Here is a 57,671-nt window from a genome sequence, read left to right on the forward strand (position 1 = left end):
GGCAGCAGTTATTCTGACACCGATCACTCTTCATTTTTGGCTGTCCACCCTCTTTTCCCGGAAAAAGTGAGCCCGTTGGCATCGAGCCCTACCATACAGAATATTAGCTCCCGTTGAGAAATATACAGAATTTGCGCGGTAGTTGGCCTTTTTCTCTTAATATCAGACCTGACGTACACCGGGAACAAATCAAAAAGACAATTCCCCTGAACCTGCTTATCTATTAAAAAGAAAAAAACCGCTCAACAGAGCGGTTCCTTGGCTTCACTTATTTATATATTATTGCTGGCTGGCTGTAATTGCCTGCTCCAGATCATACAAAATATCATCGATGGCTTCCGTACCGATGGACAAACGCAGCATTTCCGGATTGACTCCGGCTGCAATTTGCTCTTCCTCGGACAGCTGTTGATGCGTTGTGCTCGCCGGGTGAATGATGAGAGACTTGGAATCACCTACGTTGGCGAGGTGGGAGAACAGCTTAACGTTCTCAATGACTTTGCGTCCCGCTTCTTTTCCGCCCTTGATGCCAAACGTCAGGATCGCACCCTGTCCCTTAGGCAGATACTTCTGTGCCAGCTCATAAGATGGATGACTTGGAAGCCCTGCATAGCTTACCCACTCCACCGCATCATGGCTTTCCAGATACTGCGCAACCTGAAGGGCGTTTGAGCTGTGACGATCCATGCGAAGATGCAATGTTTCAAGTCCCTGCAGCAGCATCCATGAGTTGAATGGCGAAATCGTGGCACCCATGTCACGAAGCAGCTGTACGCGTGCTTTGATAATATAAGCCATTGGTCCAACAGCTTCCGTATATACGACGCCATGGTAGCTTGGATCCGGTTCAGTCAGTCCCGGAAATTTACCGCTCTTTGCCCAGTCGAATTTACCGCCGTCCACAATCACGCCGCCAATGGATGTACCATGGCCGCCGATGAATTTGGTAGCCGAATGCACGACAACATCCGCACCATGCTCAATCGGACGCAGCAGATACGGGCTTGGGAAGGTATTATCCAGGATCAGCGGAACACCATGCTCATGAGCGATATTGGCAACAGCCTCAATATCCAGCACATCCCCTTTAGGGTTACCAATCGTTTCGGCATATAATGCTTTGGTATTCTCGTTGATTGCTGCGCGGAAGTTCTCCGGATCGCTTGCATCGACGAAATGCACCTTAATACCGAGCTTTGCCAGTGTAGTAGAGAACAGGTTATACGTGCCGCCATACAGCGTGGAGGATGATACGATCTCATCACCTGCGCCAGCGATATTCAGTACGGAGAAGGTGATTGCCGCCTGTCCGGATGAAGTCGCCAATGCGCCAACCCCGCCTTCCAGTGCAGCCACGCGCTGCTCAAACACATCGGTTGTCGGATTCATCAAGCGTGTATAAATATTGCCGAATTCCTTCAGCGCAAACAAATTGGCTGCATGATCAGTATCTTTGAAGCCATATGAAGTTGTTTGATACAGCGGCACTGCGCGGGAAAGCGTCGTTGGGTCAATTTCCTGGCCCGCATGCACGGCTAAGGTTTCAAATGATAATGGGCGTTCGTTGGACATGGGTAAATCCTCCCTTTTCTCGCATGTAAAAATAGTCGCTAGCGCGCGATTTTTTTCATATTTTCTCATACTTCCCAACGTTTGAAAAGGTAAAAAATGATAATTCCTATTAAATTAATATGATTTACGCAGTCAGCCCATTCCCAGCAGGTCGGATACCAGTGATAATACCAGCAGTCCAGCCATAATTATACTCGTCCAAAGGGCTCGGCCTGATCGTGAATTTCCCGCTACGCTGCCCGTGTCAGCTTTAGCCCGTGTCTGTAAAGAGCGGTAGTACATCACAGAGCCCGCGGCAATGAGAAGAATCTCTAATAATATACTAATATAAGGCCATTTCCATAGTCCGAGACCCAGGAACGGCAATTGCCCCAGGTTCCCCGGAAATATGGGCAGATCACTGCGGTGTACCAAGAAATCAAGCAGCCAATGGCTAAATACCAGAGTGCCCATCACAACCCCACTCCGTTTACCCCAGATCTTCCAGGCGAATACACTGGCAAGAAGGGCGATAAGCAATGCTCCGACCAAGGAATGTGTATAATCCGCGTGAATAACCGATGCGCCGTATCCTCCTTCCCCGACGGGAACGATGGTCTCAACTCCAGTCAGAAGCAGAGGCACAAAAATGACATCCAGCAGCTGCGTACCAAGCATTAAAGCCCATAGCGGCGTCTCAGGCTGTCTGGATTTCACGGCTGCGGCGAGACCAAAATGTCCTGCAAACATCGTTATTCCCCCTCTTTCCGGATTGCCTGTGGAATTCGCGAATCAAGCCAACCACAGACTCCCGAGAATAAAATCACCAGTACGATAAAGCTCATATGGAGCAACTCCTTTACGGATCCGCTATCCGATTGATTTTTTCTCCCGAAAACCAAGCAGTAGAACCTCAAATGCCTCATCAAAGGTATCTGCCAGACGCTGTATTAGCTCCTCTGCCGTCTCCTCGGAATATTGATAGGTTCCCACAATACCGTGAAGCATGTAAAAATAAATACGGGTGCTGGCAAGCAGGCGCTCACTTCCATCCTTTAAGCCTGTGCAATTCCTTACTGCCTGCATCAACTGAGCGAACAGCAAATTCCTGATCTGGTTAATCTCCATTTCCGGAGAGACTTCATCCACACGAACGGATTTAATCTCAAAAAATATTCTGTACATATTTCGGTTCAACAGACAAAACCGGATAAAGAGCTGACTGATGCGTTTTAAAATCGATTCCGGTTCCCCTTCTTCCAGCAGTAAATCCCTGATCGTCTGTTGTAGTCCCAGTAATGAAGGCATGGAAAGCTGGTTCAGCAATGCCTCCTTATCCTCAAAATAAATGTAAATCGTCGTGTGTGAACAATTCGCCTCCTTCGCAATTTCGCGCATGGTTACTGCATCATATCCCCTGGCTGCAAACAGCTGGCCGGCAGCGTTCAATATATCCCGCTTGGTGTCCTCCGATCGAACATGCTTTTTTCTAGGCATTTGGGTCAGAATTTCCTTTCTTGTTCGTGAGTTAATTTAAATAACCGATGGTTATTATTGATTGTGGATATAATATAACCAATGGTTATTTATCAGTCAATGCCTTTTCACCCTAAAAATGTAAATTATTTTCACGCAAAAAAAACAGCCGCATAACGACTGCCCTAAAAAAGAATCCTGAGAGTATTGAGAGAGTTGCTGATGCCGAATTACGCAAAAATTTGCATAATTCTATCAATTGATAAGTAATCGCTTAATTTATATAAGCTTACCTTTCAAAAGTGCAGAGAAAAGCATAGCTCTTTCTTCCTAGCATTGTCAAGCGCTCGCTCTTACAAATGAAGGAAAAAACTTATTTTACCGCTTCTCGCAACGAATAGCAGCGTTTATCGTATACTATTATTGACGATCGATTGTTTACCAACTACCATGTCACTATACGAAGCTTATTTGAATTAATGGGTTACTTTATGTTAACAATCATTCCGTTATATGCAGGAGGGTGATTTAGCTTGCATTCTTCATCCAAAGAACTAGCTAACCGATATTGTGAACTTATGGATAGGCTGCCGCGTCTTATTGACTATACGGGTATTGTCCGGCAGATGAAGCTAAGCACTACTGAAGCGTTCATTCTGCAATATCTGCAAAATAACGGCAGTCAGCGCGGCACAGACATTGTGAAAGTGACAGGTCTAACGACAAGCGCTATAACGCAAATTTGCGACAAGCTGGTACAAGAAGAGCTGATTGAACGCAACCGCTCTGAAACAGACCGGCGCTACGTGAACATTACGATTACGGGCAAAGGCTCGCATGTTCTTAAACAATTGTCCGATATGAGCTCGGAACGAATTGTTGAAACGGTGGATCAATTTACAAATGAAGAGACGGACGAGCTGCTTGAGACCATTCGCCAGCTGGGCGAGTTGATCAAGTACCAGCGGAACCACCGCGAATAAATCCCGTATCGCCCTCTCATCCGCTCAGCGGACATTGTTCTCGGATTTTTCGAATATACGGCTACCCGGCAGCGGGAGCGCTAAATCATGAAAAAGAACAACATTGAAGCCAGCCTTTAAGGCTGCAGCAATGTTGTTCTTTTTGTCATATATCAGAGGATTCGGCTGCCGAATAGGGAGCCGATCAGCTCCACAGCCAGCTTCGACGTCTGATTATTCCGGTCCAGGAGCGGATTCACCTCAACAAACTCGGCAGAAGTAATCCGTCCGGATTCACTCAGGAGCTCGAGTGAAAGATGCGCCTCACGGTAGCTGAGTCCGCCTCTGACAGGTGTCCCCGTACCTGGTGCCTCAATCGGATCAACGCTGTCGATGTCAAAGCTGAGATGCACCCCATCGGTGCCGTTACCAGCGATTCGAAGTGCTTCAAGCACCACCTTCTCAATACCGAGACGGTCAATTTCATGCATCGTAAAACAGGTCAGCCCGGTGGAACGGATCAGTGCTTTCTCATCCCGATCCAAATCTCTGGCTCCAATAATCACACAGTTTTCGGGTTTTAAGGGTACTGCGCCTTCCACGATCTGCCTCAGCTTGATATGAGAAAGTCCCAGACCGACCGCAAGGGAAATGCCATGCATGTTCCCTGATGGACTTGTCAATTCCGTATTCAAATCCGAGTGCGCATCGACCCAGATCACGCCCATATTGCTGTAATGCCGCGTTAATCCGGCCAAAGACCCCATCGCAATACTGTGATCGCCACCCAGAACCAGCGGAATATGTCCGGCAGCCACAGTCTCGTAGGCAGCCTCTCCAAGCTGGCCGGACACGGCCAATACTTCCTCGAAATGCTTCATTTTGGTTCCCGCCTGGGAATGGACACCATCTGGAAGGCGGATGCATTGATCCGCCTCAACTTCATATCCAAGACCCTGCAGCTTTTTCACCAGGCCGAATTTTAATATGCTATCCGGACCGTTCTCGCTTCCGGGCCGCCCTGCGCCTAACCCAAACGGTACCCGGATGATTGAAATGGATTGCTGAACCATTCTTCTTCAAGCCTCCCCTTGACTGGCAAACACCTCTTCAATCCGGCTCAGAGCAAAGTTCAGCTCCTCTTCCGTGATGACCAGAGGCGGCGCCAGCCGAATGGTCGTCTCATGCGTTTCCTTACACAGAAGTCCAATCCTTGCCAGTGCTTCGCAGTATGGCCTTGCAGGCACTGAGAGCCGGATCCCGATCAATAGGCCGCGTCCGCGGACCGAAACAATATCGGGATGTCTGATGGATGTAAGCTTTTTCATAAAATAACGCCCAAGCTCCTCAGACCGCTCCACCAGTCTTTCCTCCTCCATGACATCCAGTGCCGCCAGCGCCACTGCACAGGCCAACGGATTCCCCCCGAAGGTGGAGCCATGCGAGCCTGGTTCAAATACATTCATGATTGCATCATCCGCGGCAACCGCCGAAATTGGAATCACACCGCCTCCAAGCGCCTTGCCCAGGATGTACACATCCGGCACTACAGCCTCCCAATCACAGGCGAATTTTTTGCCCGTACGTCCAAAGCCCGTCTGGATCTCATCTGCAATAAACAGCACGCGCTGCTGGCGGCAAAGCTCATAAGCCTCGGATAAAAACCGCTCCGGAGGTATGATAATCCCCGCCTCTCCCTGCACCGGCTCCACCAGAAAAGCAGCCGTATCCGGCGTAATCGCAGCCCGGAGCGCTTCAAGATCACCATATGGAACACTTTTGAACCCCGGCGTAAACGGACCGAAATCCTGTTTGTATGCCCCTTCCGTTGAGAAAGACGTAATGGTTAATGTCCGTCCATGAAAATTGCCATCGCAGACAATGATCTCCGCACGGTTCTCCTCCACTCCTTTGACCCGGTAAGCCCAGCGCCTCGCCATTTTCAGTGCAGTTTCCACCGCTTCCGCCCCGGAGTTCATCGCAAGAATTTTGTCTTTTCCGGCAAATTCCGCAAGCCTTCGCACAAACTGTGCAAGCACCTCACTATGAAACGCTCTTGAGGTCAGCGTCACTTTTTCCGCCTGCTCTTTCAGCGCCTGTATGATCTTGGGGTGCCGGTGACCGTGATTCAACGCGGAATATGCGCTCAGCATATCAAGATAACGACGGCCTCCCGCATCCTCGACCCATACCCCTTCAGCCCTCTCGATGACAATCGGGAGCGGAAGGTAATTACTCGCGCTGTATCTCTCCATCATTTGCAGAACTTGTTCCGTTGTGGCCATAGCTGCACATCCCATCATGTTAACTTTTCACCTTGCTACGTTCCTATCTTATTGGCGAAAACCCCATTTCATGATTTGTGAATTTTTGTACATAAAAAACCAGCAAAAAGCACCGTCTTCCTCCGCTTGCCGCATGAAGAAGACCGGTGCTCTTTGATTCAAACACTATAAACGGGAATTCACCCCGCCAAAAAATTATTTTTTGGACTCCAGCGTTTCCAGGTACTCGGATATCTCGGCCGGTGTCTTCGCGAATTTGCTGTGCAAATGGGCTAGCTTCTCACCGTTCTTGTATACCAGAAGACTCGGAATTCCGCGCACATCGTTTTTGCTGGTGATATCCTCGAACTGCTCCACATCCATGGCATAGAATTCTTTATCCGAATGCTTCGTCATGATGTCCGGCAGAAATTTGTCCAGCGTCTTGCAGTCCGGACACCAGGTTGCGTCATATTTAATGACGGTTAGTCCGTCTCGGTTGATCAAATCCTCGTATTGCTTTTCCGTTTGAATACGTTCCATCTCTGTTATCCCCTTTACCCGTCATCTTTGGCGGCTTCCTAGAGAAGCTTGGGTTTCGGAATGCAATGACTTGCATCACACCCGAACCGTTATCTTATTTTAGCCGTTTATGACATGGTTTGCAAAAGGATTACATGGAATGCATTTCATGACCGGAAGATGACGGCTCGCCTGCGGAAGGACTGTGGCCCAACCAGGCGGCAACGCACAAGATGACTACCGGAAGCACTATATAAATCATCCAGAAGGAAGTACGGACAGGTGCTGCCGGCAAAGCGCTCCTGATTTCTCTGACAGAGCTCACAGCCGCCACCGGCTCCCCTTCTCGATGCTTGCGGTCAAGTATCAGGTAAATGACCAGCGCAGTGACCGCAATAAACATGGCATCCATGATGAACAGCATGACATCCCACTGCCGCTTCGGGATCATATCTCCCAGCATCGCACCATGCACGCCACCCATGATACCTCCTCCAATCCCTTCTATAACGGCCAGCAGACTTAGGGGTCTACCGATCAGATAGCCGATCAGGAAGCAAAAGAGGATCGATATCCCGGTGGACACCACCAGGTTCTGTGCAAACAGCATGCCGAGAATGACGCCAATCGTCAAATTCGACATGAGCCCTGTCGTCATCGCCACTACCATACCAGTCATGTTCGTCAAAATATGACGGTTGAGTTGAACGAACATAATGCATAGCACCGTATAAATGAAGACAATCAATATACTTATGTTCAACAGCATTCTCATGGCCCCTTTCGCCCGGGTGCTGCAGTTAAACCGCCAAGATCGCTTTCCATAACTGTCCGCTGCAGCTGCGGCGCCTTCCCTTCCGCTCTCTGAAGCTTATTCAGCAGATCTTATCTTTATGCTGATAACTCGTAAAAGCATAAAAGGAAAGCCCCGCTTTTTAAGCGGCCGCTCTCCTCGTTTCATACGTTACGGATATATTTTCTCCCCGTTTTCGAGCATGCGGACGAACTCATCCACTTTTCTTTTGCGGGTTTCAGGCTTCTTCGCATTTTTGATCCGGAACGTGATCGCAAATTTATTTTGGCTGTTCAAGGTCTCATAAAATGCCTTCGCGTCCGGATGCTCGACAAAAGCGGCCTCCAATTCCTCCGGCAGTGTGCTACGGCTTTGAGATTCATACGCCGCTTCCCAGCGACCGTTGCTTCTTGCCGTCTCGACCGCCTGAAGTCCCGCGGGCTTCATCCGCCCTTCCTCCGTCAAACGCTGGACCTTTCCCCGGTTCACCTGTGACCAGATACTGTCTTTCCCCCGGGGTCCAAAGCGCTGAATCCAGCTCTTTTCATCCAGCTTTTCCTTGCGGCTGTCAATCCAGCCGTAGCAAATCGCGCTGTCCAGCGCTTCGTCATAGCTCACGGAATCAAATCCCGAATTCTTCTTGGCAATCTGCAGCCTGACACCCTTTGAAAGATGATGATTCTGCTCCAGCCAAGCCTCCCAGTCAGACTGACTCTCACATAACAACAGCGGCCATTCCGCTTGTCCTTCCGCTTTCTTCATCCTCACACGACTCCCTTCCTTAGGTACAGTTCTACCTTTTTCCGCTCCCTTTCATACTAATTACCAGTTTAATCCTTATATATTATCGCCTTCAAGACTTATAAGGTTAAAAAGCAAAAAAAGAGCCTCCGCCATTCGATCCGAATTGCGGGACTCTCTTTGAATGTTCGCCAGTTGCCAGCGAAAAATCTATTTTTCAAAAACGATGCTGTAGAACGCTTCTGTCCACGGCTGCCGATTTAGCACCTTAAAACCCATTCCCTCCAAAACACGCGTCATTTCGCTGGAGGAAATACGATGGTTCTGTGGCGGCCCACTTTCTGTTTCGACATGCTCCCATTCAATGCACAGCGCACGACCACCCTTTTTCAAGACACGCTGGATTTCCCGGAGTCCCTGCTCCGGCGGATCCACCTCATGAAGCACCATGGAACAGATGACGGCATCCACCTTCTCATCCTCCATCGGGATATGCTCCGCTTCGCCCTGGATGATCTCAATACGGCCGGTCTTCTGCTCCTCCATGCGGCTTTTCAAATATTCCAGCATTGCGGACTGGGCATCTAGCGCGTACACGATGCCGCTGGTTCTCTCCACAGCCGGAAAGGTAAAGTATCCACCGCCTGCTCCCACATCCAGAATATCCTCACTACCTGTTAAACCGAGCAGATCCAGAAGCTGCTCCGGCGGAAGATTCTTTCTTCGCTCGGGGTTGTCCAGCTTGGCAATCCGTGCCGGGTCAAAACGTTTATCGTTCATCGATTCTTCCTCCTCATCGGTACATGCTGTGCAGACCATTTCATTCTAGCATTCCTGATAAAAGAGGAGCAAACCAGCGAGCAATTAACCAATAGTCATCAGCTCGTTGTAAAGCCTTATGGTCTCCGCTTCCGGTTTTGTTTCCAGCTCAGCCCCGATGAGAGAAACAAAGCTCAGGTACTCGCTGGCGACCGCCGCTTGATTCCCCTGCGCATGATAAACCCTCATAATGCTCTGGCATATCTCATCTGAGTAAGGCTCTTTCATCTTTAATGAAAGCAGCCGCTGCAGTGCCTGGCGTTCTCTTCCTATCTGCGTCTCATATGCCGCCGCTGCGATTGAACAGTGAATATATCTGCGCAGCAGTTCTTCCCGCACGGGCTTGGCCCAAAAATAATCATGCTCTTCCAGGTAATCCCCTTGATATAGGTTCAACGTCTGTTCGAGCTGCTGCCATTCCTGCTCCGAGGTTACCGGTCCGATTTGGCTGCTGTGCATGAACAGGTCCACGTCTGTTGTAAATCCAGTCCGCAGCAAGCGGTAGCTGTCATGTGCGAATTCAATCAGAGCCCTAACGCCCCACTGTTTCAGTATCTTCCGTACCTGATAAACAGAGGTGTGCAGCTGTGTCGTTGCCTTATCCAGTTTAAGCTGGGGCCACAGCGTCTCCAGAATAGTATCCTTCGTTACCCACCGACCCTGCTGATGAAGTAAAAAAGCGAACAATTCCTGCGCTTTTTGCGTTCTCCATTTCAGCAAGCTGCCTGCCGCAACGTTATCGCCAAGCAATAAACGCTTGAAACATATGACCATGGATTCTGCAGGGACCTGTACACCCGTCTGCTCCTGTGTTATTTTCAGCTGTGATTCGATACGGCTTACCGTCTTGGCGAACCTCACCGGATCGACAGGTTTTAACAAATAATCCAGGGCATTAAGCTCAAAAGCCTCAATCGCATAATGGTTGTATGCCGTCACGAACACAATCTGAAGATCCGGAATCATCGCCATCAGCTTTTCCCCTGCCTCCAAACCGTTCATGCCCGGCATTTCAATATCCAAAAAGACGACATCCGCCTGGTTCTCCGCCACATGCTCCAGGCCCGATCCAATACGAGTAAATTTACCGCATATCTCCAGCCGGCCATCCGCATGAATCAACCTTTCCAGCTGAAGCAGTGCCGGGTTCTCATCGTCAATCAGAACAGCCTTCAATACGTTTTGCACCCCTTCATAATGATTTGCCTCCAAGCTTCCCTTTTGGTACGTCAAAGCGAACTGTTGTCCCTCTGCCAGGGCTGCTCTCAACGATCAAACCTTTTCCGTACAACGTCAGCATCCGGGTGTGTATATTACGGAGTCCGACACCGCTTTCCGGTGAATCTGCTGCAAGCAGCTTCCATGCCAGCTCCTGATCCATGCCCACACCATTATCCGACACGGAAATACATATCCTGCTATCGTCCTCCTGTATGGAAATCCGTACCGTTCCTCCCGCTTCCCGCTGCATGATACCATGTCGTACCGCATTCTCGACGATCGGTTGTATGCTTAGCTGAGGAATGAATCCGCTCAGCTCCGCCTCAATCTCATAAACAATCTCCAGTCTTTCTTCAAAGCGCGCCTTTTCGAGGGTCAGATAGGAATGAACCAATGCAAGCTCCTTATATATGGTCGTCAGCTGCTCCCGATTCTGAAAGTCAAAGCTGCTCCGCAAATAATGACTGAGCTCAAGGAGCAGGCTGGTCGTTTTTTCCGGATCAACGGGAAGCAGAGAAATAATCGTATTCAATGCATTAAACAGAAAATGCGGCTTGATTTGCGCCTGCAAAAACGCCATTTCAGCCGAAATGGTCCTGCGTACCGATTTGCGAAGCTCAATCAAATTCCGAACCCGGGCCCGCAGCTCGTCTGCGTCCACCGGCTTGCGCAGAAAATCATTGGCTCCTGCCTGAAGGCCAATCCGTACATCCTCCGGCAATCCGCGTGCCGTCAGAATCAGAACGGGCATTTCAAACGGCGAAAATTGCTGCCTCACGGCTCTGCACAGCTCGATTCCGGACATTCCCGGCATCATCCAGTCCGTAATCACCAGATCTATGGACTGGCCGGAACGAATCTGTTCCAGGGCATCAGCGCCATTATCTGCAGAGATCAGCCTGCAGTTCTCCACGGACAGAAGCCCCCGCAGCGCCTGTAAATTGACCGGATCGTCATCCACCAGCAGCACGGTTGTGCTGGTTTCTTGCACCAGATCATCCGCATTCACGAATTCTTCATCTATTCCATTATCGGATAATTCCTTCCGAATACTTACACCCGGCATTCCCTCTCCGCTACTAACAGTATCCGAAACAGGAAGCGTAAAGTGGAACGCCGAGCCGCTTCCCGGCTCAGATTCCACCCAAATCGACCCACCGCCAAGCTCCACCAGCTTCTTGGATATGCTGAGGCCAAGTCCCGTGCCGCTGTACTCTCTCTCAGAAGTTGCACCGACTTGTTCATAGGATTTGAATATATCCTGCAGTCGCTCAGGTGCAATCCCAATGCCCGTGTCAGTCACTGTCACCTGAACGATGTTTCCACTGCCAAGCGTCTTGGCATCAATTCGGATGACACCCGCAGACGTGAACTTCACGGCATTTCCAAGCAAATTATATAGAATTTGCCGAAGACGTTCTTCATCCATATCCAGCAAAGGAAGATTCTCCGGCCAATGCTCCTCGAACCGGATAGGCTTGTTCCCCGCTATATACAGCGTAATTTCCATCACCGACCGGGTTACTGCCTTCAAATCGACCGGCTGGCGGTTCAGCACGATCTCGCCGTTCTTCAGCTTGCTGAAATCCAAAATATCATTAATGAGTACAGACAGGCGCCTTCCGGTCGATACGATCATGGACAGGTCTCTGGCCTGCTTCATATTAAGCTGCCCGGAAGCTCCCTCTACGAGCGACTGGGCGATATTCACGATGCCATGGAGCGGGGTACGCAGCTCATGCGATGTATTAGCCATGAACTCATCCTTTAAACCATCCAGCGTCAGCAGCTTCAGTGACAGCTGCTCCACCTCCGCGAACGCCCTGGAGAAACGCCGTGATAACAGCATTGCTTGAGTGAGGACGAACAGAATCAATTCGTACGGCACAAGATTGAGACTGGTATACAAGCCCATCAGGGAAAGCACGTTGACCACGATGACGAGGATGATACTCAGCATTCCGATCAGCATCAGTCCCGCATCCTTGGACCGCCTCTTCATCCCCCGGATCATGGCAAATGCGATATAGCCGACTGCCGTCAGCGAGTATACAATTAAAAGCGGGCTTATCTTTGAAAAAATAAGCGGCGGAAGGAAAATCGCCATAAGGACGGCGACGAGTGTAGCGGCGTCGCAGATGCGCAGAACCAGCCGCGGGATGCTTCTTGGCACCGCCAAGGCGACATATCGGAGCAAAAAGAAATAAATGAGCGCCGAAGAAAACAGCTGCGTTTTCAAAAACCATTCATAGTCCAGCGAAGGCCATAAGTTGCCTAGCAGCTTCTCCCCGTGCATCAACACGTATATCAGGGCAGACAGGCAAAAAAGTCCGAGATACAGCATGGAAGGTTCTTTTTTGTGAAGCCTGTTTAATACCAGCAGATACAGCGCCGGAATCAAAAAGCCTGCGCCAGACATCAAATCGATGAATATATCCAGCTCCCGGCTCCTCATGATCGATGCCTTGTCACCGAACACGATCGGGGTGAAGATCCCCCCGGAAGCGTATGAATGATTTGATACCTGGACGATGATTTCCGCTTCATTTCCGGACACGCTCGCAAATCCGGCATAGGGGATGTTGTCGGGCTCTTCTTGGCCGGCGCTTACGCCCGGCTTTCCGCTTGCCCCAGCCTCCTGTCCGTTCAAAAATATCCGGTTGGCCGTCCGGATATTGCCGGAGCGGATTCCATAGATGGCATTTTCCCCATCCTTTAAACGAATCCGCAGACGGAACGTGGCATACCCTTCAGCGTTATCCCGCCGGTCTTCACCAATATAGTCATTCCAGCTTCCCGGCAAAGTCACCATTTCTGTCATTTGAGGAAGAGACCACGCTGCGGATGTGCCAGACGGATGAAAGTCCTGGGGAGTCAGCAGCTGGCTGCGGTAAAACTCCCATTCACCGGTCAGTTGAACGGTTCCATTCTGGGCAAAGTCCCAGGCACTCAGGTCTATTTGGCCTTGGATCGCATCCGGTTCCTCACCAAAGTTAAGGAACCATCGAGTTATCACATAGATCGGCACAATGATCACGAGGAAAATTCCCGTCAGGATGATCAAGCCTTGTTTTTTCATATATAACCCCTTTAATTAAGCCATTTATGACATAAATGGTTAGTAGCATAAAATGGTAAGCACTAGCTGTTATATAATGGAACCATGCGCATGTCAATACAGTAATAAAAAAAGACCCTCAGAGGGTCCCTTTCATTCGAGTATTGAAGGCTGATGATGACGTTATGGCTGCGGGCCGGCGCACTTACGATTACATTTCGGAATCCTGATTTCCCTGCTGCTCCTGGCATTCAAAGCATTCAAGCGTCTGATCCTCCTGCACAGTCCCGTTCAGAAACCCGTTCTCGCAATAAATCGCTTTGCCGCAGCTGCGGCAGCTGCCAATATACTCCTGCATGACACGCCTCCAGTTCATTTTCGAGGTAAGTACATATTTATGAGTCAACTCTATGGTATCAGGATCATATGGAAGCACAAGTAAAAAGCGGGTGGTCTCCCAAATTGGAAAACCACCCGCTTTTCTGCCTGTTCTTTTAGTCAGTATGCCTGCAAACTATCGTCTTCTGACTCGTCCGAAAATAAGCGATACGATGAACAGAATGAGGAAAATAAAGAACAGTACCTTGGCAATTCCGACTGCAGCGGACACGATTCCAAAGAACCCGAAAATCCCCGCCACGACAGCGATAATCAAAAATAGTATAGCCCAACCTAACATATTAATCACCCTTTTCTTAACGTCGTATTGTTTGATACTTACTTGTAACCGATCTGCTGCCGCTTGAACCTCGAATGAAAAAATTGTAAAAAGGTCTCCATGACGGGCTTCAAAATACTTACGGCATTTTATTTAAATATATCCATACCTCAGATCCTTATTCTTGTAAATACTTCCATTTCATACTATTGTAAATATATGGAGGGATGATGCATGGATGTAAATACCGGGCCCGCGATCCAGAATGATGACAGTCCTTATACTGCCGCCGAAATGGAACATACAGAACTGAAGCCGAATTACCGTGTTGATCTTCGTTCGCACACTTCTCTGGAATACCAGAAGTTTATTTCCTTGAATCCGGTGAATGACTGGTCTCTTCTAACCTGGAAAGATGTCGGCAAGCCTTATGAAGTCAAAAGCGTAGCTCATGACCGTAAAGTATGGGAGCAGGAGCATGGTACCACCATGGATACCCATACGGCTTGGACACACTTCAATCAGTCCTTTCACCAGTGGTTTATCAAAGACGTACCCGCCGAGATGGATAAAGAAAAGGATGAATTTTTCAATGCATTGAAAGCGTTTAACTTACGTCAAATTCGTGAGGGACTGGGTGATATTGTCCGCATTCATCTATGGAACTATGTGCACCGCATTCAAGATGGTGTATGGGATCCACGGGGCAAACGGGCTTTATTCGAGGGGCTGGATGTACAAAAGCCGCGGATTTTATTCCTTGGCGCAGCAGAGGGCTATGAAGCGATGCAGCTTGCAGCCATGTATCCGGGAGCAGAAGTGGTTATGGCGGACTATGATGAATACTGCCGTACCACACGCTTCGCAGAATTCCCGGAAGCTTATCCCTTTCTCGGGGATAATCCTCGAACCAACAGCCCGCAAGTATACTACAAACAAGATTTCAACATTGAGTATGTGGTCAGTGATATTCGCAAGCTCCCCTATGGCCGGGAATTCGATATTGTTCTGTCCGTCGGGCTGCTGGAGCATTTTCCTGATGAAATCAAACCCGAGGTTGTCGATTGGCACCGGCGTTTTTTGAAGCCCGGAGGTTATGCCATCATGACGACTCCAAGAAACCAGCTGAGATCCCGGCTTTTCTACCAAATCATGGCCAATGTAATGAACCATACGTACCGCGAATTGATGACGGTTCAGCAGATGGGGCTATACATTTACGAGAATGGTTTTGATATCCACAGGCATGGATACATCAAGGTTCATAACGGTGTCGTGGCAAAGATGCGGTAAGTTTTGGCGTATTGCAGCTGCGGCCCTTACATCGACTGTCCGGCATCCACCGTGATGATCTGCCCGGTTAGGGCCTCCTGCTCCAATACGCCACAAATCATATGGGCAATATCCTCAGGTAATGCAGTCTTTCCCAGCAAAAGGCTGCCCGCCAACTGCTCCATCTGCTGCTCCCGTCCCTCCCACCACCGGGTTAACACTGCTCCGGGAGCAACGCAGTTGACACGAATATGCGGCGAGAGAGATTTCGCCAGGGAACGGGTCAGCCCGTGGACGGCCGCTTTGGAAACTGCGTAAGGCAGCGATGAACCGGAGCCGGTGATTCCGGCAATGCTGCCGACGTTGACGACCGCTCCCTGCTTTTGCTTGAGCATATAAGGCGCGACGGCTCTTGCAGCATAAAACATGCCCTTGACATTAATTTGGAACAGTTCGTCCCAAGCGTCATCCGTCACGGAATCCAGATCCCCCATAGGAATATGGCGGGTTACACTGGCATTGTTGACTAGCAGATCTATGCTTCCCCATTCTCCCGCAAGTGTATCTACCATGGTCAGCACCTCCTGTTCCCGGGATACATCCGCTTGAATCGCAAGCGCATGTCCGCCCTGGGCTTGAATCATCCGGACCGTTTCCTCGGCCTCATCCACCGATCGTGAATAATTAACAGCAACTGCCGCCCCACGCTCTGCCAGAGCCAGCGATACCGCTCTCCCTATTCCTGTGCCTCCGCCTGTAACCAATACTTTTTTATCCCGCAATTCCATTTGCAATCCTCTCCTTTTCTATTTACGAGTCTGCCAAAATCGTCTCATTCAAGCTCTCTTTCTTCCGCGGCCAGCTGCGCAGTCCCGTTACCAAACGACCAGTTTTCCTGCATGTTTTCCATCAAAATGATCATGACATCCTGGGGCCGGACACCTGCTTTCTCTGCGAGCAGCCCCGCGATCCGGGCATATAACGCCTGTTTCTTCCGCGTAGTGCGTCCTTCCTTCATCGTGATTTGAATAAAAATCTGCTGCTCCGATCTGGATATATTCATGTATTCCTTATCGTATAAAAGTTCCCCGGACGCGTGCGTGGTAATTACCTGGAAATAATCGTCCTTAGGCACATCAATGGTTTCCACCATAGCCTGGTGAATGGAACGGCTGAGAATAGACAGTTCTTCCTGCGACTTTCCTTGATGCAGATCTATTCGTACAAATGGCATTGGGCATAACGCCTCCCTGTTTTTTCTTTTGCCGGCAATGCCATTGTATCTGATTCATATCTATCTGTATAATTGAATTAACCGAATACTTTATTCATATTTATTGAACTATAGGAGGATACATGGATCTTAAAGCGGTCAAAACCTTTCACCGGATCGTTGCCCTCGGAGGCTTCAACCGGGCTGCGGAAGAGCTCAACTACGCACAGTCTACCGTCACTATGCAGGTACAGAAGCTTGAAGCTGAGCTTGGCATGCGGCTGATCGAGCGGGGAAAAGCCTTTCAACTGACGGAAGCTGGACGCCTCTTCCTTGAACAGAGCGCCCATATCGTCAGAGATATTGAGCAACTGCAAGACACCATGACAGAGCTTGTAGCCGGGGAAGCCGGGCATATTCGTCTTGGCGTTGTCGAACCGATCGCCAGCTACCGGCTGCCGGTTATCCTCGCCGATTTCCTGCGTGTATACCCCAATATCCACGTATCTATTAGCATTGCAAGTTCCCCTGTATTAATCCAACAGCTTCAGCATGGTGGGCTCGATATGGCCATATGCTCCCCGCCGCTGCTGGGAACGGGATTATACTTTGAACCGCTGCTTACGGAGCATTTTGCCGTGCTGCTGCCTGAGAGTCATCCTTTGACCCGTAAGACAACCATTACCATTCAGGATTTACGGAGTCACCGGCTGCTTATTACGGCGGCAGACTGCCCGTACCGCCGGAAGCTGGAGATGATTTTGCAGGAGCCAGGCGGGTCTCCACTAGATACCCTGGAGATCGGCAGCATGTCTGCTTTAAAATTCTATGTCCAGAGCGGAATAGGTGCGGCTCTCGTTCCATTATCGGTGCTTCGGCCTGAACCAGGTGGTACCGTCATCCGGCCGTTAGAAGGTAATGAGGTTGATATGACCTGCGGCTTATTGTGCAGAGAACCCGATTACCCGCCCAGACTTGCGGCCGGCAAGCTGTACACCATTTTAAAAGAGAATCTCCCGGACCGCAGCCCGCATACGGCAGGCACCATGTAGAAACAATACGAAGAAGCCCAAGGCCAAAACGGCCTCGGGCTCTTTTTTCCCCCTAATCATACACGGTCAAAATGCTAATTTACACTGACCTCCACCGGATCGGAGTTGATTCTGCTGCCTACCGCCCGGATGACGAACTGATACTTATCAGATGCATTGATGTTATTAACCGTGAAGCTATAGTCTGTTTTCCCTGACTCGGCGGCAATGTGTACATTCCAGTAGGTTTTGATCTTGCCGTTCTTCTCGTAAATGCGGAAGCCCCTTACAGGTTCGCTGCTCGAAGATGGTGTTTTCCACGAAATAACGGCTTTGCTGCCGCTGACCTGGACTTTAGCGCTTTCGACCTTGGCTGGCTTGGTATCCGTCCGCTTGATGCCATATTGGTCATAGAGCTTAACGCCGTTATCGCCGGATTTCTCGTCTTTTTTGGCCGCAGTATACGCTTTAATCTGCAGTACATCACTCGAAACAGACACATCGGTAAACATCTTTTTACCCGGCTGGGTATCTATCGCTGCGAAGTAATCGTTATAACCCGGATATTTGGTGTAAAACTTATCCCCGAACGCATTGGACATCAGATAGATCGTCCCCTTCGGATTCACGGCGTTGCCCTGCGCGTCCACCGTGATTTGGCTGGTCGGTATTACTTTGTCGCCAAGCATCTGAAACGATCTCATGTACATATGGTCATGGGCTTCAAACACCATGTCGATGCCCATTTCATCAAAGGCGGGAACAAGAACCTTTTTATAAAACTGAACGCGGTCGTTCTCCCATTCTCCCGCATTATCCCCTGCCGAATACGGCCCTTTGTGGAAGGTGACGAATTTCCATTTGGCATTGCTCTTCGCGACGATGTATTTCATCCACTCCACTTGATCCGCGAACTGCTGATCCTGTTTCTTGATATCTTTGCCATTGCTCGCGAGTTCCCCCGCATACTGTGAGTTGAAGACCAGAAACAGTGCTTCTCCATACTCAAATGAATATACGGAACCATCATGCGTGCTTGCTACAACCTGCTTCGGCAGATTGAAATGATTATAGAAGTTAGAGTTCGGCGTCGTCTCGTCACCATCATAATCCTGAACTTCATGTCCGCCGACGACCGGAACGATCGGAACATTCAGCAGCTGATCCTGCGGAAGTCCAAGCATCCACTGCCACTGTTCCTCGAGATCACCGTTATCGACAAGATCCCCCGCGTTAATCAGAAACATCGGATCGCCGATCGTCTGAACGGCTTTCTTGAAGGTATCAGCCCATGGCTCAAAATCTGTTTTGCTGGAAGCCTGTGAGTCCGAACCTGCGATAAAATGGAATGGCTGGCTGCCGGATGCATCGGTTGTGAAGCTTCCTGCCGCGCTCCAGCTGTCCGGTGCTCCGCTCCCAACCCGGTATTTGTATGCTGTTCCCGGAGATAATCCGGATGCCGTAACTTTGTGGCTGTAAAATTTCTTTTTCTTCTTGGCTGTACGGTCCGCCTTCGTCACATAGGTCTGAATTTCCTCCACGGTACCTTGGAATGTCAGTGCTTCATTTTCAGGAAAACCGCTTCCCGAAGACTTCGATGCCTCTACGACCTGAACGACGGATGCTGCCGTCACATCGGTGTACCATGCGAATGAGCGGCTGGTTTTGGTATCCCCATTCAGCGTCATATTGATCAGCTTCGGCACGGAAGGTGTTCCCTGGGTATTTTGAATGGCAAAGCTCCAGGAAATATCCTGGGTCAGCGGAATTTGATCATCCCTGCCCTTGATTAGTCCCTTGGGAATCTTGACCGTATAGGTCTGGCCGTTTACAAAAGACGGATGCTTAATATTGAGCGTGTTGCTATTGATGATTTCGGCGGTCACCGATCCGAGAGCCGTATTATTTTTGTCCACGATACTTACACTGTAGCCTGAATTCAGGGTGATTGGCTTATTGAACGTTACCGTTACAGGCGCCGTCGGCAGCACATTACTTTCGCCGGAATTAGGTGTTTTGGATAGCTCTGCCGTTGGCGTTTCTACCGGTTCTCCGCCTCCCTGCTTAACCATTCCTGATACACGAATATCCTTGATGAGGCTTGATCCTGTGCTTCCAATCCCTTGCGTGCCCTTGGTGTTAGTATTCGAGCTGACAATCCAGCGGATATAAAGCGTGTTCTGATCATTCGCGCTCGCCGGAAGGGGAATCTCTGACAGCTTGCATGTATTGCCTGAGCAGCTGAAGCTGGACAATGCCATCTTGAGCGTCGTGCCCGGCACGTCATTCCAGTTCTGGTTATCACTGCTGATCTGCACTTTAAAATCACGCGGTCCGGTTCCGGAAGAAGTCTGCTGCGAAGATAGCGTTATATTTTCATAACCTTTGGTCGTTACGCTTGCAAGCCAATACTTCGTTGCGTTCCCGCTATCCCAGCCCTGATAACTGACCGAATGCTGGCTGCTGTCGTAATCCTCGAAATATCCGCCTACATTCCGGAAGCTCGATGCCGATTTAAACATTCCGTTGGTAGCTGGAAAAACGCCGCTGCTGCCCGAGTTTGCAAAAATCCATTCGGCGAGCAGAGACTTTTCCTGCACCGCATCTGCCATACTCCGGGTGGTAACCTCTACCGGACTGCTCGGAGCCGATTCATTCCCTGCAGCATCCAATGCCGTCACCGTATAGCGGTACGTTGTACCGGCAGAGAGTCCTGAATCTGTATAGGTCAGCGTATTTGCGCTTCCGATCTTTACGTTGTCCCGATAAATGCCGTAGCTTGTTACCCCTGTATTATCCGTCGAAGTTGCCCATGTCAATTGAACTCCGCCATTCGAAACATCTGCCGCCAGAGAACCCGGTATGCTTGGGGCATCCGTACCGGATGGCGGAGGCGTCGTTTCTTTGGGTTCCCCCTTCACTGTAATGCTGATCAACTGACTTGCCTGCTCCTCCGCGAATGTCTTCCCCTGAACCGGGAACACAAGCATCATGACAGCAAGCATCAAGCATAGAATCCGTTTTCCCATTTTTCCCGACAGTTTACCCATGCATATCTCCTTCCGTTAGCGCAATAATTAAAACGCTTTAACTTTCGAACAAAACATAGTGAACGACAGCCGGCCTGCCATACCCTGTTAAATATACGGAAGGTGCTCTGCAAACAGAACTCAAAAAAATGGAATGTGATGGAAAAAAACGAAAAGAACCGGATGCGGCATGCCGCTCCGGCGGACTCATTTTATTTGATCTCACGAATAACCTGCTCGATTCCTTTACGGATGTCCGGTTCTTTTACACTGGATACCGTCAATCGCAGGATATGGTCCCTCTCAAAATACGGCAGGTAGCAAGCATTCGCTGTTTCAGTCCTGACGTGTTTTTTCTCCAGCCGTTTGATGATTGATCCCGCATTCACGCCATCATGCAGTTTCAAAAACGTATGCACGCCAAGCTGACCAGGAGTCTGGTAGATAAAAGGCTTGTCCGCTGCGACATCCCTGTTCTTTACGATACATTCATGCAGCAGTGCGGACCTCTTGCCATAACAGGAACGCAGCTTTTTGCGGTGACGCTCAAACATGCCGCTTTTCAAATACAGCTCCAGCGCAGCCTGGGACAGCATCGAGCTGTCAATGTCCATCAGCCGTTTGAACTGGAGGAATGACTCCCGCAGGACATCCGGCAGGACGGCCACCCCGACCCGGAGACCCGGGAATATAATTTTGGAATAGCTTTTCAGGTATATCACATGGCCGGAGCGATCATAAGCATATATCGGATCTTCCTTTGCATCCTGCTCCAGATCAGCCATATAATCATCCTCCACGATGTACACATCATACTTAGCCGCGAGTAAGGCGATGGCCTTTTTCTGAGAGCGGTCGAGAGAAGTTCCCAAGGGGTTATGGAATCGGGGTACCGTGTAGAACCACTTGATCTCCCCTGTTTTGAAAATCCGCTCCAGCTCCCCTAAATCTATGCCGTCAGCCGTGCGGTGAAGTCCTTCTGCTTCAATGCCGTACACCTTCAAATAATCCACCAAAAGGTGATACCCCGGTTGCTCGATTAATACACGCTGCCTGCCGTTTGGAAAAGGAATCTGGGCTAACACGCTGAGCGCCTGCTGCACACCCGAGGTAATAAAGATCTGCCGGGAATCTGCAAAAACCTGGTATGATGCCAGCTGCCGCTGCATTTCGCGAATGAGTGACGGAAGGCCCTGCGGCGTACCGTAGATAAACAGATCGTTGCGGTACATATCGATCGCTTTGTTGATACAATGCTGAAAATCCAGATACGGAAAAATATCCGGATCCGGTGCGGATACGGTGAAATCGATCCAGTGAGCACCTTCTTCTTGGCGCTGGACGCTGCGCTTCATAACATAATATCCGCTTTTCGGCGATGCATAGATCAGATGCTTCTCCTTAAGGTCCTCCAACGCCCGGATGACGGTGCTTTTGCTGCAATCATACCGGGATGCCAAAGCCCTGATGGATGGCAGCTTGTCTCCCTCCCGGCAGCTTTCGCCGGCAATCTGCGTTTCCAAGTCATTGATGATATCGTCATACTTAAACATGCCCTCATACGCCTCCTTCCGCTTCATCTGTACCGGTACAGATCAACATTCCTTTTATTGTAGCACAGACGCTTCCGGCTTAGAATAAAGAAAACGTCGCTCGATGCATGTTCAAAAAACAAGCTCCAATAGCAGAAATTTTTCTTGCGATGATAGGACCGGTCCTTCCACAGCGCGCAAACTTAGGGAGGTCATTGTATGAAACTCACACTTAATCAAAAAGCCATTACGGCAGTGGTCATCAATGCGATCATCGTTGGCTTTTCACCGATATTCGTCAAACAGTCGCTCATCTTTGCCGATCCGCTGGATTCACTGGCACACCGCTTTACGATTTCCTTTCTTGCAGCTTCCTTGTTTGCCTTTCCGGGATGGGCCCATCTGAAGGCAATGCGGAAAGAAATCTTCACCGTCGTTCCGCTGGCACTCCTGAATCCGTCGCTCTTTTTCGCTCTGCAGGCATTCGGTCTGCTGCATGCTTCCTCAGCGGTTGCAGGTATTGTACAGGCAACGGTTCCCGTCTTCACGATGATTCTCGCAGCTCTTTTCCTGAAGGAGAATGCCAGCATGGGTCAGCGGCTCTTCACCCTTCTGTCCGTATCTGGAGTCATATTGGTATTCGCCGTTCCCGGCGTAGGCTCTTCGTCCACCAGCTTACTGGGTGTCACGCTGATTCTCCTATCCGCCTTGTCTCTGGCCGGATACACAACCTTGGCCCGTAAGCTCACGCGGATTATGCGTCCCAAGGATTTGACCTATATGATGATTCTATTCGGCTTTGTCGTCTTCAACATCATTGCACTCTGCAAGCATGGTTACGCGGGCACGGTTGACTCCTATTTCACGCCTCTGCAAGAGCCTGCGTTTATCATGGATATGGTCTTTCTGGGTGTGCTGTCCTTCCTGTTGACCTCCTTTTTATCCAATTATGCACTGTCGATCCTCGAAGCCTCGAAAGTCAGCGTATTTGCAGGTTTATCCACTGTGGTAACCATTGCCGGCGGCGTGCTGCTGCTGAATGAACAGCTGGGCTGGTACCATTGGGCCGGGGCAGCCATGATTGCGGCCGGGGTCACAGGCGTCAATCTTTCAAGCAAAAAGCTCCCGGCGGTCAAAACGCAGGAGTCTGTGAAAGCTTGATAAACATGGAAGCACAAATAAAGCCCCGGTGCCTACCCGGGGCTTTATTTCAAGTTTTAACGAAGCACTGCCTCTTCCTCTTCAGCAGCTTCACCCATGAATTTCAAGATGAACAGAGGTATTCGCCTGCTTTCCGCTGAGCAGTTCCGTAAACTCCGCCATCCAGCATAATCCTCTGCTTCTTCTTTCAGCTGAGACAAGCTCTCTCTTAATCTTGACTCTCCTTTACAGCAGTTCTCCCTTTCTCTTCAAAAAAACATACAGCAGCAAGCTGGTGAAGGCACATATGATCGCGCACAGTCCGATAAACGCATATCCTGCCTGCAGACCGCGTAAAAGGCCCAGCTGAGCATCTGCCATGTAAAATCTTTTGACTCCGTCGGTAATAGCACCGATCAGATAGTTTCCGATGACACTGCCTATTCCCATCATCGTAACGATAAAGGTGATGGCCGTATCGCTTTCGTTGGGGTACCGTTTTGCAATGACAGCCATAACCGTCGGATAGATGGGTGCGATTCCGATCCCTGCCAGTGCGAAGAAAATAGCTCCCTGTTCTCCGGATACAATCGCAATGCCCGTGCAAATGCCTGAAAATCCCGACAAAATGATCAGGGAGAGCGTAAAGCCAATTTTATCTGTAATCGGCCCAAGCAGCAGCCGTGCGAGCGAAAAGCATAAAAAGAAAATGGACAGCATGCCTGAAGCCGCGGTCGTATTCCAGTGGTAGGCCTTTTCCAGGAAGTTGACCAGCCATCCGCCTACCGACATCTCCGATACGACGCCAAAAGACAGGATCAGGACAATCAGCCACAAGCCGCGGTCCCGGATCAGAGAAGACAGCGGTGCCCGATGTTCAGCTGATATCTCATCACCGGCAAATCGGCTGAAGAACGCCGGGAACATCGGTATCACCGCCAAAGCGAGCATAATCAGATACATCTCGCGCCACTCCACCGTGTGACCGAATAATGTAACGCTCATCAGTCCCGATGCAATGATCGGGGCCACGGTTGAGCTGAGTCCGTAGAAAAAATGTGCCAGATTCATCATCGTTCCCGTGTTCCGCACGAATATCCGGGCGCCCAGAATCGCGAGCGCGATCTCCAGCATCCCGTTACCGATATACATCAAAAAGTAAGAGGCCGAAAACAGCGAATAGCTCTTCGAGAGATAGATCAATATTCCGGAAATCACCATACCGCCAAAAGCCATCAGACTGACGCTTTTAATGCCCAGCTTGCGGGTCAAAAAGGCAGTGAAGGAGCAGGCAAGGAGATATCCCAGAGAGTTCAGGGACAGCAGTGTCCCGAGCTGCATCTCATCGATGCCAAAATCCGCCTGGATCCTTGGAATGGCCGGGCCCTTAATATTTTCTGAGAAACCGAAAATGATGAATCCAATGAAAACAGTTGCCAATTGTAGAGCGTAATTGCGGTTGAATCTCCTTTTAGGCTGCACTTGAAGGCTCATCTCATGGTCCCCTTGCTATGTAATTACAGCACCGTCACAGCCCGGTCGCAGCCGCGGAAAACCTACTGCCAAACCAAACAGCTGTGGAGGTGCTGATTGTCCTTTATCTCCTATGCGTATTCAGGGCTGGGACGGATTATCCAACCCACTCGCTCCGCAAGGTAAAGAGGTCTTTCAAAGCATCTGTCGACAGTTCCGTAATCCAGCTCTCCGAGCTGGAGATGACGTTATCGCTGAGCTGCTGCTTGCTCTCCAGCATTTCATCAATGCGCTCCTCAAGCGTGCCTAGAGATATGAACTTATGCACCTGCACGTCTTTGGTCTGACCCATGCGGTAAGCGCGGTCTGTCGCCTGGTTCTCCACGGCCGGATTCCACCAGCGGTCGAAGTGAAAGACATGGTTGGCAGCAGTCAGGTTCAGACCGACACCTCCGGCCTTGATCGACAATATAAACACGTTGGGCTGCTCGGCGGGCGTCAGTGTTTGGGATTGGAACTGATCAATCATCCGGTCGCGAGCGGACTTGGAGGTACTTCCGTTCAAATACAATACAGGCTCCTGAAGCTCCTGCCGGAGCACATGCTGCAGCATCTCCCCCATGCCGATATACTGCGTGAAAATAAGGCAGCGCTCTCCTTCTTCACGCAGCTCTCTCACCATCGCCAGCAGCCGTTCAAGCTTGGAAGATCGGTTGATCAACGTTTCGATATCCATGGATTCATTGGGATCATCGTGATCCACGAAGGGTTCTCCTGTTAAGAGCAGCGGATGGTCGCAGAGCTGCTTCAGATGGGTCAGCGCAGCCAAAATGGCTCCCTTACGTTCTATGCCTTCAAGCTTTTGCACCCGGTTCATCAAATCGTTCACGGTCTGATCGTAGAGAGCGCCCTGCTCGGTTGTAAGATGAATATAAGTTTTCATCTCGTTTTTATCAGGCAGGTCGAGCTGGATGGCCGGGTCCTTCTTCTTGCGGCGCAGCATGAACGGCTTGACCAGCTTCTGGAGATGAACCGTGCGCTGTTCATCATGCTCTTTCTCAATCGCCTGGATGAAACGGATGTTAAAGGTTCGCAAGCTCCCCAAATATCCCGGATTCATGAAATCGTAGAGGGACCACAGCTCCGAAAGGCGGTTCTCTATAGGCGTTCCTGTAAGCGCGATACGATGTCTCGCAGGGAAGCTCCGGACGGCAGACGATTGCTTCGTCTGGGCGTTTTTAATATTCTGGGCTTCATCCAGACACAGCGATTCCCATGTGAACTCTTTCAGCAAATCCTGATCCAGCGTTGCCGTGGCGTAAGAGGTTAGAATGACATCCGCCTGCCGGATTTCTTCACGAAAGGCTTCTTCACTGGCACGTCTGCTTCCGTAATGCAGCATCACATTCAAAGATGGAGCAAAGCGGCTCAGCTCCTTCTGCCAGTTCCCCAGAACCGATGTAGGACAAATCAGCAATGAAGGCTGCCTGTGAGTCGCATCGGTAGATTCCTTCAAATGCAGTAAATAGGCGATGAACTGCACAGTCTTCCCGAGCCCCATGTCATCAGCCAGACAAGCTCCTAATCCGAACCGCCGTAAAAAAGCCAGCCAGGAATAGCCCTCGTATTGATAAGAACGCAGCTCAGCTTTCAGTCCGGCTGGAACGGGCAGCTTCGGCCATTCCGACTGCTGGCCGAGCTGACTGATGAGCTTCACAAGATGCTCATTCAGCTCAACCTCGAGCTCGACTCGCGTTGAAGCATCCTGCGGCTGATCAGGCTCTCCACCGTGATCATGCTCGTCGTCTCTCCCCTGAAGATGGAGATGGAGGACATCCTGAAAAGATAACCCCTCTGTGCTGTCGACCCCTGCCATCATTTGTCCGATCTGCTTAAGCAAAGCAGGGTCGAGCGAAATCCATTCTCCCCGGAAACGAACCAACCGTTCATTGCGGGCGACCAGCTCGTTAAATTCGCTTTCTGTGAGCTGGCTCTCTCCGATTGCAATGCGCCAATCGAATTGGATGATGGAATCAAGGCCGAACATCGAACCGCCGCTGCTCTTGCCGGTCTCGCTCCCTTCACCGGAGCGGACTTTAGCGCGAAGCTTCGGCTTTCTGCGGCTGGCGGATTCCCACCAAGCAGGCAGCAGTACCTGCCAACCGGCCTCTAGCAAACGGCGGCTGTCCGTCGTCAGAAACTGCCATGCGGCTGCATCCGTCAGCGGCTTACTAAGCATATCATCGCTGCGCTCAGCCCAGCTTGCCCCCGGTAAGCTAGCCCGCAAATGCTCCGCCCACCCGGCTGAGCGATCATGAACATGAGACGACCATGTATCCGGCCATACGCCGGATGCCTGTCCGTCTTCATCAAGCCGGATAGGAATCAATGCAGAGGGATCCAGCTTATCCTGCAAGACAAGCTTGAGGCGCCACACAGGCTCGTCGTCATCCGGCTCCAGTAGCTGAAGAAGCGGGCGGAAAGGTGCTGTGTCTGCCTTCCAGCCAATAGAAATGAGCCATGCCTGCTCGTTGAACCCGGCCATTGCACTGTCTTTAGTGAAGAGCATGGGATATTCTCTCCGCAAATCAGACGCCGACACTTCCGTTCCATAACACTCGTGAAATACGGTAGATGAGAAGGCCGCACGTAACCCCTCGGTAAATTCAGGGCCGCTGCGGCTGATTTCCTTCCTTGCTTGGCCGTCCAATACCGCTTCATCCCAAGTCCACTGCAATCTTCCTGCCTGGAAGGCGGAGAAGCTTGGAATGAAGCGTTTCTCATCTGCACAAGCAGCAAGCACCGGGGCGAGACGCAGCAGTGATTCCGCCCCTTCATCCCATTGCCACTCGATATGATCCAGCAGCTTCCGCTCTGCAAAGAATGGAATGACCTGCTCGGCAGGCAGCACCACAAGCTGGGTCTCTTGTACTTGCTGGATCTCAAGCTCCGTTCCATAGAAGGATGCTTCATGCCATGCGAACAACCGTTGTTTCAAATCCAGCCCGGTTACATAATGCTGCGACGGGGTTGATCCGTAAATAAGCGCATCCCCATATGCGCTCAAACGGATGTGGATCGTAATGGTATCTGTGTATGGGCTCATAGGATCAGTTTTCCTTTCCGAAGCTCCTCCTGCAATGCACGCAGCCGGCTGTGACGGCTGGCGAATACGGTGATAAACTGCTCCCACCGTTCTTCCTGCTTCATTTTTTTATATAATTTGGATAAACGCTTGAGCAATTTAACAGCTGCTTTATAGCTCGATCTATTTTTCAGCAGAATATACCGTTCTACCGCCTGATGATAGAAGGGCAGCAGCAGCTCAGGTGCATTCTTCTCGATAGGCTGAAGTACGCTGACACGAAATTCCAAAGGTTCTTTTCCGGTGCTGAGCTGAATATCCATCCATTGCCGCCATTTTCCATAGCTAAGCAGCGTCTCTTCATAAATATCCTTAGAATATGGCAGCATGCCGGCAAGCGTCTCCCACATCTGTTCCTCGGACTCCGGAAGCTGCTGAACAGCCGTTGTCCAGTATTCCATATAATCATGGAAAAGGCCCTTCCGGTGACTGCTTAGCATCGGGCCGGTATGGACAAGCCATTCCTGAAGCCGGGACCATTCTCCCGCAGCTGACAGAGTCTCTAAATATGAGATCAGATAACTTGGAGGGATGATCGAGGCTTTGTCGGCCGTCTTCAGCCATGACCAGGCCTGCTCGTCTTCCGCCATAAGAAAATAGATCCTGCTCTGGGCTAACATCCAGGGAAGCTTGGACAAGGTGTCCCCCAGCTCCTCCTCGGCAGATTGCAGCTTCCTTATTTCCTCTGTGTACATTCCGGTATCCTTCAGGTTCGGATGAATCCATTGTAACCAGAGCTGATCATAGGCCTCCGATAAATAACTGAAATTCTTCGGTTCCGTCAGCATCTGCCTGCGCAGATAGGTTAACGTCTTGGTAACGCGCGGCCAAAGCTCGGGTTCTGTTGTGATATCAAGTCCGCTTTCAAATATATGCCGCATGGCTTCCTGCAGCTCATCCGCAGCAACCTGGGTGTGATATCCCATATACGTATTGTTGGAATGTACTACGGAATGCTGCACCGGTTTGACCAGCTTAATGATCATAAACAGGTGAGCATGAAGATCATACAGCTGCTCCATGACTGGAGAAAGCGGAGGTTTTACAGCATATATGGCAGCTATTGCATTCTTGGCATATTGTGAATTCGGACTGCTGAATTCGAGCGGAGTGATGCACAGCTTAAACAGACCATGCCATTCGGCAATGCTAAGGGTGGGAATCTGGCTTGCCTTTTCTTGTAAGGCGTTGGCAGCTTCTCCCCTATGAACAGAAACCGCGGAATCCTGGCTTATCGTTTTCGCAGGCTGCTTAAGCATGGCTGTAGCATGAGCATTCACAATCGCATGTACGAATCGTCCCTGCTTGCTGACGTGATCGAGCAGGACGGCGATCATATGCTTGCAATGGCTTTTCACCGGGCAAGTGCAGTGGCTTTCAGATAAATGATCGAGCTTGAGAGCAACCCGATAGTCTTCACTGCCTTCGACTAAAGCTTCGATAAGCGTATCTGTCAGCTTGATGGGATGGACAAACCCCTGCTTATAATATTGAAATCCGCGTTTAATCGTCAGGTCGCTGAATTGTTCTCTAACGGTCTGAATAAGCTGCTGCCACTCTATATCATCTATCATATCGTTTGGATTCATTATTCTATCGTCTCCTAGTGGAGTGAAGTTTAGTAGTTGTCTATCTAATCTATCATATCCGATTTCATGAATAAATAATAAGAACGCATGAAACCGAAAATGGATAGCCTTATGAAAAAGAGCCCCTATACATACCCTGTTTTTGAGGGCGGGGCTCTTTTACCTGCTTCATCGATATCACTTAGATACTTCTATCTTCTGACTTTACCTCATGCCATGCAGTCTTTGGCCTCGCCTCCGGATATCCATGCTCCTTCCGGTACTCTTTTCGAGCATCTGTAAAATCAAACCAGCTCTTCTCGCTGTCCGGATGATTCGCATGGTGAACCATACACCAGAGGGCGTCCTCCAGGCAGGGATCTTCCCAAAAACCAAAATAGGTCTCCAATTGTTCAAGCAGATCCGGACCGTTCAATGGCTTCAGTTCATCAAGCGAACCATATCCCAAAGCAGCTACCCGTTCCGCAATCCGCGGCCCAATGGAGGGAATCGCCTGGAACTGGGCTAATGCACGCAAATATCCCGCACGCTCCGCTGACGATCCAAGAATGCCCGCCAAATCGGCAGTGTCCAGATCGGCGACCGTATTCAGCCTGATTTTATAAGACCGCAAACTCATTTTCTCTTCCGAGGACAGGGGAAGCTTGGGGGCTGGCCGTTTGCTCATCTTAAATCCCTCCGGAAATTCGTCTTCGAAAACCCCAATTCAAAATAGGAAAAGCCGGAGAATCAGCATCATGTCATGATGGCGTCTTCCTCCAGCTCTAGCTTGGCCTTACATGCATCTCTTTTAAACCCGGGCAGCGCTTATAGCGAATGCTTCAGAAACCAGTTGTACAGCTCCTTGTTGTCGTACGTTTCAGTCCATGAATTATGATTGGCTTCCGGGTACACTGTCAGCAGCACATCGCCGCCAGCTGCCTGAATAGCCTCAACCATGTCTTCCGATTCCGATAACGGCACAACATCATCCTTGGCCCCATGAAAAGCCCAGATAGGCGTTTCCTTCAATGCATCGGCATTCTTCGGATTACCGCCCCCGCATACAGGTACCGCAGCCGCAAATCGGCCCGGATACCCGGCAGCCAGCTGCCAAGTGCCATAACCACCCATGCTTAATCCCGTTAAATAAACACGCGCCGGATCGGTATTGTAACCTGCCATAACCTCATCAAGTGCAGCCATTACAGCATCCTTCTCCGCGTTCCAGTCCGAATGATCGGGACATTGAGGAGATACGGCGATGAATGGAAATGCAGGATCATGCTCCGCAATATGGGGAATACCGTGGACCTTTACCAGCTCCACGTTGCTGCCGCGCTCTCCTGAACCATGAAGGAACAGGATTACAGGCCATTTTTGATCAGAATTCTGATCGTATCCTTCCGGAAGATGGAGCAGATAGTCCAGCGTTACCTTCTTTGTGATTTCCTTGTCCAGCTTGCAGGCTTGTTGACTCAATGGGATTCCCCGCTTTCATTATCAAATGTACAAGCGCACCTGACCGGCTGCCCGTCTTTATATTCAATCCATCTTCCACTTATTACGCCAATGGATGGCCCATTTCCTGCTTGGCGGCAGCATTTTATGAACCGGAAGTTCCGAATAACAAAGGCCACCCGAGTGGGTGGCCTTCAGCACTTGCGGCTTATGCTTTTAATTTAAATACACGAACTTCCTTCTCCAAATCATCAGCCATGCTTTGCAGCATTGTAGCAGATCCGGCAATTTCCTGCATGGAAGCCATCTGTTCCTCGGATGAAGCGGCCACGCTTTGGGAATGGCCCGATGCATTTCTGCCGATCCGGGCAAGCTCATCAAGGGAAGCCGCGATCTGCTCACTTCCTGCGGACATCTGCTCGGCTGAGGCGGATACCTCATGTACCTGCTCATTCACATTTTGCAGGGAGACGACAATTTCTCCGAATGCTGCCCCTGCTTTTTGAACCGATTCAGAGCCCTGTGCAACCTGATGCATACTCGCATTCATGGCGGTCGAGGCACGGCTTACGTAAGAGGCGATTTCATTCAACATGCTGGAAATTTGCTCCGATGATTCCCCTGACAGCTCAGCCAGCTTCCGTACTTCCTGGGCTACAACCGCAAATCCTCTGCCATGCTCGCCAACTCTGGCCGCCTCAATAGAAGCATTGAGTGCCAACAGGTTGGTCTGACCGGCGATATTTGAAATGATGGCTACAATTTTCTCGATTTCCTGGGAACGGTTCTCTAATTCCTCCAGAATACCCACGGTATCTGATACCGTCGAATGGATGCTCTCCATTTCCTCTACAGACTGACGCACGACATGATTGCCTGCCTCCGCATTTTTGGCAACCTCCTGAGCATGCTCGGACAGACGCGAGGAATACTCTGCGATCCGCTGTATGCCGACCGTCATCTCCTCCATTGCCACCTGACTTTCAACCGCTGACTGCATTTGTGTCTCTGAGCCCTGGGCAACCTCTTGGATCGAACGGGTAATTTCTTCTGTCGCTCTTGAGGTCTGATCTGCGCTCGCTGCCAGCGCCTTGGAGGATTGCGTCACCTTATCGGAGGTCTGCTGGACATTCTCGATTAAATGACGGATATTGGCAATCATCGTATTGAAATTGGCTGACAAAATACCAACCTCATCCTTACTTTTAACAGGAGCCTCTACGGAAAGATCCCCTTCTGCAACCTTGATACTTAATTTGGACAGCTGGGTAATGGACCGGAGCGTGAACCTTACCATAAATATGGTCAGCAGGATGAACGCGAGTGCAACGATTGAACCGATAATACTCGTTCTAATCGTCACGGCACTCTGCCGGTCTGCAATCATGGAATAATTATAATCGATCCCGAAGATGGCGCTTACCTTTCCGCTGCTGTCCTTCACAGTGCTGATAATGCTGATCCATTGTCCATAATCATCGGAATAGACCTTGGAAGTGGCATAACCTGTTTTTATCATTTCATGTAGAGCATTCTGGAAGGCACCTTTTGCTTCGTATATGCTCCCCGGCTTCAAACCCGAATCATACAGCCCCTGGTTTGCAAGAACCAGCTTCAGCTTCGTACTGTCCCCGCTCTCTTCCATATCCGGCATGTAGATGTAGCTATTAGCGATCATTTGGTTATTTTTCATACTATCCAACTGCTTCTGAACCTGCTGGACCTGCTCATCCTTCATGAGCGCATCGGAACCAAGCAGTGTTTTCGCTTTTTCAATATGCGGAATGTCCTCAACAATAATATTACTGAGCGTCCATTCCATGTTGGAAAGTTCTGTGAAAATCTGGCTTTTCATTTGCGATTGGTTCGTCATCGTCACGATGCTTTCCAATAAGAAAAACAATACCGATAAGACAATGGTTGACTTGAATACCAGACTATTTCTTTTTTTCATGATAACCACCCTATACTTTATAAAGTTCATTGCCGTTATTTCAGGGCGCTTTTTGTGTTCACAAATTTGTGCATTGACAAATCAGCGGTTTCTGATATTCCAGCACTGTTATGAAAGATATATCGACATTTTAGGTCTTTTGTATGAGGGTAATTATTTACAAATTGCGCAAAAAAGGCGAACCCCATGTAAAAAGCACATATCAGGTCCACCCTTTATTAAAAAGTATTATAATAACCCGTCACTCTCAAAACGGAACACCTTCGAAGCGCCATAATGCGGCAAATCCTCATCCGTTTCCTTATAGCAGCTTAATGCATATCTCTCCAGCGTCTTTCTCCAGAACATCTGCGTGCGAGCATTGTCCTCTGTAGGTGTCGTGAACAGCATCCATTTGCCCGGGAACCGGTTAAAAATAGCCGCAGCCGCCTTTTCTCCCACTCCCTTGTTTCGAAAGGGCCTCGCAATAAAAAATTCATTCAGCATGTACTCGCTGTCATCCACCAGATAAGGCGGAGTAGCGACCAGACCAAATCCTGCCGGCAGGCCGTCCACCCGAATCAAGAAAGGAAATAGAATGTTTTCTTTTTGCCACCATATATCGAATAGAGTCTGCTGGTCCTGCAATGTCCGGTAATCGTCAGAATCTTCAAAAACACCAAGCTTATTCGGTAGCATCTTCCGTATTTCAGCCAGATCATATAAATATAATGGATATAGATTATAGATGATGAATTTGTCATCTAATGCGCATAATTCGACGGTTATGTTCATGGTTACTCCCCCTTTATTCTATCCTGATTATAGAAGTATGGGACCCGTGAGGGATATACCTGAAACACTACCTAATCGAACGCTGCACTAGAAAAACCCGCAAGATCTTCAAGATCTGCGGGCGCGGCTTATCCTTTTGAATACACAATTTTCTTGATCGTATCATACGCCAAACCAAACTGGGAAGAGAGCTGCGCGATCGACTGTCCAGCGGCGAATTGCAGGCGGATATCTTCATTTCTGCTCCGCAATGCATCCCGACTGCCGGAGAACTCTCCCCAAGCTTTTCGCGAGCCTTTCATGGTGGGGATATAAATCCAGTCCCCCTGCACATACTGCTGCAGTTCGTTCAACAGCCGCTTTGGAAAAACAGCTTCAGCATTCATATATTTCACTTTGCTCTGCTCCTTAAACGTAGAATGAAAAATTCAAGGCAGCAAAGTCTCTATGATACAACGCGTTCTAACCTTGCATTGCAGGAAGGGGCGATTTGTGAGTTGCTGGGCTCCATACAAGTAACCGCCGCTGTCTGTCATACAGACTTTGCATGGAGCTTCCCCTGAAACTGTTCGCATATTGCATGCTATGATCCCTCCCGCTTCATTAAGATTAACTACAATGTACTATATAAAAGAATTTCCATCCAGCTTCCGGTACCACGGCAACCGGCGGAGCGGAGCGTCGACGTCCAGTGTGCATGGACCTTGAACGATGCTGTCATCATCACCCTTCCATACACCCGGCGGAATGGTGATGCTGCGTTTTACGGCTCCCTTTTGCAGGACTGGCGCGACCAAAATATGCTCACCCAGCATAAATTGATCATTCATATGCTCATAGCCCATATCCGGAAAGGAATAGGCCAGATGCCGCATCATCGGCTCTCCATCCTCCGCGGCCCGTTTGGCAAGATCCAGGATTTCACTTCCTAACCGGCTGTGCAGATTGGCGGCATCAACGCAGCAACGTAGATGCTCTGCATCCAGCACGCGCCACGGTGCTGCCGAGAATTGCATCATCGGGAACAGCGCCGCACATTGTGCCGAACGGACGAACAACTCCTGGTCCAGGGCATCCGAATGCTGCTGAAAATGCATATATTCCCCGCCACCGATCATATCGGGACATGTAAACGGATGTCCGAGCAATCCTTGAGCAAGGGCATCCGGGATTAACGATGACAAGCCGTTGCCGTCCCATGCATGCAGCTTGTCCTTAAGCCGCTGAGCCAGCGCCTGCCCGCCCAGCTTCCAGCAGGCCCGGTACTCATTCAGCGCATAATTCAAGCCGATACGCGCCCAGGCTTCGCATTGTCCATGGGGATTGGAAGGAGCAGCGGTCTGGTCGCCGTCTTGATAAAATTCAATATCCCCGGCATCCAGCTTGAAGCCGTCCACGCCGTATTCCGTCCGAAGGAAATCCAGCTGTTCGCAAAACCATCCGACAGCCCCCGCATGGGTGCCATCCAGCACGGCGCTGTATCCGTTCCACCAGGGACGGATGGCTATTTCCCCATGCTTGTCTTTCAGCAGATATCCCTTGCCGGAAAGCTCGCGAAAGGTTCTGGAATCCGGGCTGACAAACGGGCATACCCACAGCATGGCCTTGAAGCCCATTTCATGCAGCTGATCAACCATGCCCTTCGGATCCGGAAATCTGCCTGAATGAAAACGCCAGGTTCCATACGGCTCATGCCAGTTATCATCAATCATGATTACGCCCGGAGGCATGCCCTGATCCAGAACAGCCTTGGCATAAGACAGCACCTTCTCCGCCGTTGGTTCATACAAAAGCTCGATCCATAGATTATACTGGGGCGCCGTGAACAGCAGCTCATCCGGATAGGCTCCCGATGCCGGAAAGTGACGGCTGGCAGCCTGCCGGAAAGCTTCGCGAAGATTTTCAAAGCCCTCCGCCACTGTAACTTTTGCTTTACCATTTGATATGACCAAATCCTCTGCCGAGAATGAAAAAGCAAACGGTTCTTCGGACCATACATATCTGCCTTTACTGGACAGCAGCAGCGGTGCAGCCTGATTCATGCCCAGCGTCTCGATCAGATCTGCTTCAAAAGCGTCCATTCCGTAGGGCATGCTCATGCCGTCCGCGGCACGGCCACCCCACCAGCGCTCACCCGGCAGCAGCGGGATGACATATTTGTCTTCCATGTTCTCTCTCCTTCACAGGTACGGTTTATGCTAATATTATCCTTTTACAGATCCGGCCGCTATGCCTTTGATAATATATTTCTGCATGATGATATAGAAAATAATACGCCGCCCCCAATGTCGGGAGGCGGCGTATTATTTCAAGTGCATTCTTAACTGTGTTTCTATCTGCAGACAATCCAAATCAGCGGATTATCTGTAGTACCCTGGTTTATTCGCTATAGCTTCAATTCTGCTTCCCTATGTAAGTTCGTATCATAGATCATTATTTCTAAAAAGAAGCATGTGGACCTGGAGGAACCGGCGGTTCGTAAAGCTGATATGTTGTTTGGCTGGAATAGCCCCAGACCATCCACAAAATCATATATACCGGAGCCAAGAAAATCGCGAAGAGAACGTAAGCGCCATTTTTGCCGAATGCATTCAACAGCTTGATCTGCATAATAATCGAGAATACAAGGTTGGCAACGGGCACCAAACCGATTAAGATCCACCATGCGCTCACCTTAATCAGCTTCAATTGCAAAATCGTACTGAGAATCGGAATGAAAGCAAACCAGGCAATATCATCCATGCCCGCTTTTTTCGCGAGCTGAAAGAACGCCCCGCAAGCTACAAAATAAACAGCAATGTATAACAAAATCAAAAATCCTGTCATAAATATCCTCCCTGTACATGGAATTTAAGTTAAAAATGCACTCCTTAACATTCGATATGCTTCCGGGAAATCCTCTTTAATTCGACCCATTTTCGACAAATTAATCCATCTCCAGACCGTTGCTTTTTTCATGCAGTCTCTTATACCTATTGCATCCGGGAATTTTTATGACTGGAAAATGCCTGGAAACAGCAATAACCCCGGCGGCAAAAACCACCGGGGTTGTCCAAAAACGACTTATTTCAATGCCGCTGCAGAAGCTTGCTGGTTGTACCATTTCACGAAGTTGTTGATGACGGAATCCAGGAAGAGTACCGTTGCCTCGTCCTTGATTTTTCCGTTTTCATCCATTTTCTCATGAACGATACCGACATACACTTCATTTCCTGGAAGCAGTGGCGAGTTGATGCCTGGCGAGAACAGGATATCACGCAGATGCTGCTGGGCGCGAACGGAACCCATCAGGCCCATGGAAGCACCCATAATGAAGGAAGGCTTGCCCACCATAACGCGGTCACCGCGGGAAAGCCAGTCAATGACGTTTTTCAGAACGCCAGGGATGGAGTAGTTATACTCTGGCGTCACCCACAACACGGCATCGGCAGCAGCTACTTTTTGACGCAGTTCTTGAACGGCAGCAGGAGGATCGTTTTCGATGTCCTGGTCATAAAAAGGAATATCACGGAGATTTAAAATCTCCACCTCCATTTGCTCCTTGTATTTGTTCTTCACATATGCGGCAAGCTTTACGTTGTAAGAATCTTTGCGGATACTTCCTACCAATGCTACAACTTTCATCTGTCATTCCTCCAATAGTTGTGTTGTTAGTATGCTTCAAAAGCCAGAACAGTTATACCTGCTTCGCATTTTCACGCACTTTGCCAAGCAGCCGCCTGAGCTCTGATGTTTCCTCTTCCGTCAACCCTTTGCTTAAAAGCTCCCGAGTCGTTGTGCTGATCGTGCTAACTGCTTCCCTCAGCTCTTTCCCTTTATCGGTCAGATACACTTCAACTGAACGCCGATCATTCGGACATCCCACCCTCCGGATATATCCTTTGCCTTCAAGGCTGAAAATCATCCGGGTAATACTGGATTTATCTTTCCCGAGCTGCTCAGCAATACAGTTCTGTGACATTCCTTCCCCATCCAGAAGCAAAGCCAGGATCAAATGCTGCTCTGGAGCCAATTGATAAGGAGCCAGCTGCTTTTTTAAATACTGCGTGATCTCCAGATCAACGGTATGAATCAGGACCCCAATGTTGTCGAATACTCTAGATCCCACCAGATCACCTCGTTAGTTGATATAGCAACCGTTGACTAGTCAATTATCATATGAAGGGATGGTTTTGTCAAACCCCTCTAAAAAAAATCAGGGACTAATCCTTCGGTTGCCATGATAAAATGCCGTAAAGAAGCAGGACCTGCCTTCGTCCGGACCTGCTGTTTATCATGAAGCTCAGGAGTTCTGAACGTATTCACCCCATCGCCGCCATAGGTTACTCCAATGAGTCCATACAGATCTTCATATTGTTCCACGCGAAGCTCTTGCCCATGACAAAACACCCATCCGGGCGGAGCAGTGTCTCCGGCGAACTTTCGGATTTCTCCCAAATACTTTTCACTCATCGTACTGCTCCTCCCATGTCATGAAGCGTTCAAAAGAGAATTTCCGCTGCGAAATATAAACTTTGACTTCATTTTACAGTTGTGTTCTGAACAAATTCTGAACACCTCCACCTCCTGCCGAACGCTTATTACATAAATAAAACCGACGCTCTCCCGCAATAGCCGTTAAATTAAAAAATCCTCTTACCAAATCGTTAGGAGATTTTTCTTTCTCGCTATTTTATCTGCCCGATCGACAAACTCACTTTATAATTACCATAGCTTAAAATATCATCAAGAAGCTCATTAAGCTCCTGAGGCGAACCTACCCGGACCCGCATCCAGTAACAGCCCTCCCCGCTCACCCGGTGCATCTCAACTACCTGTTCATGCACCTGTACAAAGGATTGAAAACGCTGATGAGCCGTATTGGATTTTAGAAATACCGTTACAAACGCGTGCATCGACAGTCCGATTTTTTCCGGATTCCAGCGCAGCGTATATCCTTCAATCACACCCGCATCCTGCAGCTTGCGCACACGCACCCCCACCGCCTGCCCGGTTAAGTGAACAAGCTCGCCAATATCCTTGTAGGAACGGGTAGAATCCTCAATCAAATGATGCAGAATTTGCAAATCCACTTCATCCAGCGTATATTGATTCACTATTTTCAAAATTCCTTTCACCGTGAAAATGGCAGCCGTGGTTTCCTTTCACTGCGTTATATGCTCCCGCTCCAGCTGCATCTATAATGATAACAGATCCACAACATTAAAAATAAGAGGTGTTTTATATATGAAAATCCAGCTCATCCGCAACGCTTCACTATGGCTCGAATATGCGGGTTCTACCTTTCTGATTGATCCGATGTTCAGTGCCCAAGGAGCAAATCCTCCAGTCTTCAATACGGAAAACGACAGACGTAATCCGCTTGTGCCTCTCCCATTTCCCACCGAAAACTGGGTCAACCCGGATGCCATACTGTTAACTCACCTGCACCCCGATCATTGGGATCAGGCGGCAATAGAAACTTTGGATAAATCACTTCCAATTTTATGCCAGCCGGGTGATGACGCAGCGGTTCGCGCAGGAGGTTTTACGGACGTAACCGAACTGAATGAAAGCATTACTTTCAAAGATACAACCCTCTTCCGCACGACCGGCCAGCACGGCGTAGGTGAAATCGGTAAACTCATGGGTCAGGTGTCCGGTTATGTTTTCAAAGCTGAAGGAGAGCCCACTCTATATATTGCTGGGGACACAATTTGGTGCGATGATGTAAAACAGGCCCTGGATGAGCATAGACCGGACTTCACGTTGGCTAACGCGGGCGGAGCCAGATTTCGGGAGGGGGGTCCTATCATTATGAATGAAGAAGATGTGGTCAGCTTGTGCCGGTACGCTCCCTATACGAAGGTCGCTGCAATTCATATGGAATCCATTAATCACTGCTTCACCACAAGATCAGACCTTAATGACCGCTTACACGCTGAGCAACTGAACGACCGGGTCCAGGTCCCTCTAGATGGTGAATGGTTTTAAACAGAAATTCTGAGAGTCATTTTGTCAACATGATTAATAGATAATGTCGTTAAGAGCATGGCAGCTGAAATGCTGCGAGAGCTCCTTGATGTGAATCTGTATACTTTTGCAGGCTTAATTGGCTTCATTGTCCACTTCTAGTCTGCATCGGTTTTCTTATATGTCACCGAATATTTGCTTCAAATGATGCTCCAGGTGATCAACATAGTCATCAAACATCCAACCCATCGTAACGATTTGTGCCTCGCTTAAAGGGTACTCCTTCTGCAAATTGTTCTCCGGAGTTCTCTCGATCACCGCGGCCACCTGTTTGTTCAGGCTCAACCATAAACTCAGGACTTGATCGAAAGGAAGATCTTGATATCCCATGAGCTTTACCCATTGCTCCTGATCGTATCTAATCACCGTTTGCGGCTGTTCCTCATATTGTGCACGGATGAACCTTTGCAGATTGTTTTGAGCAGAGTCGCAGAGATGCCCTAGTATTTCCTTTTTGGACCATTTATGAGGCTGAGGCCGTATGGACAACTCCGGCTCCGGCAAGACACCAAACTTCGCGGGAACCTCCGCGATCCAATGGTTCAGGCGTTCTATAACTTTCATCGGTTTCCCCCTCCTGACGGCTATTCTGCCTGCATCTCATGTAACCCTATTTTACCTCGGCTTCGGGGCATCGGTAACCCGCCTTCACAAAAGAAAAAGCCTGCCTCCGTGTCCCGGGCAGCAAGCCATTTTTTTGAAAATCCAACAAATCACCTGTAGAATCTGTTCATCACTTCTATTTTCATTATTGATTGATCAATTACAAATTTATATCATTCAGATACCTTCTTTTTAAGCTTTGCTTGCCATATCCGCAATCTGTTCCAGCCATGCAGCTCTTGTGGACTCGTCGGAGTTGGGTACGGATTCAAGGAATAGATGATACATTACGTCCAGTCCGCAGTATTCAAAGATTCCCTTGTCTGATGTCAAACGTAGCGCTTGATCCATTCCATTCGCTGCATACTGGGCATGCGACTTGCCCTGCGTGTTGATAATGACAGCCTTTTTCCCTTTTAACAATCCCATTTGAACGCCATTTACATATCTGTAAGCGAATCCGTAGGAAAATACACGCTCAATGTACCCCTTCATAATGGCCGGCAGTCCGGTCCACCAAATGGGATAAATAAAGGTGATGACATCAGCCCATTTCAGATATTCCTGCTCTTGAACAACGTCTTCGCCTATCCCTCCAAGGATTTCGCTGCTGCTTATGACAGGCTGAAATTCCATCGCGTACAGGTCCCGTACGATAACGTTATATCCCTTTTGTTGAAGACCTTCTACGGCTGTTTCCAAAATAGCATGGTTAAAGCTCTCTTTTCTCGGGTGGGCATAAATAATAAGATGATTCATTCGGTTTGCTCCTCTCGAATTTTGGTTTCTTGAATTACTATTAGCCCTTGCATTAAATTTAGTGAGTGATTGATCAATTACAATATGAGAAAAAAATTTCTCTATCTCTTTACCATCAGCCCTGGCATATCCATCGCCATCGATACGTTACACAGCATGCCTCTGGCCAAAAAGTCTGATGTCTTCTCTTCCACGTCTGGAATGCCCGCTTTCTGAAAAGCATTTTCCACCAATTCCTTTACTTGGCCCATGCCTTTTTTCATCGCATCACGGATCGGCGTCTCCTGGATTGTCTGTGCCTGCATTTGAAGCAAGATTTCATTGCGATGCATGTTCATGATCTCCTCATAGGCACGAATGAAGCCGATTTCCAATTGCTCAGATGTTGACGTCTCAATGACTCGTTTAAAAGCCTCCAAGATTCGCAGCCACGATACTTCCAATGCTTCGACGAGCAGAGATTCCTTCGTAAAGAAACGGTAGACATAGGGCTGTGAGATGGAAGCACGCTCCGCGACTTGTGCTGTTGTTGCACGATAGTAGCCAATTTCCGCAAATATTTCAATAGCTGCAGATACGATATCGGTACGGCGGTTCGCAGATGCTGTATTTCCTTTCGCCATATCCATTCATTCCCTTCGTTTTAATATTGATTGATCAATCACTAACCATGATCACATTCTATTCCATCTTTTTCTAAAGTGCAAATCATTTTTCGAAAGAATTCACGATTTCGCTTTTTTAACATCGGCCTCCGAAAAGTACTGACATCATACGTTCAATCTATCAAAGGGATTCCTTTCATAATATTTCAAAAAAAGAGCCTGCCTCAGTTACCTGAGTGCAAGCTCTTTTGTGAATTTTATCGAACTTAAACCATATATGGGTAGTAAGTAATTGTTGGGTCAAAATCATCATTGTCATACTCTTTGCCGCCCCAGGCGATCACAACGATTTTGTCACGGTCCATATCTTCTTCGAGACGTTCCGCATCATTATCGGAGATCCCCATGGATTTCATCTTCGCGCGAAGCTCATCCCCGCGGGAACGGAAGATGTTGGCGATCGCCGTACCCATGCCCTCTTCATCCATGCCGATTTGCTCGGTGCCCGTTTGGTCAGCAACACGATCGGTTCTGTCTTTGTCATGAGCCAGGACATAAATACGATCCGTACTATATCCCTCTATCACAAATTTATCTACCTGAGCGTGAACATCACCTGCTGTATTTACGGTTTGAACCTTCGTCATATTCGTCATATTGGTTTCCATGATGGATTCCTCCTCTATTAATAATCATCTGCAGCGTCTGCTACAACGTTTATAACCGCAATGCGGGAGGGTGAACCTTGGAAATATTTTATGAGGCCGTATGAACTTCGTTTGCAACAAAAAAACACAGGCTCCCTCGCCTGTGCTTCGTTCGCAGTGCTGCGGCTATTTCCGGGATTTATTCCTTCCGCCGATCAAAACCTCGACATCCAGCCTGCCCAGCACATCAATCCATTCCTGGGAACATCCGGGGTCTGTAACGATCATGGATATGTGCTCGATGGGGGCAATTTGCGCAAAAGTGGTAACCCCAAATTTGGAATGATCCGCCACCAAAATAGACTCTTCGGTACGCTGCATCATTTTACGCGACAGCAAAGCTTCCTCCAGATTGTACTCGGTAATGCCATCCGCAAGTGAGATCCCCCCTGCAGAGATAAATGCTTTGTTGACCTTAAACTGATCCAGCAGCTGATGGGCAATGGCTCCTGCCGCTGCCTGGAAGCTCATATTAACCTCACCGCCGGCGAAGATCACTTTCCCCTGAAATCCTTCCAGCGCACAGGCCAAAATAGGGACGGAACTTGTTATGACAGTAACATCGGCACGGCCCATCAGTTCGCGCATGATTTCCAGTGTTGTCGTTCCATTATCCAGAAGCACGGTTTCCCCTTCTCCAACCAGAGCGGCTGCAGCTTTACCGATTGCCTGCTTTTCACTCTGATGCATCTGGGATCTCTTGATAAACGTCGGCTCAATCCGCTCGGAACGGGTTTGAACCGCTCCCCCGTATACTTTCCTTAGTCTGCCTTCCTTCTCCAGCCGGTCCAAGTCACGGCGTATCGTCTCTGTCGAGACATTGAACATCCCTGCCAGGGCATGCACCTGCACTTTTCCTTCCATGCTCAACTGGGCAAGAATGGTTTGCCGGCGCTCCTCATAGGTTAAGGACATACGAACATTCCTCCTGTTATTGACCTTTCCTATATCATTCAATGTGTTTTGTTGTTGTTTTCATTCAGTGTATTAGTTCTATACGATCCTTGTCAAACCTAGGAGGACCTTATTAGAGGAGTCTTTCCATTCCAGTATTAGCTTGTGTTAACAATATGTAAAAAAAGGATTGACAACATTTTACCTAGAGCATACAATCAACACGAAAAACAACATAAATTAACATGAATCAACATTATAATAAGCATCATTTTACAAGGGGGAAATAAAATGAGCCGCCAATTATCTTTTCGGCAGGACGGAACTTTTACAATCGTTCAATTCACGGATCTGCATTGGAAAAATGGAGAACCCGAAGATCAGCGCACCCGCGCCCTGATGGAAATGACGCTGGATGCGGAACAACCGGATATGGTTGTCTTTACTGGTGATGTCATCTATACCGGCCACGTATCACCCGGCCACACCGAATGTGATCATCCGGCTCAGGCTTTCCGGGATGCTGTCAGCGCTGCTGAGGAACGGGGAATTCCATGGGCTGTCGTCTTCGGCAATCATGACACGGAAAATCGTATCACCCGGGAAGAGCTTATGCAGGTTGTACTGAACCACAAGCATACCGTAGCTGAGTCCGGTCCAAAAGAGATTACCGGCGAAGGCAACTATTCCGTCGAGCTGATGGATGCTGGAGGAAAACCAGCGGCTAATTTATATTTCCTGGATTCCGGCAACCTCTCTCCTCTGGAACATGTTCCCTTCTATAACTGGGTAAGACGGGATCAGATCGACTGGCTGGTCAATGAATCGGCGCGGCTGAATCCAGTGAACCAGGCCAACAAGCTGCCTGCACTCGCTTTCTTCCATATACCGGTACCCGAATACCAGGAAGTTTGGGATAAAGAAACCTGTTACGGAAACAAATATGAGCCTGTGTGCTCTGCTCCCGTCAACTCGGGACTCTTCACGGCCCTGCTCGAAATGGGCGACGTTGTCGGTACCTTTTGCGGGCATGACCATGTCAATGATTACTACGGCGATCTGCACGGCATCCGACTTTGCTATGGACGCTCAAGCGGTTATAACACCTATGGCAGGGAAGGATTCAAGCGGGGTGCCCGCGTTATTCGCCTGACGGCTGGAGAGGCCGGATTTGCCACTTGGCTTCGCCTTGAAGACGGCTCGGTTGTCAGCGAACAGCCTGTTCATCATCCTGGCGACGACGAAAATTAACAACTAAGGGGCCATTTCATCTATGTTATTGCCAATTTTACTCGTACTCGCATCCGGTATGGCTCATGCTGTCTGGAGTATGTTTACCAAGCGGAGTCTGAACAAAGGCGTATTTCTATGGTCGATCATGATGATCCCTGCCGTGATCCTGCTGCCTGTCTTGATTATGGAACTGTGGAAGAATCCGCTAACCTGGGGTGCGTATGGATTACTGCTGCTTTCGGTCGCTCTTCAGGGTCTGTACTCCTGGCTGCTGTCCAAAACCTATGAGCTTGGCGATTTGTCGCAGATCTATCCGATTATGCGGGGAACCAGCACACTGCTGGTCCCGATCATCGGGGTATTATTTCTCAAAGAATCATTGTCCATGTTCGGATGGATCGGAATTATCTTAATGCTCGGGGGCTTCTTCCTGCTCAGCGGATTCGGCCCGGGCCGCAAAAAAGCAAATACGCAGCCGCAAAGCTTGAAGCCTTTTGCATTAGCGCTTTGTGTTGGCCTGTGTACCACCAGCTATGTATTCGTGGATAAACTCAATCTCGATCATGTCTCTCCGGTAGCCTTGCTCGAAGTGACCAACATCGGCTTTGTGGCAGGCTTGACCCCGCTCGTGCTGGCCTCTCGCCAGTTGAAGCAGGAGTGGCGCAAGAATCGTTCTACCATTCTGTTGGGAGCAATCCTGAATCCGGGTTCATATCTGCTCTTCCTTTTCGCGATGCAGCAGGCACCTATGGCCCACATCAGTCCACTGCGTGAAATTGGTACGGTTTTCGCCACTTTCCTTGGAATTCTGCTACTGAAGGAACAGCAGGGTCTGAAGCGGATCACGACTTCCATTATTGTGTTCTGTGGGATTTTGTTGATCGGGATGTGGGGATGATTAAACGATGAAAAAGTCCATCAGATGATGGACTTTTTTTGAGTCTGAAATGCACACTGGGATCATGATTATCTAATGAATTAATGATGCTCTCAAGTTATTAACGCCATTTTCCAGATAACCTTTTAAACAAGTCAACACATATACCCAGCCTTCTTTTTGTCCTATCATTTTATTTACGATTTCGGGGTCATCTTCTTTCAAACCCGATTCGTTTACTTCAATCATTGTACTCGTATCATCCAGTTCATGAAGTGTAATGGTAACAACCGTTTCTTCGCCAACTCCTCCCCACGAGAACCTGATTTTCTGATTTCCCTCGACTTCCAATACATGTATAACCACTTCTGCATTGTACTCATCATATCTCCATGTAATCGTCTTGCCCTGCTCCACTCTTCCAGTTCCCGATGAAAACCAATAATTAGACATTTTTTCTGGGTCTGCTATGGCTTCAAACACTTCATCAGCCGGCTTGAGTATTTTAAATTTCGTAGTTACCTGCGTATCCATGCACCATCCACTCTCTTTCCGTATATTGAACAAGCAATAGATCTTTTTATAACTGATCTGAGCTTATCATAAGTGACATGATATATAGTATCTCCAATTGAAACTCGCAATACCTTATCCCGCGTTTAAGCTATGACTTGTTCTATGCCCCTGCTAAAGCCCGGTTTGTGGGTATAAGGTATGATGGAGGAATCTGGAAACTTCTTATACAATATAGGGTATTATCCCGGTGTCTATAGATGACAAGCAACTGTAGAATCGTACTGTTACGCCGAACACCTATGTTTTCATAGTCTTATAGTTACTTTTAATTGTATGAAATGAAGGAGGATTATCGTGAGCCGAAGTGAACAAAGTCGTAATAAACTTGAACAAGTGATCCTTGAACATCAATTCGAGCATGCCTCAGCGTATCTGTTGGAAAACACTCGGCATGGCATCCGGTGCACTAAAGCCGGAGTGGCAAACTATGATATCCCTTGTGTCTCCAGAATCGGTGGAGATCCGGATCTTCCTCCTCAGGCGGAGTGGCCAGCGACGACTGACGGTACGCCTATGACTTTTTTAGTTCAATTGAATCTAAAAGATGTGGCGAGCCACGACGAATCATCGCTGCTTCCCACTGGCGGCATGCTTTATTTTTTTGTCGGAATCGATGAGCCGGCCTACCATATCCAGCATCGCGTATTATTTTTGCCGGATGATCAGCTGGCTTCCGCTGAGCGCCGCTTGTCTCCTGAGGTCACTGCTTTGAAAGAACGATTTTGCGGATATCAGCTGGAAGCCCGTACATCACTTGAGCCTCCGAATTACGCCTATGTGGACTATGAACAGATCGAGAATGAGTCGGTTGGTTATGAAGAATATGAAGATTTGACCTTTTCGCTAAGTAACACGCAACGTGATGATGCTGCCCTGCTTTTTGGCTATCCTACAGGCCAGCACGATGACAGTGAATACGAAGCCGCCTTAATGATTTTGACAGGTCAAAACTACAGCTACAGCACCACAAAGGCGTTAGAGCAGCTAACCGCTCATTTTGCAGGAGATGAAGAAAAAGCTAAGCAAGAGATCCAGGATACTCTGATGCTCCTTGAAATTGAATCTGACGATGATGTTGGATTTTGCTGTGGGATGCCGGCGTACTGCATTTCTTTATTCGCAAGGAAGATTTGCTGGCAGGGCGTTTTGACCGTACATATTGTTCGCTGTATTCAAGCTGAAGGATCAGAGACGGTGACCGATTCGATATATTCATGAACTGTTAAAAGGAGACGAGACGGACTATGAACGAAGTGCTTGAGGAAGAAAAGGACTTTGGATTTGCGCGGGTCTATGCAGTTGAATTGAAGTACCGTCAGCAGCCCCATCTGGATCGAAATGCGCTTTATGAAAAAATGGAGCGTTATACAGGAAAAGTAGCACCACCTGATCAACAGAAAACAGAGGAAGCAGCGCTTGCCGTGTGGGAAGCGGATGAGCAAGCCGATAAGGATATGCTGCACTTTTTCCATTTGAATTACATGGTTTCCTATTCGGAAGGAGAAATGCCCGCCCAAACCAGCTTGATGGATATGGAGCATCGTCCGGCTTCGGACTACGTGACGGCCATTCAGCAATCCTGGCATTGGCAGGAAGCCGCTCAGACACTTGAAGAATGCAATCATTCGCTCCTTTTAATAGATATGATGGCATCCGGACTTGATCCTCAATCAAGGTTACAGCTGTTCTCCGGTGCACTTCGGGCCATACTGGAGACGGCTCCTTGCGACGCAATCTATTTTCGGGAGAGTGACAAGCTGGTGGAGCCCGGTGCGTACCTCACTGCAATTGAAGAAGATGCCATTCTATATGGTGCAATGAATATACGTTTCTATAATGTCGAAGGAACTGATAGCGGACGGGCTGAGGGCTTGATGGATTCCATCGGGCTTGCCGCGCTTGGCATTCCGGATGTCCAGTGCCATTTCTATGATCTTGAGCCTGGTGAGGTTGCGGGACATTTGACGAATATCGGATATTATCTATTTAAGCAAGGTGATGTGATTGCTGACGGGGAGACGATCGGCTTCACTGAGGATATGCGCTGGCGCTGTGAGCACCAATATGCACTTGCCGCACCACACCGTGTTGTGATCGACATTGATCCGGGAGAGGATCATTATGCGGGGAGACAGGAATCTAACAGATAGAACGTTACTGCTATTTTAAATAGCTATTTTAGATAACATCCATTTCTAGTGAATGCTTCGAAACCTGATCCATGGATCAGGTTTCTTTTTTTAATTACTTTTGCTTCCTCGGCGCGACCTTGAACCGGAGCCTCATAACTGCTCTGCCTGAACGTAATGCAGCCGGTGCCAAAGGTCTCTTTAGCCCGCTTCAACGGAATATTATTGATTGGAATTTGGGGATAATGTTTACATACTCTTTGAGCCAGCTTGGCTATCTTAACTTCACTTGCTTCAGACATTTGATATTTTCGATTTTGCCGTAAAGGAGAGAAAACAATGAATTTCAAACATATTACCGTTGCAGGAAGCGGCGTTTTAGGAAGCCAAATTGCATTCCAAACGGCTTTTCACGGATACCAGGTTTGTGTTTACGATATTAACGATCAAGCACTCGAAAAGGCAAAAGAACGTCTTGCCGGCCTGCAAAAGGTATATACAGATTTCTTCAAAGATGAGGCTAAAGCAGAGGCCGCATCCCGGCGCTTCACTTTTAGTTCTGAATTGGCTGAAGCTGTAAAGGATGCAGATTTAATCATTGAAGCGATTCCAGAAGTTGTTGACATTAAGACGAATTTTTATAAGCAGCTCTCTCCCCTGGCTCCCGCAAAAACAATCCTCGTGACCAACTCCTCTACGATGGTGCCTAGTCAATTTGCGGAGTACACCGGGAGACCCGAGAAATTTCTAGCGCTTCATTTTGCCAATGAGGTATGGAAGAATAATACCGCCGAAATCATGGGACATGCTGGGACTGATCGGAACGTAGAACAGAAAATTATTGATTTTTCGGCATCCATCGGCATGGTTCCCCTCCATATTAAGAAAGAACAACCTGGTTATATTTTGAACTCCTTACTGGTACCATTTCTCGATGCTGCTGAGATGTTATGGATTAACGATATTGCAAATCCTGAAACCATTGATAAGACTTGGATGATTGCAACGGGCGCACCAACTGGGCCCTTCGCTATTTTGGATGTTGTCGGCATACAAACCGCCTATAATATTGCCCTCGGCAAAGCCCAGGCAGACCCTTCACCTGATAATAAGTTCCGGAAGATGGCTGATATCTTAAAAACCGAGTTCCTCGACAAAGGCAAAACAGGCCAAGGCTCTGGTGAAGGCTTCTATAAATATCCGAATCCATCGTATGCAGATCCGAATTTCTTAAAAGCATAATAAGTTATGAAAAAGGAGGAGGCTCGGTATGAGGCCCCTCCTTTTTTATTCATTGTTCACTCGACAACGGGATGATTATATAGATTTAAACCCATTTTTTTTTCGCTTTCCACGCGACGAGCAGAGCCAAAATCAACAAAATAAAATTCTACCCACGGGAATGAAAAATTCCATGTCGCAGGGTATATCAAATACGGATGTCATCCCTTGCGGTTTCTTTTATAAGATTCGCTTCTGCTGCCCGAAGTAGAGTATAGTAGGAGTAGTTGAGAATATATTCCAGGAGGCGACAGCCATGTCACAGGAGATTTGGATTAACCTGCCGGTCAAAGATGTTGAGAGGTCAACTGCCTTTTTCAATGAGATTGGATTCCATGCGGTGAGCGTTGGTAACGAGAGAGCCCAGCTTGTCATAGGCCAAACAACGATTCTGCTGTTCCCGGATGCGGCGTTTGAGAAATTTACAGGTTCAAAAACCGCAGATACTTCCCATAGCGCGGAAGTGATATTTTCCATTGGCGCCGAAAGCAGAGAAGAAGTAGATGCATTTATTCAAAAAGTAGAGTTTGCCGGAGGAAGCATTTTTGGCAAGCCGAGTGAAACTGACGGCTGGATGTACGGTGCAGGATTTGCCGATCTGGACGGTCACCGCTGGAACCTGCTGTATATGGATGAGAGCAAAATGCCGAAACGCTAATTTTGATAATCCTATATCTTTTTACGGGGTTTAACAGCCGATACGATAATAATAAACTGCACTAATATCATGAACCAAATCTTTGATAAACGTCTTTGATTCGTCCTTTGGCTAACCCCCCATAAGTTTATTGTGGCCTCCCAAGGATTATTTGTTATAATACTTATAGCTTAAAGGAGGTGCTTTTTTGATCACCCATTTCATGCGTTTAAGGTAATGTGAGGTACAGTACATGTTGACTCATCCATTTTTTTGAAGAATGGACTGGGTTTATTTGTAATGTGCCTTTTTCATTTTACCTAAACAAATGAATGAGGTGTTTTTTGTGTTGTCCAAAAAAAAGAAGTGGTCTAACATCACCGGGAATAAATCCCGTACTCATACAAACGGCAACGGCCGTAATTTCTCTGGTCAGCATTTATTGCATAACAAACGCGTGGTGCATGACTTGATAACAACCGCAAAGATTACAAAAAACGATGTAGTCATTGATATAGGTGCTGGCTTAGGTGCCATTACACTGCCCTTGGCTGAGAAGGCAAAGAAGGTCATTGCCTTTGAGAATGATATTAGTTTTCTTCGGAAATTGCATGATAAGGTTGAGGGCATATCAAATATTAGAACCATCCACAGAGATTTTCTACAAGGATATCTTCCGCGAGAACCCTTCTGTGTAGTAGCAAATATTCCATTTTCTATCACTACACCAATTTTGAGAAAACTTTTAGACCCGGCAATACCGCTGCAACGAGCGGCTATCATTATTGAAAAAGGAGCTGCTAATCGTTTTACTGCCTCATTAATGAAAAATCCCGAAATACTAAAATGGAGAATGTGGTATGACATTGAGATGGTCCAGGTGCTAGCTCCAACTTATTTTTCGCCCCCTCCAAAGGTTGAATGCAGCATATTGTCTATTCAGAGAAAGGCAAATCCTGATATCCCAAGCCGCTATGAATCTGTATTTATGGGTCTTGCTGAACATGGGTTAAGAAATCCGAAATTGTCATTTAGCGATGCGCTAAGGGAAGTATTTACTTCCCCTCAGTTGAAACATTTAGTTGTGAGCTTGGGGATTGCCAGAGATACTCCTATGTGTTCATTAAATGAACTTCAGTGGGCAGGAATATTCCAAACAATGGTTAAACATGTTGCCCCGCTGCACTGGCCGAAAAAATCACGAATCAAAAAAAGGCAGCGGTATTAAGTCTAATAGTTCTTATTGGAAAGAAAGGGTTATAATCGGCACAATATTTCTTTTTTGGTGAATCGATAGGCCTAGAGTAGGGTAAACACGTAACCTAAACCGTCCATATCGTATTTTCGTTAAAATGATGTCTGGACCCCATGCCCATCTAGCTAAGAACCATGGTTTGATCTAATGACTCCAGAAGATTTACGTGCGGTGACACCCTTGATCTATACTCACGTTAATCCATATGGCACATTCCGATTGGATATGAAGGAAAGACTTCCATTGGAAGGTGAACTTGCATGATTGAAAACCGCGTATCCGCAAAAAGAAAAGTCAGGGAACTGGCGAAATATCTTCGCGCAGAACGACCGGACTATGCTTACTTAAAAAGTTTGTTTCAACATTTAAGAAGTGAGCTTGAAATTGAGGTTCCAAAATCATTATAGAAGCTGCCTTACGTGCCGACAGAAGAAGAATTAAAAAGATACTATGAAGTGGTTTGGAGAGCCAAGAATTTTCAAGACATGATGATTATGATAACCCTCATGTATACAGGTGTCCGGGTCAGTGAGTTAATCAGCATTAAGCTGGCGGACATCGATGAAAAAGAAGCAAGCGGCCTGTTTGTTTGTGTCCTCATGGAAAAAAAAGTACACTGACGAGGAATCCGTAAGATTTTGGCCAAATATTCAGGGGAGGCCAAGTTATCTCAAAACCTGTCTCATCATAATACGGTAACGCCGGTCTCCTTCTGAAGGTCACCGGCGTTTTATAATCTCATCTCTACATTCAAATCCAAACTTTGCTTGGAAGGGAAAATTCGTGGGTTAAAATATTGGGAAACCCAATACCGAGCACTTAGATAGCTCTTATCTTAGGCTGGGTCGTGCGTTGTCTGCTATTCCTACAATGATTATATATCTGACAACCGAGTGTCGACAATGTCGACACGATGCGTGAATATGGTGTTAGATGATGTTACAGCCTTCACAGTTATACATACAAGCTTCTTTTCTTTAGCTCTACTATGATTAATTCCGCCAATAGTTCAGGTGACTTAATTCCATTAACGATTAAATCACAATCAGACTTCACTCTGGTATTGATCGCATGATAAAGATCCCTTACAACGAATAAATACTGAGATAAATATTCCTCCATCTGCTTTAGCGGCTCGTCAGCTTTACTACCCGATCTCTGAATACCTTCTAATGTTCTTAATATTCTTCGAGCTAATGCTACTTCTAGTGGAATATCAATACACACTGCAAAATCAATAAGTTCGCCGATCCCTTCTCGACCTCTACCAAAAGGCTCTTCAACGATTATATATTTATCGGGCTTTAGTTCTTGTTTATTATGTGGGAGTACGATTGTTCCTCCATTGGCTAAATTAGATAAGTCCTTTAAAAAATCAGGGTTTAATACTTGTTTGGGATCAGCCCCTTCTTTCAGCCATGCAGAGAAATCTTCCGGATAAGTATTTGATAAAACATAATCATCGAAATGAAACGAAACGGCTTCATCAAGCTTTTTCTTTAGCTCATTAACTAATGTACTTTTCCCAGAGCCTGAGGGGCCGCTGATAGAAATAATAAATGATGAATTATTCATTTTTCTTTATTCCTCTCATATTTATTTTACTTTGCGGCAATTTCAGCTAACGTTGTTGTGTTCCCGACGCCTCACCGTCCTAAGATTCCGTAGGAGCCTGGTCCGCTTGTGGACTTGGGAGGTGCAGGTGTGTCTGCTGAATCATCTTTCTCAAAATTCCTCTTGCAGACCAAGGGGCGTATGCCCCTCAGTGGAAACACCGTGTTATGTGAAGGACCTGCCTTCTTCGAACTTACTTCCAAAATTCTCTTATAATAGATCTAGCCAGTTTGATTTCTTGTTTACTTTATTTATACTGTTCTTCAACCAATTTCTTTCATCCGGTCTTATATAGTTTAAATAGTTGAGAAAGTCTTGTTCATCGTGTGGTCTAGGATTCGTGCTCTTAAAGAGTAACTACCATTCAAGGGCTACATAGGGGAAATAGTCAGGATTTTTTCTGATAAATCTTTCTAGTTCCATTGTTATAGAGCGATCTTTCCTAAAGACTACTTTTTCATTAATGGTTTCTGTCAATAATATCTCTATAAAATCATGCTCTCTAAACAAATGCAAACAATAACGTGGAATAAAAGTATCTTCTATAGAAGAGCAAGTTTCCAGTCGAGCTTCTCCGGGAATCGCCACCTTAATATCCCACTGTTTGAAGTAATCTAATGCTTCTTGAGTATGCTCACGAAATATTACTATATCAATATCCCCATGCTCCCTCGTCTGTCTACCAATTGCCAAATCGATTGACCAACCGCCAGCAATAAACCAGGGAAAATTAAATGATTTCATTTCATTCATAATAAAGTTTAACTGGCTAGAATTTATTCGACTCATAAATCTCCTTTAGATGGCTTTATAGGTTTTTATAAGATTGCAGGTCTTTCACATAACGTTAATGTGTTCACGAACCCGAGAACCTTAAGTCCGAAGGAGCCGACCGCGGCGAGATTAGGTTAGTAGGGTTGTCCGCCTGCACTCGCTTCCTTGAAAACCCTCGGGCGAACCGAGCAGCCTCCAGGATGCTGTGATGCGTGAATACTTTATTATGTGACGATCTACTCTTCTTCGAAATACTTGTTATGTCTTCTGAAATTTCGCCCTTTTTAGCGCCTCTTGATATAACTCGTAATTATCTTTTATCCAAGGAACATTTAATACCTGTTCAGGTTTTAATAGTCCTCGTCCGCGAATCTCGTCATTCGGTTGAATATCATCTAAATGAATGATATTAGACCAGAAGAATGCCATATAGTTCTTAGGAAAAGGGTATTTGTAGTTCTCTGGTTTTTCTCCGAACATTTCAATTTCCACAAAACCCAAAAGCTTAGGGTCAAGTATCTTTGCTCCTGTCTCTTCGTATAGTTCTCTTATTACTGCTTCTTCTGCAGATTCTTCTCGTTCAATGTGTCCACCCGGTATATCCCAACCTCTAGCATGCAAATCAGTTAAAATAATTTCGTCATTTAAAAATGCTAGAACGAATGAACAGGTTATCAAATGCCTATCAGGCATAACGTCGGATATAACTGTTGAGATCTGGTTAGGTTCTGGAAGCCAATCAATGTCTTTATCTATTTGAATTATGCGCATTCAATAGCTCCTTCTTTTATATATAGTAGATTGTCGTATAACGTTGTTGTATTCCCGACGCCCCACCACCTTAAAGGAGCTCGCAACCATAGGCGAAGTCGGTTCCCGACTGGGCGCTACCGCGCTTAGGTGGTGCGGGTGTGTTGCCTGAATCCATTTCCCCGAAATGCCTCTGGCAACCAAGGCCCCTTTTGGGCGGTGTTATATGTTGTAGCCGCCTTCTTCGATTTCGCATAATTTATTTATGTTGTCATATTTACATTTAACTCTTGGTTGTCTATTTAGCATTTCCCTTTTTATAAATGCATTAATAAATGGATTATATCTATTCCAGTTAAAAAGAACTGCATATCCGCATTGATATTTGAACAAGGTTTATTCTTATTTCTGATCTGCTATTCCAACTTCGACTATCCCATTCGACACCACTTAAATCATCACCGCCATACAAGATAATACCTAATTTTACATTTCTAAATTGTGAAACAGCCATAAATGCTGCTGCTTCCATTTCTACAGTTACACACCCTTCTGCTTTCCGCAACTCAACCTTTTCTTTAGTCTCTCTATAAAATGAATCTGTCGTCCAAGTTTTTGCCTTTATATACCTGATGTTATGTATATTAAAATCTTCCTCTATGATTTTTAATACCTCTAGATTACATTCAATTTCTCTTGATGGCTTAATGTAATGGTATGATACTCCTTCATCTCTCACTGCAGAAACTGGTACTAATACATGTCCAACAGCAATGTCTTTTTTTAATACACCTGCACCACCACAAACTATAAATTTCTGAAAACCATAGGCTATCAGTTCTTCTAAGAATCCTGCTGAACCTGCAGCTCCTAAATACCCCAAAGTAATATGTACCTTTTTCCCTTGATAATATGTTTCATATATTGGCAAATCTACAGTCTCGCAATGTAGACATGCAACTTCTTTCAACTTTCCCTCCGTTTTCATTTTTTCAATTACATCTCGAAAAAAAGTTATTACACAGTATTCAAATTCTTCTTTTGGCTTGATAAAATTAGTAGCCTCTATTATTGCAACTCGCGATTCATCAAATTCCAATATCGGGAATTCATTACTATCGATTTTTTTGCTCTTCATCTCGACTTACCTCCAAAGTAATTTAAAATTTTTTTATTATTTCTTTGCGGCTATTAAACGGGTCGTCAGACTTAGATGGTTGAATGTATCGCCTGAATTAACCTCTCTGATTTTCCTCTTGGCGATCAAGGGCGAACGCCCGCAGTAGGAATGCTATGTTATCCGGTGTTCATGCCTTCTTGAATAGCTTCCAAATACTATATTTTATATTTCTTTTGTATAGCTTTTAATATATTTTCCACACTGCTATCATCCCAAATAACTACATAGTACTTTTCTTTAATTAACTTTTGAAGAGCGCCAAGTCGATGATTACCATCCCTTACACTTAAAGAGCCTTCTCTATTTTCAGCAATTAATGGGGGCATATCCCATCCGCTTTCTATACGATTAGAGATTTGATTAATGTTATAATTCCACCAATCTTCATCTTCTACATATTCCATATTTGACTCAGGACCAACAACTCTATCTAGATAACTAATATCGATTTCAATTGGCCCTAACCAATATCGTCTTTTCATTTTTAGTCCTTCCGATAATCCAACATTATTTCCTTCGCCATTTAAAAAAAGATGAATCCATGTTTCAATATTATCATTTGCAGCGTACTCCATTGCAGCATTTAAAGTAAATCTAGTCATAGCTACGACTCCCTATCTAAAATATTGTCTTTTAGTTTTTTAAATACCATGCTTGAATTTCGGATAACGTTGATGTATTCACTACGTCCCACTGAATTAAGACGGAAGTCGCCGGGCGCGATGATAGTCGATGCGGATGTGTCCGGCTGATCTCGCTTCCCCAATACTGAAAATTCCTCAAAGATTCCTCTTCTAGCTTCGTGTCGGACCGACGGCGAATGCCCGAAGCGTGAATATGTTGTTATGCGAATCTGATGACTTCTTAAAACACATTAATCTCTCCAAGCCTTTATTTGTTTATTTCCTTTGTCATAAGCTTTGACATCTATAAAGGTAGTCATTAAATTAGGCTCTTGTACCTCTTGATACACATCAGGAATTCTATAGATAAAGGTATTATTTACAGCAGTTACTTCCCGTGTCTCTCCATTTTTGAACTCGATTTGAAATTTTTCTATTGGGATTTCAGAATATAATGCTCCCCATATATAATTCCCTTTATTTTGTTTGTGCTCAACTCGAACCAAAAATGCAGGCCCATTGTTTGACTGTGATGTCCAACCCGAACTTTGACTATCGTTCTTGTAATAATACCGTCCATACTTTTTATGAAATACACCAAATACATACTGATCCTGATCTTTATATAGTACTAATCTATTTATCTCGTCCTTATTTACTGTACCCACTTGAGATTTCCATTGAGATTGTACTGCTTTATCTAAAGTGCTATATCCCCATATATCTTTCCAATTAATGATCAGCCAGATTACAAGAATGGCAGCGCAAACAACTAAGACTTTCTTCATGAATCACCTCTTTTTCAATTGGTATTTCAGCAGTTTCGCATAACGTTGTTGTATCTACAAAACCCGAGAGGCATAAGGCGCAAACGCGCCGGGTCAGACGGACTTAGCCTCGCAGGTTTGTCGCTGAATCAACTTCTCTGCTCACCTCATCTTGCGAACCAAGGGCGAAGCCCGCAGCGTAGATACATTGTTATAAGATGTCCCCGCCTTCATAGTACAACTCCTCAATAAACAAGATCTTCACGCACTTCTATTCCCATCTCATTACAATAATCTCTATATTTCTTTAGTACTGTATAAATATCATCTTGACCAACAACTACATTATCGTTGTCAAAATATTGCAGTGATCCACCTAGAATAAACAAAGTAATTACTTCTTCATCTTCAGAAATAAGAGTATGTATGTCCCCGGGTGGTTCAAAAATAAAACTTCCTGGTTTCGCAATCCAATTTCGACCTTCATATCTCCATTGTCCTTGTATGTTATATCCTATTACAGATCCACCAGTATGCCGGTGGCGCGTTAGCACTTGGTTACTCTTTATCTTAAAGAGGTATATCCAAGTCCCTGTGGCAAGATCAAATCTCAGCGGTTTAAAATAACAACTCACTTCTTCCCCTTCATCGAAAGGAACCCACGGTAAATCTTCAACATTTAACACTCTTTCAGGTAATTGGAGATTCTCTGCTAGTTTTACTACAGAATCTTTAATC

General features: G+C 47.5%; 59 protein-coding genes (2 of these 59 cut by a window edge). 14 read left to right on the forward strand and 45 right to left on the reverse strand.

Annotation, left to right across the window (positions count from 1 at the left end):
- From KJS65_RS27720 to KJS65_RS27735, 4 genes are all read right to left on the reverse strand, one after another.
- A protein-coding gene (locus KJS65_RS27720) for a hypothetical protein (protein ID WP_213653056.1) crosses the window boundary here: on the reverse strand, window positions 1-34 show its 5' portion. The gene continues 1,163 nt to the left of window position 1, outside the view; the window shows 34 of its 1,197 coding nt (coding positions 1-34); its start codon is at window positions 32-34; its stop codon lies beyond the left edge, outside the window.
- Between the two features lie 245 nt (window positions 35-279).
- Window positions 280-1,572 carry a homocysteine synthase gene (locus KJS65_RS27725; protein WP_213653057.1) on the reverse strand — a complete coding sequence of 431 codons (1,293 nt, stop codon included), beginning with the start codon at window positions 1,570-1,572 and terminating at the stop codon, window positions 280-282.
- 132 nt (window positions 1,573-1,704) lie between these two features.
- Complete coding sequence (locus KJS65_RS27730; RefSeq protein ID WP_213653058.1) at window positions 1,705-2,301, reverse strand: metal-dependent hydrolase; 597 nt, start codon at window positions 2,299-2,301, stop codon at window positions 1,705-1,707.
- 120 nt (window positions 2,302-2,421) lie between these two features.
- Window positions 2,422-3,048, reverse strand: a complete 627-nt coding sequence (locus KJS65_RS27735) for a TetR/AcrR family transcriptional regulator (protein WP_213653059.1) — start codon at window positions 3,046-3,048, stop codon at window positions 2,422-2,424.
- Between the two features lie 512 nt (window positions 3,049-3,560).
- On the opposite strand from KJS65_RS27735, the gene KJS65_RS27740 reads away from it, so the two are divergent.
- On the forward strand, window positions 3,561-4,010 hold the full coding sequence (locus KJS65_RS27740) for a MarR family winged helix-turn-helix transcriptional regulator (protein ID WP_213653060.1): 450 nt from the start codon (window positions 3,561-3,563) through the stop codon (window positions 4,008-4,010).
- Between the two features lie 152 nt (window positions 4,011-4,162).
- Here KJS65_RS27740 and rocF read toward each other — a convergent pair whose 3' ends face one another.
- From rocF to KJS65_RS27790, 10 genes are all read right to left on the reverse strand, one after another.
- Complete coding sequence (rocF, locus tag KJS65_RS27745) at window positions 4,163-5,062, reverse strand: arginase (protein WP_213653061.1); 900 nt, start codon at window positions 5,060-5,062, stop codon at window positions 4,163-4,165.
- A gap of 6 nt (window positions 5,063-5,068) precedes the next feature.
- Window positions 5,069-6,274: an ornithine--oxo-acid transaminase gene (locus tag KJS65_RS27750; protein WP_213653062.1), complete on the reverse strand. Its 1,206-nt coding sequence runs from the start codon at window positions 6,272-6,274 to the stop codon at window positions 5,069-5,071.
- A 195-nt stretch (window positions 6,275-6,469) separates the two neighbouring features.
- The gene (locus KJS65_RS27755) at window positions 6,470-6,796 is read right to left on the reverse strand and encodes a thioredoxin family protein (protein WP_213653063.1); all 327 of its coding nucleotides are present in this window, start codon (window positions 6,794-6,796) and stop codon (window positions 6,470-6,472) included.
- 130 nt (window positions 6,797-6,926) lie between these two features.
- Entirely contained in the window at window positions 6,927-7,544 is a 618-nt protein-coding gene (locus tag KJS65_RS27760; protein WP_213653064.1) for a hypothetical protein, read from the reverse strand.
- Between the two features lie 195 nt (window positions 7,545-7,739).
- The gene (locus tag KJS65_RS27765) at window positions 7,740-8,330 is read right to left on the reverse strand and encodes a YdeI/OmpD-associated family protein (RefSeq protein ID WP_213653065.1); all 591 of its coding nucleotides are present in this window, start codon (window positions 8,328-8,330) and stop codon (window positions 7,740-7,742) included.
- A 189-nt stretch (window positions 8,331-8,519) separates the two neighbouring features.
- Complete coding sequence (locus KJS65_RS27770; protein WP_213653066.1) at window positions 8,520-9,089, reverse strand: class I SAM-dependent methyltransferase; 570 nt, start codon at window positions 9,087-9,089, stop codon at window positions 8,520-8,522.
- An 84-nt stretch (window positions 9,090-9,173) separates the two neighbouring features.
- Window positions 9,174-10,397: a response regulator gene (locus tag KJS65_RS27775; RefSeq protein ID WP_244864899.1), complete on the reverse strand. Its 1,224-nt coding sequence runs from the start codon at window positions 10,395-10,397 to the stop codon at window positions 9,174-9,176.
- On the reverse strand, window positions 10,321-13,428 hold the full coding sequence (locus KJS65_RS27780; RefSeq protein WP_213653068.1) for a hybrid sensor histidine kinase/response regulator: 3,108 nt from the start codon (window positions 13,426-13,428) through the stop codon (window positions 10,321-10,323). Before KJS65_RS27780 ends, KJS65_RS27775 begins: the two co-directional genes overlap by 77 nt.
- A gap of 190 nt (window positions 13,429-13,618) precedes the next feature.
- The gene (locus tag KJS65_RS27785; protein WP_213653069.1) at window positions 13,619-13,765 is read right to left on the reverse strand and encodes a hypothetical protein; all 147 of its coding nucleotides are present in this window, start codon (window positions 13,763-13,765) and stop codon (window positions 13,619-13,621) included.
- 156 nt (window positions 13,766-13,921) lie between these two features.
- The gene (locus tag KJS65_RS27790) at window positions 13,922-14,086 is read right to left on the reverse strand and encodes a DUF1328 domain-containing protein (RefSeq protein ID WP_136609071.1); all 165 of its coding nucleotides are present in this window, start codon (window positions 14,084-14,086) and stop codon (window positions 13,922-13,924) included.
- A 213-nt stretch (window positions 14,087-14,299) separates the two neighbouring features.
- Here KJS65_RS27790 and KJS65_RS27795 point away from each other — a divergent pair, with 213 nt between their 5' ends.
- Window positions 14,300-15,358, forward strand: a complete 1,059-nt coding sequence (locus KJS65_RS27795) for a class I SAM-dependent methyltransferase (RefSeq protein WP_213653070.1) — start codon at window positions 14,300-14,302, stop codon at window positions 15,356-15,358.
- A 26-nt stretch (window positions 15,359-15,384) separates the two neighbouring features.
- On the opposite strand, the gene KJS65_RS27800 is transcribed toward KJS65_RS27795, so the two are convergent.
- Window positions 15,385-16,125 carry an SDR family NAD(P)-dependent oxidoreductase gene (locus tag KJS65_RS27800; RefSeq protein WP_213653071.1) on the reverse strand — a complete coding sequence of 247 codons (741 nt, stop codon included), beginning with the start codon at window positions 16,123-16,125 and terminating at the stop codon, window positions 15,385-15,387.
- A 44-nt stretch (window positions 16,126-16,169) separates the two neighbouring features.
- Window positions 16,170-16,571: a tautomerase family protein gene (locus KJS65_RS27805; RefSeq protein ID WP_213653072.1), complete on the reverse strand. Its 402-nt coding sequence runs from the start codon at window positions 16,569-16,571 to the stop codon at window positions 16,170-16,172.
- Window positions 16,572-16,693: 122 nt separating this feature from the next.
- On the opposite strand from KJS65_RS27805, the gene KJS65_RS27810 reads away from it, so the two are divergent.
- Entirely contained in the window at window positions 16,694-17,602 is a 909-nt protein-coding gene (locus tag KJS65_RS27810) for a LysR family transcriptional regulator (RefSeq protein WP_213653073.1), read from the forward strand.
- Window positions 17,603-17,676: 74 nt separating this feature from the next.
- On the opposite strand, the gene KJS65_RS27815 is transcribed toward KJS65_RS27810, so the two are convergent.
- Together KJS65_RS27815 and KJS65_RS27820 are read right to left on the reverse strand one after the other, a co-directional pair.
- A complete protein-coding gene (locus KJS65_RS27815; protein ID WP_244864900.1) occupies window positions 17,677-20,631 on the reverse strand; it encodes a fibronectin type III domain-containing protein in 2,955 nt (984 codons plus the stop codon).
- Window positions 20,632-20,822: 191 nt separating this feature from the next.
- Window positions 20,823-22,163, reverse strand: a complete 1,341-nt coding sequence (locus tag KJS65_RS27820) for an aminotransferase-like domain-containing protein (RefSeq protein ID WP_213653074.1) — start codon at window positions 22,161-22,163, stop codon at window positions 20,823-20,825.
- Window positions 22,164-22,361: 198 nt separating this feature from the next.
- Between KJS65_RS27820 and KJS65_RS27825 the strand changes: the two genes are divergently transcribed.
- On the forward strand, window positions 22,362-23,303 hold the full coding sequence (locus KJS65_RS27825) for a DMT family transporter (RefSeq protein WP_213653075.1): 942 nt from the start codon (window positions 22,362-22,364) through the stop codon (window positions 23,301-23,303).
- A gap of 225 nt (window positions 23,304-23,528) precedes the next feature.
- Here KJS65_RS27825 and KJS65_RS27830 read toward each other — a convergent pair whose 3' ends face one another.
- The 14 genes from KJS65_RS27830 to KJS65_RS27895 form a co-directional block, all read right to left on the reverse strand.
- On the reverse strand, window positions 23,529-24,776 hold the full coding sequence (locus KJS65_RS27830; RefSeq protein ID WP_213653076.1) for an MFS transporter: 1,248 nt from the start codon (window positions 24,774-24,776) through the stop codon (window positions 23,529-23,531).
- A 136-nt stretch (window positions 24,777-24,912) separates the two neighbouring features.
- A complete protein-coding gene (locus KJS65_RS27835) occupies window positions 24,913-27,861 on the reverse strand; it encodes a DEAD/DEAH box helicase (RefSeq protein WP_213653077.1) in 2,949 nt (982 codons plus the stop codon).
- Window positions 27,858-29,489, reverse strand: coding sequence for an SWIM zinc finger family protein (locus KJS65_RS27840; RefSeq protein ID WP_213653078.1), 1,632 nt, complete (start codon window positions 29,487-29,489; stop codon window positions 27,858-27,860). Before KJS65_RS27840 ends, KJS65_RS27835 begins: the two co-directional genes overlap by 4 nt.
- Window positions 29,490-29,670: 181 nt before the next feature.
- Window positions 29,671-30,156: a helix-hairpin-helix domain-containing protein gene (locus KJS65_RS27845; RefSeq protein WP_213653079.1), complete on the reverse strand. Its 486-nt coding sequence runs from the start codon at window positions 30,154-30,156 to the stop codon at window positions 29,671-29,673.
- A 140-nt stretch (window positions 30,157-30,296) separates the two neighbouring features.
- Window positions 30,297-30,950, reverse strand: a complete 654-nt coding sequence (locus KJS65_RS27850; protein ID WP_213653080.1) for a carboxylesterase family protein — start codon at window positions 30,948-30,950, stop codon at window positions 30,297-30,299.
- A 187-nt stretch (window positions 30,951-31,137) separates the two neighbouring features.
- Entirely contained in the window at window positions 31,138-32,883 is a 1,746-nt protein-coding gene (locus KJS65_RS27855) for a methyl-accepting chemotaxis protein (RefSeq protein WP_213653081.1), read from the reverse strand.
- 228 nt (window positions 32,884-33,111) lie between these two features.
- Window positions 33,112-33,657: a GNAT family N-acetyltransferase gene (locus KJS65_RS27860; protein WP_213653082.1), complete on the reverse strand. Its 546-nt coding sequence runs from the start codon at window positions 33,655-33,657 to the stop codon at window positions 33,112-33,114.
- A gap of 128 nt (window positions 33,658-33,785) precedes the next feature.
- The gene (locus KJS65_RS27865) at window positions 33,786-34,043 is read right to left on the reverse strand and encodes a CD3324 family protein (RefSeq protein WP_306432997.1); all 258 of its coding nucleotides are present in this window, start codon (window positions 34,041-34,043) and stop codon (window positions 33,786-33,788) included.
- Window positions 34,044-34,280: 237 nt separating this feature from the next.
- Window positions 34,281-35,825, reverse strand: coding sequence for a glycoside hydrolase family 31 protein (locus KJS65_RS27870; RefSeq protein WP_213653084.1), 1,545 nt, complete (start codon window positions 35,823-35,825; stop codon window positions 34,281-34,283).
- Window positions 35,826-36,096: 271 nt separating this feature from the next.
- On the reverse strand, window positions 36,097-36,483 hold the full coding sequence (locus KJS65_RS27875) for a DUF5684 domain-containing protein (protein WP_213653085.1): 387 nt from the start codon (window positions 36,481-36,483) through the stop codon (window positions 36,097-36,099).
- A 237-nt stretch (window positions 36,484-36,720) separates the two neighbouring features.
- Window positions 36,721-37,281, reverse strand: a complete 561-nt coding sequence (locus tag KJS65_RS27880; protein ID WP_213653086.1) for an NADPH-dependent FMN reductase — start codon at window positions 37,279-37,281, stop codon at window positions 36,721-36,723.
- A gap of 52 nt (window positions 37,282-37,333) precedes the next feature.
- Window positions 37,334-37,765, reverse strand: coding sequence for a MarR family winged helix-turn-helix transcriptional regulator (locus KJS65_RS27885; protein ID WP_136609041.1), 432 nt, complete (start codon window positions 37,763-37,765; stop codon window positions 37,334-37,336).
- A 77-nt stretch (window positions 37,766-37,842) separates the two neighbouring features.
- On the reverse strand, window positions 37,843-38,109 hold the full coding sequence (locus KJS65_RS27890) for a phage tail protein (RefSeq protein ID WP_213653087.1): 267 nt from the start codon (window positions 38,107-38,109) through the stop codon (window positions 37,843-37,845).
- 215 nt (window positions 38,110-38,324) lie between these two features.
- Entirely contained in the window at window positions 38,325-38,753 is a 429-nt protein-coding gene (locus KJS65_RS27895; protein WP_374706228.1) for an Lrp/AsnC family transcriptional regulator, read from the reverse strand.
- A 130-nt stretch (window positions 38,754-38,883) separates the two neighbouring features.
- On the opposite strand from KJS65_RS27895, the gene KJS65_RS27900 reads away from it, so the two are divergent.
- Complete coding sequence (locus KJS65_RS27900) at window positions 38,884-39,630, forward strand: MBL fold metallo-hydrolase (protein WP_213653088.1); 747 nt, start codon at window positions 38,884-38,886, stop codon at window positions 39,628-39,630.
- 156 nt (window positions 39,631-39,786) lie between these two features.
- On the opposite strand, the gene KJS65_RS27905 is transcribed toward KJS65_RS27900, so the two are convergent.
- The 5 genes from KJS65_RS27905 to KJS65_RS27925 form a co-directional block, all read right to left on the reverse strand.
- Window positions 39,787-40,233 carry a DinB family protein gene (locus KJS65_RS27905; RefSeq protein WP_213653089.1) on the reverse strand — a complete coding sequence of 149 codons (447 nt, stop codon included), beginning with the start codon at window positions 40,231-40,233 and terminating at the stop codon, window positions 39,787-39,789.
- 231 nt (window positions 40,234-40,464) lie between these two features.
- Entirely contained in the window at window positions 40,465-41,031 is a 567-nt protein-coding gene (locus tag KJS65_RS27910) for an NAD(P)H-dependent oxidoreductase (protein ID WP_136609046.1), read from the reverse strand.
- A gap of 101 nt (window positions 41,032-41,132) precedes the next feature.
- A complete protein-coding gene (locus KJS65_RS27915; protein ID WP_213653090.1) occupies window positions 41,133-41,654 on the reverse strand; it encodes a TetR/AcrR family transcriptional regulator in 522 nt (173 codons plus the stop codon).
- Between the two features lie 248 nt (window positions 41,655-41,902).
- Window positions 41,903-42,304 (reverse strand): YflT domain-containing protein, encoded by a 402-nt coding sequence (locus KJS65_RS27920; RefSeq protein WP_244864901.1) that lies wholly within the window; start codon window positions 42,302-42,304, stop codon window positions 41,903-41,905.
- A 165-nt stretch (window positions 42,305-42,469) separates the two neighbouring features.
- Window positions 42,470-43,258: a DeoR/GlpR family DNA-binding transcription regulator gene (locus KJS65_RS27925; protein ID WP_213653091.1), complete on the reverse strand. Its 789-nt coding sequence runs from the start codon at window positions 43,256-43,258 to the stop codon at window positions 42,470-42,472.
- A 270-nt stretch (window positions 43,259-43,528) separates the two neighbouring features.
- Here KJS65_RS27925 and KJS65_RS27930 point away from each other — a divergent pair, with 270 nt between their 5' ends.
- Both KJS65_RS27930 and KJS65_RS27935 read left to right on the forward strand, forming a co-directional pair.
- Window positions 43,529-44,488 (forward strand): metallophosphoesterase family protein, encoded by a 960-nt coding sequence (locus KJS65_RS27930; RefSeq protein ID WP_213653092.1) that lies wholly within the window; start codon window positions 43,529-43,531, stop codon window positions 44,486-44,488.
- A gap of 22 nt (window positions 44,489-44,510) precedes the next feature.
- On the forward strand, window positions 44,511-45,368 hold the full coding sequence (locus tag KJS65_RS27935; RefSeq protein ID WP_213653093.1) for a DMT family transporter: 858 nt from the start codon (window positions 44,511-44,513) through the stop codon (window positions 45,366-45,368).
- A 72-nt stretch (window positions 45,369-45,440) separates the two neighbouring features.
- Here the strand turns inward: KJS65_RS27935 and KJS65_RS27940 are convergent, their stop codons facing one another.
- Window positions 45,441-45,881 carry an SRPBCC family protein gene (locus tag KJS65_RS27940; RefSeq protein ID WP_213653094.1) on the reverse strand — a complete coding sequence of 147 codons (441 nt, stop codon included), beginning with the start codon at window positions 45,879-45,881 and terminating at the stop codon, window positions 45,441-45,443.
- A gap of 336 nt (window positions 45,882-46,217) precedes the next feature.
- Here KJS65_RS27940 and KJS65_RS27945 point away from each other — a divergent pair, with 336 nt between their 5' ends.
- The 7 genes from KJS65_RS27945 (at window position 46,218) to KJS65_RS30015 (ending at window position 51,845) form a co-directional block, all read left to right on the forward strand.
- Window positions 46,218-47,141 carry a YwqG family protein gene (locus KJS65_RS27945; RefSeq protein WP_483874584.1) on the forward strand — a complete coding sequence of 308 codons (924 nt, stop codon included), beginning with the start codon at window positions 46,218-46,220 and terminating at the stop codon, window positions 47,139-47,141.
- Between the two features lie 26 nt (window positions 47,142-47,167).
- Window positions 47,168-48,073 carry a DUF4261 domain-containing protein gene (locus KJS65_RS27950; protein ID WP_213653095.1) on the forward strand — a complete coding sequence of 302 codons (906 nt, stop codon included), beginning with the start codon at window positions 47,168-47,170 and terminating at the stop codon, window positions 48,071-48,073.
- A 318-nt stretch (window positions 48,074-48,391) separates the two neighbouring features.
- The gene (locus KJS65_RS27955) at window positions 48,392-49,294 is read left to right on the forward strand and encodes a 3-hydroxyacyl-CoA dehydrogenase (RefSeq protein WP_213653096.1); all 903 of its coding nucleotides are present in this window, start codon (window positions 48,392-48,394) and stop codon (window positions 49,292-49,294) included.
- Between the two features lie 295 nt (window positions 49,295-49,589).
- On the forward strand, window positions 49,590-49,991 hold the full coding sequence (locus KJS65_RS27960) for a VOC family protein (protein ID WP_213653097.1): 402 nt from the start codon (window positions 49,590-49,592) through the stop codon (window positions 49,989-49,991).
- Window positions 49,992-50,319: 328 nt separating this feature from the next.
- Window positions 50,320-51,198: a 23S ribosomal RNA methyltransferase Erm gene (erm, locus tag KJS65_RS27965; protein WP_244864902.1), complete on the forward strand. Its 879-nt coding sequence runs from the start codon at window positions 50,320-50,322 to the stop codon at window positions 51,196-51,198.
- 287 nt (window positions 51,199-51,485) lie between these two features.
- Complete coding sequence (locus KJS65_RS30010) at window positions 51,486-51,632, forward strand: hypothetical protein (RefSeq protein WP_244864903.1); 147 nt, start codon at window positions 51,486-51,488, stop codon at window positions 51,630-51,632.
- Between the two features lie 12 nt (window positions 51,633-51,644).
- A complete protein-coding gene (locus KJS65_RS30015) occupies window positions 51,645-51,845 on the forward strand; it encodes a hypothetical protein (RefSeq protein WP_244864904.1) in 201 nt (66 codons plus the stop codon).
- Window positions 51,846-52,179: 334 nt separating this feature from the next.
- On the opposite strand, the gene KJS65_RS27975 is transcribed toward KJS65_RS30015, so the two are convergent.
- The 7 genes from KJS65_RS27975 to KJS65_RS28005 form a co-directional block, all read right to left on the reverse strand.
- On the reverse strand, window positions 52,180-52,800 hold the full coding sequence (locus KJS65_RS27975; RefSeq protein WP_213653099.1) for a P-loop NTPase fold protein: 621 nt from the start codon (window positions 52,798-52,800) through the stop codon (window positions 52,180-52,182).
- Window positions 52,801-53,196: 396 nt separating this feature from the next.
- Window positions 53,197-53,628, reverse strand: coding sequence for a nucleotidyltransferase domain-containing protein (locus KJS65_RS27980; RefSeq protein ID WP_213653100.1), 432 nt, complete (start codon window positions 53,626-53,628; stop codon window positions 53,197-53,199).
- Window positions 53,629-53,871: 243 nt separating this feature from the next.
- Window positions 53,872-54,384, reverse strand: coding sequence for an NUDIX domain-containing protein (locus KJS65_RS27985; RefSeq protein ID WP_213653101.1), 513 nt, complete (start codon window positions 54,382-54,384; stop codon window positions 53,872-53,874).
- A 334-nt stretch (window positions 54,385-54,718) separates the two neighbouring features.
- Window positions 54,719-55,501, reverse strand: coding sequence for a nucleoside phosphorylase (locus KJS65_RS27990; protein WP_213653102.1), 783 nt, complete (start codon window positions 55,499-55,501; stop codon window positions 54,719-54,721).
- A gap of 197 nt (window positions 55,502-55,698) precedes the next feature.
- Window positions 55,699-56,145 carry a ParB N-terminal domain-containing protein gene (locus KJS65_RS27995; protein WP_213653103.1) on the reverse strand — a complete coding sequence of 149 codons (447 nt, stop codon included), beginning with the start codon at window positions 56,143-56,145 and terminating at the stop codon, window positions 55,699-55,701.
- A 272-nt stretch (window positions 56,146-56,417) separates the two neighbouring features.
- Window positions 56,418-56,954: a hypothetical protein gene (locus tag KJS65_RS28000; protein WP_213653104.1), complete on the reverse strand. Its 537-nt coding sequence runs from the start codon at window positions 56,952-56,954 to the stop codon at window positions 56,418-56,420.
- Between the two features lie 224 nt (window positions 56,955-57,178).
- On the reverse strand, window positions 57,179-57,671 hold the 3' portion of the coding sequence (locus tag KJS65_RS28005; protein WP_213653105.1) for a 2,4'-dihydroxyacetophenone dioxygenase family protein. The gene runs 11 nt beyond the window's last position; 493 of the gene's 504 nt are visible here — the last part of the coding sequence; its start codon lies off the right edge, out of view; its stop codon occupies window positions 57,179-57,181.

The sequence above is a fragment of the Paenibacillus sp. J23TS9 genome (assembly GCF_018403225.1).
In the GTDB taxonomy this organism is placed as follows: domain Bacteria; phylum Bacillota; class Bacilli; order Paenibacillales; family Paenibacillaceae; genus Paenibacillus_AQ.

Excerpts from the sequence above, each read along its gene's own strand:
- KJS65_RS27900 (WP_213653088.1), top strand. The coding sequence starts at position 38,884 with ATGAAAATCCAGCTCATCCGCAACGCTTCACTATGGCTCGAATATGCG.
- KJS65_RS27755 (WP_213653063.1), bottom strand. The coding sequence starts at position 6,796 with ATGGAACGTATTCAAACGGAAAAGCAATACGAGGATTTGATCAACCGA.
- KJS65_RS27760 (WP_213653064.1), bottom strand. The coding sequence starts at position 7,544 with ATGCTGTTGAACATAAGTATATTGATTGTCTTCATTTATACGGTGCTA.
- KJS65_RS27730 (WP_213653058.1), bottom strand. The coding sequence starts at position 2,301 with ATGTTTGCAGGACATTTTGGTCTCGCCGCAGCCGTGAAATCCAGACAG.
- KJS65_RS27875 (WP_213653085.1), bottom strand. The coding sequence starts at position 36,483 with ATGACAGGATTTTTGATTTTGTTATACATTGCTGTTTATTTTGTAGCT.
- KJS65_RS27975 (WP_213653099.1), bottom strand. The coding sequence starts at position 52,800 with ATGAATAATTCATCATTTATTATTTCTATCAGCGGCCCCTCAGGCTCT.
- KJS65_RS27825 (WP_213653075.1), top strand. The coding sequence starts at position 22,362 with ATGAAACTCACACTTAATCAAAAAGCCATTACGGCAGTGGTCATCAAT.
- KJS65_RS27980 (WP_213653100.1), bottom strand. The coding sequence starts at position 53,628 with ATGAGTCGAATAAATTCTAGCCAGTTAAACTTTATTATGAATGAAATG.
- KJS65_RS27890 (WP_213653087.1), bottom strand. The coding sequence starts at position 38,109 with ATGAGTGAAAAGTATTTGGGAGAAATCCGAAAGTTCGCCGGAGACACT.
- KJS65_RS27790 (WP_136609071.1), bottom strand. The coding sequence starts at position 14,086 with ATGTTAGGTTGGGCTATACTATTTTTGATTATCGCTGTCGTGGCGGGG.
- KJS65_RS28000 (WP_213653104.1), bottom strand. The coding sequence starts at position 56,954 with ATGAAGAAAGTCTTAGTTGTTTGCGCTGCCATTCTTGTAATCTGGCTG.
- KJS65_RS27725 (WP_213653057.1), bottom strand. The coding sequence starts at position 1,572 with ATGTCCAACGAACGCCCATTATCATTTGAAACCTTAGCCGTGCATGCG.
- KJS65_RS27905 (WP_213653089.1), bottom strand. The coding sequence starts at position 40,233 with ATGAAAGTTATAGAACGCCTGAACCATTGGATCGCGGAGGTTCCCGCG.
- KJS65_RS27860 (WP_213653082.1), bottom strand. The coding sequence starts at position 33,657 with ATGAACATAACCGTCGAATTATGCGCATTAGATGACAAATTCATCATC.
- KJS65_RS27780 (WP_213653068.1), bottom strand. The coding sequence starts at position 13,428 with ATGAAAAAACAAGGCTTGATCATCCTGACGGGAATTTTCCTCGTGATC.
- KJS65_RS27765 (WP_213653065.1), bottom strand. The coding sequence starts at position 8,330 with ATGAAGAAAGCGGAAGGACAAGCGGAATGGCCGCTGTTGTTATGTGAG.
- KJS65_RS27845 (WP_213653079.1), bottom strand. The coding sequence starts at position 30,156 with ATGAGCAAACGGCCAGCCCCCAAGCTTCCCCTGTCCTCGGAAGAGAAA.
- KJS65_RS27810 (WP_213653073.1), top strand. The coding sequence starts at position 16,694 with ATGGATCTTAAAGCGGTCAAAACCTTTCACCGGATCGTTGCCCTCGGA.
- KJS65_RS27955 (WP_213653096.1), top strand. The coding sequence starts at position 48,392 with ATGAATTTCAAACATATTACCGTTGCAGGAAGCGGCGTTTTAGGAAGC.
- KJS65_RS27840 (WP_213653078.1), bottom strand. The coding sequence starts at position 29,489 with ATGAATCCAAACGATATGATAGATGATATAGAGTGGCAGCAGCTTATT.
- rocF (WP_213653061.1), bottom strand. The coding sequence starts at position 5,062 with ATGGTTCAGCAATCCATTTCAATCATCCGGGTACCGTTTGGGTTAGGC.
- KJS65_RS27815 (WP_244864900.1), bottom strand. The coding sequence starts at position 20,631 with ATGGGTAAACTGTCGGGAAAAATGGGAAAACGGATTCTATGCTTGATG.
- KJS65_RS27960 (WP_213653097.1), top strand. The coding sequence starts at position 49,590 with ATGTCACAGGAGATTTGGATTAACCTGCCGGTCAAAGATGTTGAGAGG.
- KJS65_RS27935 (WP_213653093.1), top strand. The coding sequence starts at position 44,511 with ATGTTATTGCCAATTTTACTCGTACTCGCATCCGGTATGGCTCATGCT.
- KJS65_RS27805 (WP_213653072.1), bottom strand. The coding sequence starts at position 16,571 with ATGCCATTTGTACGAATAGATCTGCATCAAGGAAAGTCGCAGGAAGAA.
- KJS65_RS27985 (WP_213653101.1), bottom strand. The coding sequence starts at position 54,384 with ATGCGCATAATTCAAATAGATAAAGACATTGATTGGCTTCCAGAACCT.
- KJS65_RS27855 (WP_213653081.1), bottom strand. The coding sequence starts at position 32,883 with ATGAAAAAAAGAAATAGTCTGGTATTCAAGTCAACCATTGTCTTATCG.
- KJS65_RS27925 (WP_213653091.1), bottom strand. The coding sequence starts at position 43,258 with ATGTCCTTAACCTATGAGGAGCGCCGGCAAACCATTCTTGCCCAGTTG.
- KJS65_RS27880 (WP_213653086.1), bottom strand. The coding sequence starts at position 37,281 with ATGAAAGTTGTAGCATTGGTAGGAAGTATCCGCAAAGATTCTTACAAC.
- KJS65_RS27835 (WP_213653077.1), bottom strand. The coding sequence starts at position 27,861 with ATGAGCCCATACACAGATACCATTACGATCCACATCCGTTTGAGCGCA.
- KJS65_RS27950 (WP_213653095.1), top strand. The coding sequence starts at position 47,168 with ATGAACGAAGTGCTTGAGGAAGAAAAGGACTTTGGATTTGCGCGGGTC.
- KJS65_RS27795 (WP_213653070.1), top strand. The coding sequence starts at position 14,300 with ATGGATGTAAATACCGGGCCCGCGATCCAGAATGATGACAGTCCTTAT.
- KJS65_RS27820 (WP_213653074.1), bottom strand. The coding sequence starts at position 22,163 with ATGTTTAAGTATGACGATATCATCAATGACTTGGAAACGCAGATTGCC.
- KJS65_RS27735 (WP_213653059.1), bottom strand. The coding sequence starts at position 3,048 with ATGCCTAGAAAAAAGCATGTTCGATCGGAGGACACCAAGCGGGATATA.
- KJS65_RS27770 (WP_213653066.1), bottom strand. The coding sequence starts at position 9,089 with ATGAACGATAAACGTTTTGACCCGGCACGGATTGCCAAGCTGGACAAC.
- KJS65_RS30010 (WP_244864903.1), top strand. The coding sequence starts at position 51,486 with ATGATTGAAAACCGCGTATCCGCAAAAAGAAAAGTCAGGGAACTGGCG.
- KJS65_RS27915 (WP_213653090.1), bottom strand. The coding sequence starts at position 41,654 with ATGGCGAAAGGAAATACAGCATCTGCGAACCGCCGTACCGATATCGTA.
- KJS65_RS27990 (WP_213653102.1), bottom strand. The coding sequence starts at position 55,501 with ATGAAGAGCAAAAAAATCGATAGTAATGAATTCCCGATATTGGAATTT.
- KJS65_RS27865 (WP_306432997.1), bottom strand. The coding sequence starts at position 34,043 with ATGAATGCTGAAGCTGTTTTTCCAAAGCGGCTGTTGAACGAACTGCAG.
- KJS65_RS27910 (WP_136609046.1), bottom strand. The coding sequence starts at position 41,031 with ATGAATCATCTTATTATTTATGCCCACCCGAGAAAAGAGAGCTTTAAC.
- KJS65_RS27750 (WP_213653062.1), bottom strand. The coding sequence starts at position 6,274 with ATGGCCACAACGGAACAAGTTCTGCAAATGATGGAGAGATACAGCGCG.
- KJS65_RS27940 (WP_213653094.1), bottom strand. The coding sequence starts at position 45,881 with ATGGATACGCAGGTAACTACGAAATTTAAAATACTCAAGCCGGCTGAT.
- KJS65_RS27930 (WP_213653092.1), top strand. The coding sequence starts at position 43,529 with ATGAGCCGCCAATTATCTTTTCGGCAGGACGGAACTTTTACAATCGTT.
- KJS65_RS27920 (WP_244864901.1), bottom strand. The coding sequence starts at position 42,304 with ATGGAAACCAATATGACGAATATGACGAAGGTTCAAACCGTAAATACA.
- KJS65_RS27870 (WP_213653084.1), bottom strand. The coding sequence starts at position 35,825 with ATGGAAGACAAATATGTCATCCCGCTGCTGCCGGGTGAGCGCTGGTGG.
- KJS65_RS27995 (WP_213653103.1), bottom strand. The coding sequence starts at position 56,145 with ATGACTAGATTTACTTTAAATGCTGCAATGGAGTACGCTGCAAATGAT.
- KJS65_RS27830 (WP_213653076.1), bottom strand. The coding sequence starts at position 24,776 with ATGAGCCTTCAAGTGCAGCCTAAAAGGAGATTCAACCGCAATTACGCT.
- KJS65_RS27785 (WP_213653069.1), bottom strand. The coding sequence starts at position 13,765 with ATGCAGGAGTATATTGGCAGCTGCCGCAGCTGCGGCAAAGCGATTTAT.
- KJS65_RS27800 (WP_213653071.1), bottom strand. The coding sequence starts at position 16,125 with ATGGAATTGCGGGATAAAAAAGTATTGGTTACAGGCGGAGGCACAGGA.